The organism is Xenorhabdus vietnamensis, assembly GCF_002127535.1.
Taxonomy (GTDB): Bacteria; Pseudomonadota; Gammaproteobacteria; order Enterobacterales; family Enterobacteriaceae; genus Xenorhabdus; species Xenorhabdus vietnamensis.
The window spans coordinates 1-57,671 of record NZ_MUBJ01000012.1; the positions used below are offsets into that span (position 1 = coordinate 1).

At 40.1% G+C, this 57,671-nt stretch carries 57 protein-coding genes, 2 pseudogenes, 1 riboswitch and 1 other annotated feature (1 of these 61 running past the window's edge); of the genes and pseudogenes, 34 read left to right on the plus strand and 25 right to left on the minus strand.

All coding sequences use genetic code 11. From position 1 onward, the window contains the following. Positions 1-560: 560 nt before the first annotated feature. Positions 561-1,653, minus strand: a pseudogene (locus Xvie_RS11730) (phage integrase). Between the two features lie 150 nt (positions 1,654-1,803). Between Xvie_RS11730 and uhpB the strand changes: the two are divergent. Both uhpB and uhpC read left to right on the plus strand, forming a co-directional pair. Next, positions 1,804-3,354 (plus strand): signal transduction histidine-protein kinase/phosphatase UhpB, encoded by a 1,551-nt coding sequence (uhpB, locus tag Xvie_RS11735; RefSeq protein WP_244175597.1) that lies wholly within the window; start codon positions 1,804-1,806, stop codon positions 3,352-3,354. Between the two features lie 9 nt (positions 3,355-3,363). Then, positions 3,364-4,695, plus strand: coding sequence for an MFS transporter (uhpC, locus tag Xvie_RS11740; protein WP_086109500.1), 1,332 nt, complete (start codon positions 3,364-3,366; stop codon positions 4,693-4,695). A 46-nt stretch (positions 4,696-4,741) separates the two neighbouring features. On the opposite strand, the gene Xvie_RS25800 is transcribed toward uhpC, so the two are convergent. Both Xvie_RS25800 and Xvie_RS25805 read right to left on the minus strand, forming a co-directional pair. Beyond that, positions 4,742-4,966 (minus strand): hypothetical protein, encoded by a 225-nt coding sequence (locus Xvie_RS25800; protein ID WP_422645930.1) that lies wholly within the window; start codon positions 4,964-4,966, stop codon positions 4,742-4,744. A gap of 12 nt (positions 4,967-4,978) precedes the next feature. Continuing rightward, on the minus strand, positions 4,979-5,293 hold the full coding sequence (locus Xvie_RS25805) for a GNAT family N-acetyltransferase (RefSeq protein ID WP_422645931.1): 315 nt from the start codon (positions 5,291-5,293) through the stop codon (positions 4,979-4,981). 173 nt (positions 5,294-5,466) lie between these two features. On the opposite strand from Xvie_RS25805, the gene rlmA reads away from it, so the two are divergent. Next, a complete protein-coding gene (rlmA, locus tag Xvie_RS11750; RefSeq protein ID WP_086109501.1) occupies positions 5,467-6,282 on the plus strand; it encodes a 23S rRNA (guanine(745)-N(1))-methyltransferase in 816 nt (271 codons plus the stop codon). 149 nt (positions 6,283-6,431) lie between these two features. On the opposite strand, the gene mntP is transcribed toward rlmA, so the two are convergent. The 8 genes from mntP to pabB form a co-directional block, all read right to left on the minus strand. After that, the gene (gene mntP, locus Xvie_RS11755; protein ID WP_139838852.1) at positions 6,432-7,013 is read right to left on the minus strand and encodes a manganese efflux pump MntP; all 582 of its coding nucleotides are present in this window, start codon (positions 7,011-7,013) and stop codon (positions 6,432-6,434) included. A gap of 153 nt (positions 7,014-7,166) precedes the next feature. Continuing rightward, a riboswitch (yybP-ykoY riboswitch) is annotated at positions 7,167-7,284 on the minus strand. A 157-nt stretch (positions 7,285-7,441) separates the two neighbouring features. Further along, the gene (locus tag Xvie_RS11760; RefSeq protein ID WP_086109503.1) at positions 7,442-7,900 is read right to left on the minus strand and encodes a DUF986 family protein; all 459 of its coding nucleotides are present in this window, start codon (positions 7,898-7,900) and stop codon (positions 7,442-7,444) included. A 101-nt stretch (positions 7,901-8,001) separates the two neighbouring features. Next, complete coding sequence (locus Xvie_RS11765) at positions 8,002-8,859, minus strand: PTS mannose transporter subunit IID (RefSeq protein ID WP_086109504.1); 858 nt, start codon at positions 8,857-8,859, stop codon at positions 8,002-8,004. Positions 8,860-8,872: 13 nt separating this feature from the next. Continuing rightward, entirely contained in the window at positions 8,873-9,670 is a 798-nt protein-coding gene (locus tag Xvie_RS11770) for a PTS mannose/fructose/sorbose transporter subunit IIC (protein WP_086109505.1), read from the minus strand. Positions 9,671-9,747: 77 nt separating this feature from the next. Then, entirely contained in the window at positions 9,748-10,734 is a 987-nt protein-coding gene (manX, locus tag Xvie_RS11775) for a PTS mannose transporter subunit IIAB (RefSeq protein WP_086109506.1), read from the minus strand. A gap of 542 nt (positions 10,735-11,276) precedes the next feature. Continuing rightward, positions 11,277-12,641 (minus strand): L-serine ammonia-lyase, encoded by a 1,365-nt coding sequence (locus tag Xvie_RS11780; protein WP_086109507.1) that lies wholly within the window; start codon positions 12,639-12,641, stop codon positions 11,277-11,279. A 169-nt stretch (positions 12,642-12,810) separates the two neighbouring features. Then, positions 12,811-13,380, minus strand: a complete 570-nt coding sequence (locus Xvie_RS11785) for a CoA pyrophosphatase (RefSeq protein WP_086109508.1) — start codon at positions 13,378-13,380, stop codon at positions 12,811-12,813. Next, positions 13,377-14,747, minus strand: a complete 1,371-nt coding sequence (gene pabB, locus Xvie_RS11790) for an aminodeoxychorismate synthase component 1 (RefSeq protein ID WP_086109600.1) — start codon at positions 14,745-14,747, stop codon at positions 13,377-13,379. The genes Xvie_RS11785 and pabB overlap by 4 nt, the downstream gene beginning before the upstream one ends. 150 nt (positions 14,748-14,897) lie before the next feature. Here pabB and Xvie_RS11795 point away from each other — a divergent pair, with 150 nt between their 5' ends. The 3 genes from Xvie_RS11795 (at position 14,898) to pip (ending at position 16,588) form a co-directional block, all read left to right on the plus strand. After that, positions 14,898-15,080, plus strand: coding sequence for a YoaH family protein (locus Xvie_RS11795; protein WP_086109509.1), 183 nt, complete (start codon positions 14,898-14,900; stop codon positions 15,078-15,080). A gap of 101 nt (positions 15,081-15,181) precedes the next feature. Beyond that, complete coding sequence (yebF, locus tag Xvie_RS11800; protein ID WP_086109510.1) at positions 15,182-15,553, plus strand: protein YebF; 372 nt, start codon at positions 15,182-15,184, stop codon at positions 15,551-15,553. Between the two features lie 81 nt (positions 15,554-15,634). After that, positions 15,635-16,588 carry a prolyl aminopeptidase gene (pip, locus tag Xvie_RS11805; RefSeq protein ID WP_086109511.1) on the plus strand — a complete coding sequence of 318 codons (954 nt, stop codon included), beginning with the start codon at positions 15,635-15,637 and terminating at the stop codon, positions 16,586-16,588. Between the two features lie 46 nt (positions 16,589-16,634). On the opposite strand, the gene Xvie_RS11810 is transcribed toward pip, so the two are convergent. Then, on the minus strand, positions 16,635-16,865 hold the full coding sequence (locus tag Xvie_RS11810; protein ID WP_086109512.1) for a DNA polymerase III subunit theta: 231 nt from the start codon (positions 16,863-16,865) through the stop codon (positions 16,635-16,637). Between the two features lie 334 nt (positions 16,866-17,199). Between Xvie_RS11810 and ftnA the strand changes: the two genes are divergently transcribed. The 8 genes from ftnA (at position 17,200) to htpX (ending at position 24,799) form a co-directional block, all read left to right on the plus strand. Then, positions 17,200-17,706 carry a non-heme ferritin gene (gene ftnA, locus Xvie_RS11815; RefSeq protein ID WP_086109513.1) on the plus strand — a complete coding sequence of 169 codons (507 nt, stop codon included), beginning with the start codon at positions 17,200-17,202 and terminating at the stop codon, positions 17,704-17,706. Between the two features lie 292 nt (positions 17,707-17,998). Beyond that, on the plus strand, positions 17,999-18,385 hold the full coding sequence (gene copC / locus Xvie_RS11820) for a copper homeostasis periplasmic binding protein CopC (protein WP_086109514.1): 387 nt from the start codon (positions 17,999-18,001) through the stop codon (positions 18,383-18,385). Next, positions 18,385-19,320 carry a copper homeostasis membrane protein CopD gene (gene copD / locus Xvie_RS11825; RefSeq protein WP_086109515.1) on the plus strand — a complete coding sequence of 312 codons (936 nt, stop codon included), beginning with the start codon at positions 18,385-18,387 and terminating at the stop codon, positions 19,318-19,320. The genes copC and copD overlap by 1 nt, the downstream gene beginning before the upstream one ends. Positions 19,321-19,405: 85 nt before the next feature. Beyond that, positions 19,406-19,756, plus strand: a complete 351-nt coding sequence (locus Xvie_RS11830) for a YebY family protein (RefSeq protein ID WP_086109516.1) — start codon at positions 19,406-19,408, stop codon at positions 19,754-19,756. A gap of 572 nt (positions 19,757-20,328) precedes the next feature. Continuing rightward, on the plus strand, positions 20,329-20,811 hold the full coding sequence (locus tag Xvie_RS11835; RefSeq protein ID WP_086109517.1) for a GAF domain-containing protein: 483 nt from the start codon (positions 20,329-20,331) through the stop codon (positions 20,809-20,811). 111 nt (positions 20,812-20,922) lie between these two features. Further along, on the plus strand, positions 20,923-21,621 hold the full coding sequence (proQ, locus tag Xvie_RS11840; RefSeq protein WP_086109518.1) for an RNA chaperone ProQ: 699 nt from the start codon (positions 20,923-20,925) through the stop codon (positions 21,619-21,621). Between the two features lie 19 nt (positions 21,622-21,640). Next, the gene (gene prc, locus Xvie_RS11845) at positions 21,641-23,737 is read left to right on the plus strand and encodes a carboxy terminal-processing peptidase (RefSeq protein ID WP_086109519.1); all 2,097 of its coding nucleotides are present in this window, start codon (positions 21,641-21,643) and stop codon (positions 23,735-23,737) included. Positions 23,738-23,914: 177 nt separating this feature from the next. Then, entirely contained in the window at positions 23,915-24,799 is an 885-nt protein-coding gene (gene htpX, locus Xvie_RS11850; protein WP_086109520.1) for a protease HtpX, read from the plus strand. A 281-nt stretch (positions 24,800-25,080) separates the two neighbouring features. Here htpX and Xvie_RS11855 read toward each other — a convergent pair whose 3' ends face one another. The 3 genes from Xvie_RS11855 to hxpB form a co-directional block, all read right to left on the minus strand. Beyond that, a complete protein-coding gene (locus tag Xvie_RS11855) occupies positions 25,081-26,472 on the minus strand; it encodes an L-cystine transporter (protein ID WP_086109521.1) in 1,392 nt (463 codons plus the stop codon). Between the two features lie 482 nt (positions 26,473-26,954). Next, positions 26,955-27,545 carry a metal-dependent hydrolase gene (locus Xvie_RS11860; RefSeq protein ID WP_086109522.1) on the minus strand — a complete coding sequence of 197 codons (591 nt, stop codon included), beginning with the start codon at positions 27,543-27,545 and terminating at the stop codon, positions 26,955-26,957. A 281-nt stretch (positions 27,546-27,826) separates the two neighbouring features. Next, complete coding sequence (gene hxpB, locus Xvie_RS11865; RefSeq protein ID WP_086109523.1) at positions 27,827-28,492, minus strand: hexitol phosphatase HxpB; 666 nt, start codon at positions 28,490-28,492, stop codon at positions 27,827-27,829. Between the two features lie 206 nt (positions 28,493-28,698). On the opposite strand from hxpB, the gene Xvie_RS11870 reads away from it, so the two are divergent. Then, a complete protein-coding gene (locus Xvie_RS11870) occupies positions 28,699-29,238 on the plus strand; it encodes a YniB family protein (RefSeq protein WP_086109524.1) in 540 nt (179 codons plus the stop codon). Between the two features lie 176 nt (positions 29,239-29,414). On the opposite strand, the gene Xvie_RS11875 is transcribed toward Xvie_RS11870, so the two are convergent. From Xvie_RS11875 to Xvie_RS11900, 6 genes are all read right to left on the minus strand, one after another. Next, a complete protein-coding gene (locus Xvie_RS11875; protein WP_086109525.1) occupies positions 29,415-30,278 on the minus strand; it encodes a fructosamine kinase family protein in 864 nt (287 codons plus the stop codon). A gap of 129 nt (positions 30,279-30,407) precedes the next feature. Beyond that, entirely contained in the window at positions 30,408-31,304 is an 897-nt protein-coding gene (locus tag Xvie_RS11880) for a metal ABC transporter permease (protein WP_086109526.1), read from the minus strand. Then, positions 31,301-32,176 (minus strand): metal ABC transporter permease, encoded by an 876-nt coding sequence (locus Xvie_RS11885; protein WP_086109527.1) that lies wholly within the window; start codon positions 32,174-32,176, stop codon positions 31,301-31,303. The genes Xvie_RS11880 and Xvie_RS11885 overlap by 4 nt, the downstream gene beginning before the upstream one ends. Continuing rightward, positions 32,173-33,084 (minus strand): manganese/iron ABC transporter ATP-binding protein, encoded by a 912-nt coding sequence (locus Xvie_RS11890; protein ID WP_086109528.1) that lies wholly within the window; start codon positions 33,082-33,084, stop codon positions 32,173-32,175. Before Xvie_RS11890 ends, Xvie_RS11885 begins: the two co-directional genes overlap by 4 nt. Further along, complete coding sequence (locus tag Xvie_RS11895; RefSeq protein WP_086109529.1) at positions 33,081-33,995, minus strand: metal ABC transporter substrate-binding protein; 915 nt, start codon at positions 33,993-33,995, stop codon at positions 33,081-33,083. Before Xvie_RS11895 ends, Xvie_RS11890 begins: the two co-directional genes overlap by 4 nt. 267 nt (positions 33,996-34,262) lie before the next feature. Beyond that, on the minus strand, positions 34,263-35,303 hold the full coding sequence (locus Xvie_RS11900; RefSeq protein ID WP_086109530.1) for an IS630 family transposase: 1,041 nt from the start codon (positions 35,301-35,303) through the stop codon (positions 34,263-34,265). A gap of 140 nt (positions 35,304-35,443) precedes the next feature. Between Xvie_RS11900 and Xvie_RS11905 the strand changes: the two genes are divergently transcribed. After that, entirely contained in the window at positions 35,444-36,121 is a 678-nt protein-coding gene (locus tag Xvie_RS11905; RefSeq protein ID WP_086109601.1) for a transglycosylase SLT domain-containing protein, read from the plus strand. Between the two features lie 80 nt (positions 36,122-36,201). Here the strand turns inward: Xvie_RS11905 and Xvie_RS25810 are convergent. Then, positions 36,202-36,593, minus strand: a pseudogene (locus Xvie_RS25810) (IS1 family transposase); the annotation flags it as partial. A gap of 244 nt (positions 36,594-36,837) precedes the next feature. Here Xvie_RS25810 and thrS point away from each other — a divergent pair. The 18 genes from thrS to lplA all read left to right on the plus strand — a co-directional run bounded on the left by thrS (position 36,838) and on the right by lplA (position 55,372). After that, positions 36,838-38,766, plus strand: coding sequence for a threonine--tRNA ligase (thrS, locus tag Xvie_RS11920; protein WP_086109533.1), 1,929 nt, complete (start codon positions 36,838-36,840; stop codon positions 38,764-38,766). Positions 38,767-38,769: 3 nt separating this feature from the next. Then, positions 38,770-39,309, plus strand: coding sequence for a translation initiation factor IF-3 (gene infC, locus Xvie_RS11925; RefSeq protein WP_086109534.1), 540 nt, complete (start codon positions 38,770-38,772; stop codon positions 39,307-39,309). A 93-nt stretch (positions 39,310-39,402) separates the two neighbouring features. Then, a complete protein-coding gene (gene rpmI / locus Xvie_RS11930) occupies positions 39,403-39,600 on the plus strand; it encodes a 50S ribosomal protein L35 (RefSeq protein WP_006118955.1) in 198 nt (65 codons plus the stop codon). Positions 39,601-39,642: 42 nt separating this feature from the next. Beyond that, positions 39,643-39,999, plus strand: coding sequence for a 50S ribosomal protein L20 (rplT, locus tag Xvie_RS11935; protein ID WP_010847342.1), 357 nt, complete (start codon positions 39,643-39,645; stop codon positions 39,997-39,999). A gap of 129 nt (positions 40,000-40,128) precedes the next feature. Then, positions 40,129-40,253: a sequence feature (Phe leader region), on the plus strand. 79 nt (positions 40,254-40,332) lie between these two features. Then, the gene (pheS, locus tag Xvie_RS11940; RefSeq protein WP_086109535.1) at positions 40,333-41,316 is read left to right on the plus strand and encodes a phenylalanine--tRNA ligase subunit alpha; all 984 of its coding nucleotides are present in this window, start codon (positions 40,333-40,335) and stop codon (positions 41,314-41,316) included. Positions 41,317-41,330: 14 nt separating this feature from the next. Continuing rightward, complete coding sequence (gene pheT, locus Xvie_RS11945) at positions 41,331-43,718, plus strand: phenylalanine--tRNA ligase subunit beta (RefSeq protein ID WP_086109536.1); 2,388 nt, start codon at positions 41,331-41,333, stop codon at positions 43,716-43,718. A gap of 3 nt (positions 43,719-43,721) precedes the next feature. After that, positions 43,722-44,018, plus strand: coding sequence for an integration host factor subunit alpha (gene ihfA / locus Xvie_RS11950; RefSeq protein ID WP_086109537.1), 297 nt, complete (start codon positions 43,722-43,724; stop codon positions 44,016-44,018). 98 nt (positions 44,019-44,116) lie between these two features. Beyond that, complete coding sequence (gene btuC / locus Xvie_RS11955) at positions 44,117-45,112, plus strand: vitamin B12 ABC transporter permease BtuC (RefSeq protein ID WP_086109538.1); 996 nt, start codon at positions 44,117-44,119, stop codon at positions 45,110-45,112. A 50-nt stretch (positions 45,113-45,162) separates the two neighbouring features. Continuing rightward, positions 45,163-45,930: a vitamin B12 ABC transporter ATP-binding protein BtuD gene (btuD, locus tag Xvie_RS11960; RefSeq protein ID WP_086109539.1), complete on the plus strand. Its 768-nt coding sequence runs from the start codon at positions 45,163-45,165 to the stop codon at positions 45,928-45,930. 155 nt (positions 45,931-46,085) lie between these two features. Next, the gene (arnB, locus tag Xvie_RS11965; RefSeq protein WP_086109540.1) at positions 46,086-47,231 is read left to right on the plus strand and encodes a UDP-4-amino-4-deoxy-L-arabinose aminotransferase; all 1,146 of its coding nucleotides are present in this window, start codon (positions 46,086-46,088) and stop codon (positions 47,229-47,231) included. Beyond that, positions 47,232-48,209 (plus strand): undecaprenyl-phosphate 4-deoxy-4-formamido-L-arabinose transferase, encoded by a 978-nt coding sequence (arnC, locus tag Xvie_RS11970; RefSeq protein WP_086109541.1) that lies wholly within the window; start codon positions 47,232-47,234, stop codon positions 48,207-48,209. Beyond that, positions 48,209-50,194 (plus strand): bifunctional UDP-4-amino-4-deoxy-L-arabinose formyltransferase/UDP-glucuronic acid oxidase ArnA, encoded by a 1,986-nt coding sequence (gene arnA / locus Xvie_RS11975; RefSeq protein WP_086109542.1) that lies wholly within the window; start codon positions 48,209-48,211, stop codon positions 50,192-50,194. Before arnC ends, arnA begins: the two co-directional genes overlap by 1 nt. Positions 50,195-50,232: 38 nt before the next feature. Continuing rightward, positions 50,233-51,126, plus strand: coding sequence for a 4-deoxy-4-formamido-L-arabinose-phosphoundecaprenol deformylase (gene arnD, locus Xvie_RS11980; protein WP_086109543.1), 894 nt, complete (start codon positions 50,233-50,235; stop codon positions 51,124-51,126). 7 nt (positions 51,127-51,133) lie between these two features. Next, complete coding sequence (gene arnT, locus Xvie_RS11985) at positions 51,134-52,795, plus strand: lipid IV(A) 4-amino-4-deoxy-L-arabinosyltransferase (protein ID WP_086109544.1); 1,662 nt, start codon at positions 51,134-51,136, stop codon at positions 52,793-52,795. Beyond that, positions 52,792-53,142, plus strand: coding sequence for a 4-amino-4-deoxy-L-arabinose-phosphoundecaprenol flippase subunit ArnE (gene arnE / locus Xvie_RS11990; protein ID WP_086109545.1), 351 nt, complete (start codon positions 52,792-52,794; stop codon positions 53,140-53,142). Before arnT ends, arnE begins: the two co-directional genes overlap by 4 nt. Continuing rightward, complete coding sequence (gene arnF, locus Xvie_RS11995; RefSeq protein WP_086109546.1) at positions 53,139-53,534, plus strand: 4-amino-4-deoxy-L-arabinose-phosphoundecaprenol flippase subunit ArnF; 396 nt, start codon at positions 53,139-53,141, stop codon at positions 53,532-53,534. The genes arnE and arnF overlap by 4 nt, the downstream gene beginning before the upstream one ends. Before the next feature lie 262 nt (positions 53,535-53,796). Further along, on the plus strand, positions 53,797-54,282 hold the full coding sequence (locus Xvie_RS12000; RefSeq protein WP_086109547.1) for a C40 family peptidase: 486 nt from the start codon (positions 53,797-53,799) through the stop codon (positions 54,280-54,282). 73 nt (positions 54,283-54,355) lie between these two features. Next, positions 54,356-55,372, plus strand: a complete 1,017-nt coding sequence (gene lplA / locus Xvie_RS12005) for a lipoate--protein ligase (RefSeq protein WP_086109548.1) — start codon at positions 54,356-54,358, stop codon at positions 55,370-55,372. Positions 55,373-55,520: 148 nt separating this feature from the next. On the opposite strand, the gene Xvie_RS12010 is transcribed toward lplA, so the two are convergent. The 3 genes from Xvie_RS12010 to Xvie_RS12020 form a co-directional block, all read right to left on the minus strand. After that, a complete protein-coding gene (locus Xvie_RS12010) occupies positions 55,521-55,886 on the minus strand; it encodes a helix-turn-helix domain-containing protein (RefSeq protein WP_086109549.1) in 366 nt (121 codons plus the stop codon). A 599-nt stretch (positions 55,887-56,485) separates the two neighbouring features. Further along, the gene (locus Xvie_RS12015) at positions 56,486-57,280 is read right to left on the minus strand and encodes a heme ABC transporter ATP-binding protein (protein WP_086109550.1); all 795 of its coding nucleotides are present in this window, start codon (positions 57,278-57,280) and stop codon (positions 56,486-56,488) included. Next, positions 57,280-57,671: the 3' end of a FecCD family ABC transporter permease gene (locus Xvie_RS12020; protein ID WP_086109551.1), read on the minus strand. The gene runs 610 nt beyond the window's last position; the window shows 392 of its 1,002 coding nt (coding positions 611-1,002); its start codon lies beyond the right edge, outside the window; its stop codon occupies positions 57,280-57,282. Before Xvie_RS12020 ends, Xvie_RS12015 begins: the two co-directional genes overlap by 1 nt.

The window sequence follows — 57,671 nt, forward strand, 5'->3', positions numbered from 1 at the left end:
ACTTTCGGGGTGAAAACCGGCTGTGTATCAAATATGTCCGTGGGAATTCTGGGGATATAATTATTATAGTGATTTATGATTTTTAGTAGATTATTAATAAAATCAATACCGAAGATTGAATTATGAAATCAATCTTCGGTTTAAGTTTTGTTGTGTGTTTTTTATGCTGGTTTGGTGAAAATTACAAGCACCAGCAGCTTCCTTTCCCCACTGCTCTTCAATGACTTTTACCCGCCAGTTCTGGAACCGCTCAAACTATCCGGCTTCTTCAAATTGAGGACTCCAAAATTATCAATAACTTAGGGTTTAAGCAGAAGGTTGAAATAAAGCTAGTCACTCTTATGTGTTGTATGTGTGATAATCTGATGCAAAGGAATATTGATATCCTCTGCGGGGTCAAAATGACGGCCTCGGATAAATCAATGAGTTAATCAACTAGGGTGGAAATCCCTATAGTTGCCGCAAGGTATGATATCCCGCTCTGGGTATTGAGATTTCCTCAACACCCTGTGCTTGTGCAGGTATCCCATATGTTAAAGGGCAGATTTTGCCCTTTGGTATTACTCTTCTTTCTGCTGCATTAGCTTATTGAATTTCTCATGCAGCGATTGTGGATATAGTTCCGTATACACCTGCCATAATACATTCAGTGAACGATGGCCTGTTACTTGAGCCACTTCTTCAATGGAAAAGCTAGCTTCAAATAATCGACAGGCTCCTTCTCTGTGTAGGTCATTATAGCGGAGGTCTTCAATGCCTAGTTCGACACATGCATTGTGAAAACCATTAGATATACTTCTTGTATTGTAGGGAAATATAAGCCCACTATCAGATTTGGGCTGTCTTTGAACAATATCCTATGCTTCCCCAAGTAAGGGAACAAGCATATGGTTACCTGCTTTTTTTCTAGGGTCTTTTCTGTCTCTTACGAGCACGGATCTCTGCTTTTCGTCAATATCATCCCACCTGATTTTACATACTTCCCCTATGCGCATGCAGGAATGTATTGAGAAGTTCAATATATCCTCGTAAGGAATATGACGTCCGGTGACCTCTTTTTCTACGTAGTACCTCCATCACTCTCTCTAACTCCTCGCGTTCTGGTCTTCTACTACGCCGCTGGCTTTTACTGATTAATCCCATCTGAGTTAAAACTGAACGGGCTTCATGTGCGGGATTTGAGGTGTAATTTATATCATAGACAGGCTTGGCTGATTTTAGGACTGATGACAAATAGGCGACATCATGATTAATAGTGGTGGGAGTGGTTCCTGTAGAATGTCGTTGCTTGCAATGTTCAACAATATGACTGACCGAAAGTTCAGTTAGAGTAAGTTTTGTGAGATCACTCTTTGACAACGAGTTCAATACGGATTTTTTTCTTTGTCTTGCTTTTTTTTTCTAGATTGGGATCGCTGATGTATTTGTGTAACAAGTCACCTACAGTTAAATCTTCAGTATCATTATTCGAGGGTATACCGTTTTGCGCCAATTCAGCCACCCGCATAGCCCCCATGTTTTTGCATGAGATTGTTTTCCGAATGTACGGTTCTCTCTGTAAATATACTTACCGCCAGATTTAACACCAACAGTGCAACGATAGCGGATGGTGCCGTCTGCGCGTGGGCGTTTTTCTATGCTATAGTAGGCCATCTGTGATGTTCTCCAGTTTAAATTTTCACGAAATAAAGGGGTGCCATTAGGGGTGCTGATAATCCTAAAATACCCTTAAGTGCACGAAAATTAGCAAAAACAGAAATACAAAGGATTCAGTATAATGGCAAGGAATGGTGGGGAGTTAATGTGTTATCTGGAAAATCTTTCTTTATATTTAATCGATATCTAATCAATTCATTTTGTGGCTGGTTGTTGTTTTCTTGTTGGTGGTTTTGTTTATGGGTTATCGCTTATTATTTTGTCAATGAATCTGAGTTGGCTATCTTATTTTTTCCTTTCGCATTGCGCCTTGGTATCGTACTTCATACTCCCAAGCGTTATTGGACGACTATTTACAGCGCAGAATGGATACTTACTATTTGTTTGGCGCTCCTAATGGGCCAGCCGCAATGGTTTACTGTATTAACAGCCAGCATAGCCAGTTTCCCTCTTGTTTGGTTTGCCAGTCATTATTATTGTGGCAGTCAATGGCAGCGATTCACAGTTATGGCAGGTATAATTCTGACAACTTCCATTATTAATGTGGTGGCAATAAGCAATCATCATTCAGCTTTGATCATTGCATTCTTGGTGAGTTTGACTGGCGGTGTTATGTTGGTTCCTTTGTGTTATTTAGTATGGCACTATCTGTTCCAAAATATTTGGCTTCCTTTGACCGCTAATCTTGTATCACATCGAATTCAGTTTCATCTGAAACACGTTGTACTTTATGTTTTATTATTTGTACTGAATATTTTTCTTCAGGTTGGTCTCCCGAATGAGTTGCGTTATTTCGCACCATTTTGTCTGGCTATTCCAATTATCTTATTGGCTTTTCGTTACGGCTGGCAAGGTGCGGTGGTTGGTACTTTGCTGAACAGTATTGCATTGATTGCCGCGCGCAGTGGTGTCTCGAATATAGAGATTACAGATCTCTTGTTATCGTTGTTGGTTCAAACGGCTACTGGGATTATGTTGGGCATGGCTGTGCAACGTCAGCGTGATCTCAATGCACAGTTAAAGCGCCAACTCCATTGTAATCACAGTCTGTCCCGTCAATTAGTGAAAGCGGAAGAATCGGTAAGGCGGGAGATTGCACGTGAATTACATGATGAAATTGGTCAGAATATTACGGCTATACGTACACAAGCTAATATTATTCAGCGGGTAGAAGTGACACCAATTAGTGCTAATTGCGCCAAAACAATCGAATCATTATCCCTCAATATTTATGATACGACTAAAGGGTTGTTGAGTCGGTTGCGACCCAAAATTCTTGATGATCTTGGTTTCAAAGAAGCTATAGAGCAATTATTGCGGGATATGGAATTTGAATTTCATGGCATATCAGTAGAAATTCACTGGACAACAGATTCAGCAGTGGCAATTGAGCAACTAAGTGATACAACCAAAATTACGTTATATCGTCTTTGTCAGGAAGCGTTGAATAATGCTATGAAATATTCTCAAGCGGATCGTATTGAACTGCATTTTTCCGTCACGGAAATGATCCATGTATTGATCAAAGATAATGGTATTGGTTGTAAGGTCGAAGATCATATGAAAGGGTTTGGTTTACGTGGTATGCGGGAGCGTGTGCAGGCTCTCGGTGGAAAGTTCTCAATTCATAGTGAAAAACAGCAAGGTGATTTGACATCTTCGGGGACTGATTTGTCTATTTTTTTGCCCAAACTTTGAGATACAGTCATGACAGTTTCTTCTCAACCCAAGCCAGCACATTATAATCCGTTATCTGACAAAGAAATTCGAGAACAGTATCGTTATTGGCGCTTGCATATTATGCTGAGTCTTTATGTGGGATATGCGCTATTTTACTTTACACGCAAAAGTTTTAATTATGCGATGCCTGCCATGATAATCGATCTCGGCCTTGATAAAGGAGATATTGGTCTTATTGGCACACTGTTTTATATCACCTATGGTTGTTCCAAATTTCTTTCCGGTATTATCTCTGATCGTTCCAATCCGCGTTATTTCATGGGAGTCGGGTTAATTGCCACGGGTATCATTAATATCTTTTTTGGTCTGTCCAGCTCGATTGTGATGTTTACCATTCTGTGGATATTAAATGCTTGGTTTCAGGGATGGGGTTCGCCATCATGTGCTAAATTGCTCACCAGTTGGTATTCTCGCTCAGAGCGCGGTTTTTGGTGGTCTCTATGGAATACTTCACATCATGTAGGTAGTGCATTGGTTGCATTATTTGTCAGTTTTTTGACACTACATTTTAGCTGGCGAGAAGGGTTTATTGTGCCGGGCTGTTTAGGGATTCTGGCCGGGATATTTTTATGTTGGCGATTACGTGATAAACCCACCACTATGGGGTTACCGACCATTGGTCAATTTCGTAATGATCATTTGGAAAAGGTGCACGAGAATCAAGGGCAAGGGCTAACTACCAAAGAAATCCTAAAATCCTATGTTTTTTGCAATAAATATATTTGGCTGCTTTCATTTAGTTATGTTCTGGTATATCTCGTCCGTACGGTTATTAACGATTGGGGAAATCTCTATCTAACAGAATACCATCATTATGACTTAGTGAGTGCAAATGCGGTCTTGTCTCTTTTTGAAGTCGGTGGATTTATTGGCTCGCTGGTGGCAGGTTGGGGATCTGATAGAGTGTTTGGCGGAAATCGTGGGCCGATGAACTTGATATTTGCGATGGGTATTTTCTTATCAGTCGCAGCCTTATGGTTAATGCCTATGACAAATTTGATTTTTCAGTCAATTGGATTTTTTACCATTGGCTTTTTCGTTTTTGGCCCCCAATTACTGATTGGGATGGCTGCTGCAGAGTGTTCCCATAAAGATTCTGCGGGAGCAGCCACGGGATTTGTTGGCCTTTTTGCCTATACAGGAGCTGCATTGGCTGGCTATCCTTTTGCTGTTATTTTAGAACATTACCATTGGACGGGATTGTTTATTACCATTTCTGCTTGTGCTGTAATGATAGGCTTATTATTACTTCCATTCCTGCAAGCCCAGTTTCCTCGGCAGAAAGAACAGGAGTTATGAGCCTATATCCAATGGATGAAGGGAAATATGCAAATTTAGTATGGGCTTATTGTCTATTTCTATTACACCATTCATCTTTGGTTATTTCCCAAAATTCACAGTCATATTTTCCTGAAACATATTCTTTTTCTTCTATTTTTATTAGTCTGGCCCCTTGTGCCAATGAGATTTTTTTCGAGCCTTGATTAATACTGGCTTTTTGTGTTCTGAGAATGGGTTGTTCCAGTATGTGAAACCAATAATCAGTCACTTTTTCACAGGCTTCGCCCATCAATCCTTGACCCTAGTATTCCAGAGACAGCCAGAAACCTCTGTTATTATCTGGTTTATCATATAACCCGATCATACCGATTAGCTCATCAGGGTGATTTTTTACTCTGATAGACCATATCCATGCTTTTCCTGATTGAATTGCAGGAAAAGCCACTTTTTTGACAAAATATTCTGCCCCATCGTCGGGATAAGGCCAAGAGACTGCACGGCTATCTAAGTATTTGACGATATCCCAATGAGGAAATTTTTGCTGAATTTGAATAGCATCGCCATAAGCCAGTTTTTTTAACAAAAGCCGTTTGGTCTCCAGATCATCGAATGGCATCTTGCTCTCGTCTTATAAATAAAATGTTATTTAATGGTAATGAAAAACAATAAATTTAGCGTTAAAAATAGTCAATTCAATTTTTTCACCTTAGTAAAATAATAGGATGCAAGATTTGGATTTTAAAAACATGGTATAGTACTTCCCCGATTTTTCCTATCCACCGGAATTTTATGTCTTATCAATGTCCTTTATGCCACTTACCATTACTGTTTGCTAACCATCAATGGCGTTGCGGAAACAATCATCAGTTTGATTGTGCAAAAGAAGGGTACGTCAATTTGCTGCCCGTTCAGCATAAACGTTCAAAAGAGCCGGGGGATAGTGTAGAGATGATGCAAGCGAGAAGGGCATTTTTGCATTCTGGCCATTACCAGGCGCTGCAACAAAAAACTATTGAGTTACTTAACGAATATTTACCAGAATGCGCTGAATCTTTGTTGGATATTGGTTGTGGAGAAGGTTATTACACAGCAGCGGTTCAGGAGCAGTTGAATATTCATCGAGATTTGGTGGTGTATGGATTGGATGTGGCGAAAGTTGCTGTCCGTTATGGTGCTAAACGTTATCCTGAGGTTAATTTCTGCGTAGCATCCAGCCATCGGTTGCCATTTGCAGATAGCTCACTGGATAGTATTTTACGTATTTACGCCCCCTGTAAGGCGGCAGAATTGGCTCGAGTAGTGAAAACTGATGGTATCGTTCTGACGGTGACGCCAGGTCCTCGTCATTTGTACCAATTGAAGGAATTAATTTATCAGGAAGTGCATTTACATCCTGAAAATGATGAACACTGGGATGAATTTGAATTAATTTCAACTGAAACATTGGTTTATGCAATGTCATTGGATGGTGAACAAGCTCATAATTTATTGCAGATGACTCCTTTTGCTTGGCGGGCGTCAGAAGAAGTTAAAATTCATTTGATCTCGAAAGAACAGTTTAATTGTGAAGCCGATTTTACGTTGAAAGTATATCGGCGTATTTGATATTAAGAAGATTACTGTCACTTTTATTAGACTGTAGATCTGGCGTAATTATGTTCGTACTATACTCAATGGGTTTTAATTTTTAGCCAACAAAGCTGCGACTAGAAAGACGAAAGCATATATTACTCCAGATCATTGGAAATAATAGCTTATTCTGCGTACATAAATAATTTAAGATGCTCGAATAATATATTGAAGCCAATGGCAATTAACACTAATCCTCCAACTAATTCGGCTTTTTTACCTAGTAGCGGACCAATATAGCGACCAATTAGCATGCCTATGGTAGCCATAATCATAGTCATGAGGCCAATTGTCATGGCTGTGTGTAGAATATCAACTTGCAGGAAGGCAAGGCCGACACCAATTGCCATCGCGTCCAGACTGGTTGCAATAGCAGTGAGAACTAATGTCACTGAACTATGACGTTGAGGGGCTTTGGTATATGTTTCAGGTTCATGCTTGAAACTGTCAATTATCATTCGGCAGCCAAGAATTAACAGTAATGAAAAGGCAATCCAATGATCCCATTCCATAATGTATTGGCTGGCATACAGGCCCAATGACCAACCAATTAAAGGAGTACAGGTTTCAACCAAACCAAAGATGATGCCTGTGCGGATAGCTTCGAAAAAATGAGGTCGGTGAAGGGCGGCTCCTTTTCCTACGGCAGCGGCAAAAGCATCCATGGAAAGGGCGAGTGCGAGAATAAGTGTTGCATAGAGATTCATCAAAATAACCTCGGTTGGGTGATTCCATATACACACAACACACCCCCAACCAATGGTGTTGTTATGTGTCTATGGTCTTGCCAACCGATTTATACTCGTCATTTTCCAAGTTTCTACTTTGTTAGCTGAAACTTGAAATTTATAGAGCATAAAAACCTAGATTTTATTAGGTTATTTGGGTATTCGTACCACGTTTTATTTTAAACGAGTATGTTGATACAAATTTTCCAGAGATTTTCTGAAACAGGCTACTCCCCAATGACTGCAGCGGACAATATCATATTCAGAATAAAAGGCAAAAAATATTTTGCTATATTTCAAATATGCAAATGATAATTATTATCGTTATGGGGTTTGTTTTAGGAAGTAAATAAGATCAATAAATTACATTGATCTTATCTAATCTCTTGGCGTTAAAATAAATAAAGTTATTTGTTGTTGACAAGGAATTGATAAATTTTTTCTAAGTCATCTAGTTTTGTGACGAAAATATATATTTTGTTTTGCTCTAAATCCATCATAAGAATACCATCTTCAGATAAATTCATTTCTTTAATACTTTCATAAGAAAAAAAACGGTTGATATGATAAAAACCGTATTTTTTAAAAATTAGTTTTGGTGAGCGAATATAACCTAAATATAGTGTCACCAGTATGATAAATGATAACAAATAAGTCGTGAATTGGTTGCCGTGCGACATAACATTATTATAAATAATAATGGTAATCAAAATGATGAAGATCAAGGCGTCAATCCGATGTTTTCTTGTAAGTTTTATGTTTAACAACGTCTTGCCTTTGAGCTGATTGATGACAAATTCATCATAAATCGCAAAAGCGAGCATTAACACAATCAAAACCATCAAGATGATATCATTCAAGCCCATTTTATCCTCTGATTTTATAATCAAAAATACAAATTTTTAATAAATTAGGGAGGGATTTTTTCCTCCCTAATGTTTTTAATTAATAATATCTGCTAATCAGATTATTTGACTAAGCCCAGAAAACCAAAATAGTAACCTATAATGCCTATAACAAAGAAACCTATGATGATCCATAAAGGGTTTACTTTTTTCCTTAATAGCCACATACAGCCAAATGTCAGTAGTAGTGGGGCAATACCAGGCAGTAATTTATCCAGAATGATTTGAACAGTTGTTATATTGATCTCACCTGTCGTTGGATCAGGTACTTTGGAAATAACAAGAGGGATATTGATTTTAGTCCAACTATTAACTAAGGCCCCCATCACAAACAGACCTAAAATTGATGCTCCTTCTGTCATTTTTTGCAGGAAACCACCACCCATATCTTTGACGATATCCATTCCTTTTTTATAGCCATAGGCGACGCCGTAATAACGGGTCAGCAAACGTACTAAGTTAAATAAACAGAAGAACAGTAGTGGTCCCAATAAACTACCACTCATTGCAATACCTGCACCAAGTGCAGCAAAAACAGGGCGAACAGTGCCCCAGAAAATGGGGTCACCAACACCAGCCAATGGTCCCATCAAGCCAACTTTGATCCCGTTAATAGCACTGTCATCAATATCGGCACCATTAGCACGCTGTTCTTCCATCGCCATAGTGACACCAAGAATAGGTGCTGCCACATAAGGATGAGTATTAAAGAATTCTAAATGACGTTTAATAGCCAGTCTTCGTTCTTCCGTATTTTCGGGATATAGGCGGCGAATTGCGGGGACCATTGAGAAGCAAAATCCCAGTGCTTGCATACGTTCAAAGTTCCATGAACCCTGAAATAGACTAGAGCGAAGGAAGACGCCACGGATATCGCTTTGTGTCAGTTTTTTCTGACCCATGTTTGTTGTCTCTGACATGTTGTTCATCCTGTTAATCTAATTCGTTATCAAGGCTATTTGGAGTGTTGCCGGCAGGGGCGGCTACCTGTGATTGATTGTATTTAGGGCTAAGCTGGATATACAGGATCGCCATAACAGCACCAACGATACCAAGTATAACGAGGTTTTGGACATATACAGCGGCCACGAAACCAAGATAGAAGAACGGCATCAGATAACCAGCGCGCATCATGTTAATTACCATTGCGTAACCAACAACAACAATCATTCCACCAGCGATATTGAGTCCTGTAGTGACAACTTCCGGAATGGAGTGCAGCATATCTTGAACGCCAGATGTTCCTACTGACAATGCTACAGCCAGTGAAGGCAGGGCAATGCGCATTGCTTGAAGTACTAATGCTGAAATATGAATGACGCTTATTGCGCGCAGATTACCATTTTCTGCTGCTTTATCTGCAGCGTGTTGGAAGCCAACGGTTAGAGTGCGGACAATGATAGTCAAAACTTGGCCTGCTGCTGCCAGAGGAATGGCCAGGGCAATACCTGCGCCAATATTTTGCCCACCCGCGATAACCAGAATGGTTGAAATGATGGAGGCCAGCGCAGCATCGGGAGCGACTGCTGCACCGATATTCATCCAGCCAAGAGCAATCATTTCCAATGTACCACCGATGATAATGCCGGTTTTGATATCGCCAAGCACTAAGCCGACTAATGTACAAGCAACTAATGGACGGTGAAATTGGAATTCATCAAGAATTGATTCCATACCTGCGATACAGGCAACGATGAATATCAACACAAGTTGAACAACGGTAATTTCCATTGTTTTTCTCCTGTAACCAAATGTAATTTGGTAAGAATTTTATTATTGAGTAATGGTTAGTAAAATGACATCTATTTTTAAGCTTTTTTCAGCAGATCCATCATGTTTAAACGGGTATCACTGGCAACTTTGCGGGCTTCAAGTTCTATGCCACGAGAGTTCAGTTTTTCAAAGGCTTCAATGTCAGACTCGTCAACGGAAATTGCATTATTGATCTGGGTTTTTCCTTGACGGAAAGCCATACCACCGATATTTATGGATTCGATATTTACTCCACCTTCTACAATACGCAGGACATCTGTTGGATTGGTGAATAGCAGCATGACGCGCTCACCAGCATATTTGGGATTGTTGTAAACTCGAACGCATTTGGCAACATCTATGACGTGAGCGCTGACGCCAGGCGGGGCGACTTGTTTCAACAAGGTGGAACGAACGGTGTCTTGGGCAACTTCATCACTGACCACAATGATACGTTTGACGTTAGTTTCTTTAGTCCAACGGGTAGCAACTTGACCGTGGATAAGGCGGTCATCAATACGGGCGAGGGTAATCTTCATATGGCCGCCCGCTGTATTTGTTGACGCAATAGGTGCTGAAACAGTAGGTGCGGAGGTAGGTGCAACGGTTGGTTTGACAGGTTCAGATTTTGCTGGTTCTTCGGCTTGCTCTGTTTTAAGAGCCCGGATTCCTTCTTTCCCAGCTTCTAATGCAATAGAAACCAGTTCTTCCATGGATGGATCATCGTCACGACACATGAAAGCTTCAACAAGCATCGGAACATTTACACCAGTGATGATTTCGTAGTTATTTTTATCAACCACGATACGATTTGCGGCATTGAATGGGCTACCACCCCAAGTATCGACGAAAAACAGAACTCCTTGCTCTGTATTAAGTGATTCTAGTTTTTTATTGTATTTATCGAATAATGTATCGGCATTTTCTCCGGGCACAAAGTCGATATAAGAAACATTTTCCTGCTCTCCAATCAACATTTCTGTGGTATGAAGCAGCTGTTCTGCTGCAGCCCCGTGTGTGCCAATTATAATGGCTATACTCACTTGTTTTCCCCTTTCTATAACAATTGAATTCAAACCTATTGCAAGCACATACTAAATATTTTTAACGTATTGAACCCCCTATCAATCAATAGGATAGTCGTGAATAGAAAACTGTATCGAAAATCTATCTCAAAATTTCATTTCGCATGGTTTTATATTTTGTTACATAAGAAAATATGTCGTTAGATTATCATTTGAAGGCTTAAAGAAAATTGCTATCAGTCAGAAAAATTAAGATAGACTGTTTTGATAGGTGAAAACAAGATTTTATTCTAAATAATTTCGTTATTTTATTTAAATGTTTTAAATATTCTTTGTAATTAGGTATTTATTTCTGTTTCCGGTAACATTTTATTAATTTTCCCATAAAAAAATTGTGATGTTTTTATTGTGAAATGGAAAATAATGTACTTTAGTAATTCGTTTCAGCCAAAAAAATATCCCTATTGATTAGTAGGGATATTATTTCAGATAGAATGTAGATGTGATAAAAAATAGGCAACAAGATCACTCATTCATCCTGTAATGAATGATCTATTATATTAGTCACACTGAACTTTTATTGCCAAACCACCGCGTGAAGTTTCACGATATTTCGCGTTCATATCTTTACCAGTTTCATACATAGTTTCGATGACTTTATCGAGCGAAACACGTGGTTCACTGGTACGGCGCAGGGCCATACGGGCAGCATTGATCGCTTTGACTGACGCAATGGCATTACGCTCAATGCAAGGAACTTGTACTTGGCCTGCTACAGGGTCACAAGTCAGGCCAAGGTTATGTTCCATACCAATTTCTGCTGCAATACAAACCTGCTCAGGGCTTGCTCCAAGTAATTCTGCAAGGCCAGCTGCTGCCATAGAGCAAGCGACACCAACTTCACCCTGACAGCCAACTTCAGCACCAGAAATAGACGCATTCATCTTATACAAGATACCGACTGCACCAGAAGCCAGGAAATAGCGGGTATACAATTCCGGTGTTACTGGCTCAATGCAGTGGTTGTAATAGGCCAAAACAGCAGGGACGATCCCACATGCGCCATTGGTTGGTGCTGTCACAACGCGGCCACCAGCGGCATTTTCTTCATTGACGGCCAATGCAAACATATTGATTAAATCAACAACATTCATTGGGTCATTAGACAGTTTGTTCGATGATGTCAGCATACGATGCAATGCTGCTGCGCGACGAGGAACACGCAATGGACCTGGCAAAACACCTTCTGTGTTCAGGCCACGATCGATACAGGCTTCCATAGTTGCCCATATATCTGCGAAATACTCAGCGATTTCTTCTTTGCTGTGTAAATCCAGTTCATTTTTCATCATCAAGCCAGAAACCGACAAGCCTGTTTTGCTACAGTTCATCAGCAATTCTGCCGCGGAACTGTATGGGTAAGAAACAGGTTTGGTATCTTGGGATGGCTTGCCAAAGTGTTCTTCATCAACAATGAAACCACCACCAATGGAGTAGTAGGTTTTGCTGTAAACTTTTTTATCACCAGCAAATGCATGAACTTGCATGCCATTTTCGTGCAGTGATAGGTTATCGCTACGGAAGTTCATACCGCCATCGCGAGGGAAATCGACTTCATGTAAACCATTTGCCAGTGGCAAACGTTGAGTTTGCTCAACATCACGAATAAAACCTGGAATTGAATCAATATCAACAGTTGCCGGCATATTACCTGCCAGGCCCATGATGATAGCGATATCCGTATGGTGACCTTTCCCGGTTAATGAAAGTGAGCCGTATACATCAACAGCTACACGCGTGATAGAGGACATTACTCCCTGGTTTACAAGATCATCGACAAATTGTTTGCCTGCTTTCATAGGACCAACAGTATGAGAGCTGGATGGGCCAATACCCACCTTAAACATGTCGAAAACGCTAATCACGCCAGACTCCTTTAAGAAGAAAGAGATATAGTTATTTATATTAAAGCGCGCTACTTTACTGTTATTTAGTAGTGTTGATAAAGGAGTTTACAGTTTTTTTTTAATTATAATAGCAATTGATATGATTATGGATAAGTAATGCACAGTTTTATGGTGTTTTGCGTCCAATTTAGGGTGTTTTTTGAACTTGCTGTGCTAAGCGATAAATAATGGCAGCAGTTAATCCCCAAATCATATGCTTTTGGTGCCAATAAAAATAGACTCTGTGCTGTCGGTTACGGCGTTTTATATCCAGATACTGATAATGGGGAAGGGAAAGTGCATCAAACAATGGAATTTCAAAAATGTTTGCTACTTCTGCGGGGTTTGTTCGAAAAGAAATTTGATCGGGGACCAGCCCGATTACTGGAGTGACACGATAACCTCCAGCACTGTCCAAAGGAGCTAATTGCCCCAGAATTTGTACTTTGTTTTGTGGTAGACAGACCTCTTCTTCTGCTTCACGTAAGGCGGTAGCAATAAGGGAAGAATCTTCAGGATCTGCGGCTCCGCCCGGAAAAGCAATTTGCCCTGCGTGGGAACGGAGATTTGTGGAGCGTTGGGTGAATAATAACGTTGGCTCTGGCTTACATATAATCGGCAATAATACTGCGGCATTCCGTTGGTTGTTGGCCAAATGTGCTGGTTGTGCAGGAAGTTGTAATTGAAACCGACGGATGAAGTCAGAAATCGATATCATGGTATATAGAGTTCCCCTAATTGAGGTAAGATTCGTCCGAGTTTATCAAATGTTTCTTGATATTCTTTTTCAGCGATGCTATCTGCGACTATACCGCCACCAGCCCAACAGTATATTTTTCCTTTTTCGGTCAGTAAGGTACGAATGGTTATATTGCTGTCCATTGTACCGCAGAAACTAATATAGCCAATAGCCCCACAATATCCATGTCTACGATGGGGTTCTAACTCTTCAATGATTTCCATAGCTCGAATTTTTGGGGCACCAGTAATTGATCCACCCGGAAAACAGGCACGGAGTAAATCAGTGGCATGATATGTATCGGGCAAGGTTGCTGTTATGGTGCTGACCAGATGGTGTACAGCTGGAAAAGGCTCAACAACAAATAACTCAGGTACTTTGACAGAGCCAGGTCTGGCCACTCGCCCAATGTCATTTCTCAGCAGATCAACAATCATCAGGTTTTCAGCGCGATCTTTTCGTGAATTGGCTAATTTTTCTGCTTGTAGCTGATCTTCTGCGGGGTTTTCCAACCGTGGTAGTGTCCCCTTTATTGGGCGGGTCTGAATGTGATTGTCTTCCAGAAGAATAAAGCGTTCAGGTGAGATACTGATAACACAGTGCTCAGGTAAACGGATAAAGGCAGAGAAGGGGGCTCGATTACTTTCATTGAGCTGGATAAATGCCTGCCATTCATCTCCCTTATAATTGGCATGGAACCGTTGTGATAAGTTGACTTGATAGCAATCACCATCTCGTAGATAGCGATGGATTTGAGCAATTTTTTCTTGGTATTGCTGCGCCGTCATGTTGGATTGCCATTGGTTTGTCAGGGAAAAATTTTCTTTCTTGTTTTCTAGCAGAGACTCTAACCATGCCAGTCGTTCGTCAATATTGTGGTAGCTCAGTAATGTCGCTTTCTGTAGCTGATGATCAATAATCAATCCCCAATCGTAGATACCTATGGCCATATCGGGGAAATTCAGTTCATTGGCGGCTAATTCAGGTAATTTTTCGATGCGTCGCCCGAGATCGTATCCCCAGATGCCTAATGCACCTCCTTGGAAAGGTAGGTCAGGATCAAATTGAGCATTGATATCACAGGCACGAAGGTGTTCTTTTAGTAGCAGGAAGGGATCCTCCTGAGAAAGAGATACCTTACCATTATAATTAATTTCGGTAGATTCCCTTTGGGTAACAAGTGTTGTCACAGGTTCGGCGACGAGAATATCAAATCGATTGTGAAGGTGTTCCGCAGTTCCGGAATGTAACAGCATGGCCCAAGGTAGTGCAGAAAGGGGAGTAAAATAGTACGTAGCAAGATCAAGAGAATAAGGTAGTTGTCGTTTTTGTAATGCAATTTTCATGACGGAATCAGTGTTTGTATTTGGCAAATTCACAAGAAATAACATATTAATCCGCGGAGATTATCACACAATCTTACTCCTGACTTGGGATAAAAAAGGTTATAATCGCCATTTGCCATTAATTGTTATGTTTTGTTTGAGGTTATAGCTATGTTTTCAGGTATGCCAGCATTATCCCATGAAGAGCAGCAAGCTGCTGTAGAAAGAATCCATCAGCTCATTTCAGAAGGAATGAGCAGCGGGGAAGCCATTGCCATCGTAGCTCAGGAATTGCGTGAAAAGCATCAAGATAATGAGCAGATCCATGCTTTATTTGAGGATGATGAAAAATAGTTGCAACGCATTTTTAACAAAACTCACATAATTACTTTCTACTACATGTTAATTTACCGCAACTTTTAATCCATATTATTTGGATGGTAATAGGAGGTAATATGAAGGCAAGTCAGTTTATTCGTCGTATTGGTTTATTGAGTACAGGTGTTCTGCTTTCTATTTCATTTACGGCAACAGCCGCTGAGAATGAACGAGTGGCCCAGTTTATTTCTTGTAAAAATTTAACCAAAGAGCAAGTGGCGGCACAGGTTAAGCAAGATTTTTTACAAAATCGCATTAATCACTGGGATAAAGACAGAAAGCAATTAGGTACGGCAAAACCGATTGCATGGGTAAATGCCAATGATATTACTGGTGATATCAACACGTTACAGGTTCCACTTATTGTCCGAGGTACAAAAAGGGACAAAAGTTACAATGTCACAATTGATTGCCAAAAAGAAACCATCAATTATAGTGAAGCAAAGTAAACAATTTGTCATGCTATCTTTTAAATATGTACGGGATACTGGGAAAGTATCCCGTTTTGTTTAAACAATGAAGAGGGCTTTATGACGGAACAACGGAAACTCTATCCCGCTTATAATGCGTATCAAACAGGGTATTTAGATACGGGAGATGGACACCAGATTTATTGGGAATTATGTGGGGATCCAAAAGGTAAACCCGCAGTATTCATTCATGGAGGTCCTGGTGGAGGGATAGCAAACTATCATCGCCAGTTATTTGATCCTGAGCGCTATCATATTATGTTATTTGATCAGCGCGGGTGTGGGCGTTCTAAGCCTCACGCCAGCTTGGAAAATAATACAACTTGGCACTTGATAGAGGACCTTGAACGGCTGCGTAATTTAATGGGGGCTGAGAAATGGTTAGTTTTTGGCGGGTCATGGGGATCAACGCTGTCTCTGGCTTATGCTGAAAAATATCCAGATAGGGTGTCAGAATTGGTGCTGAGGGGAATTTTTCTGCTCCGTCCACAAGAATTGAATTGGTATTATCAAGAAGGTGCTTCTCGTTTTTTCCCAGACAAATGGGAACGTACTTTATCTATCCTATCGGAAGAAGAGCGTAAAGATGTGATAGCTGCCTATAACAAACGGCTGACAAGTGAAAATCTGCAAGTTCAGTTGGAAGCAGCACGTTTATGGAGTCTCTGGGAAGGAGAAACAGTAACATTACTGCCTTCTGAAAGCTCTGATTCTTTCTCAGAAGATAATTTTGCTTTGGCATTTGCACGTATTGAAAACCACTACTTTATCAATAATGGTTTTATGGATGAAACTCAGCAATTACTGGATCATATTGATGTAATCAGGCATATCCCTGCCGTGATTATACATGGACGCTATGATATGGCATGTCAGGTACAGAATGCATGGGATTTGGCAAAGGCATGGCCGGAGGCTGAGCTATGCATTGTGGAAGGTGCTGGTCACTCTTTTGATGAAGCAGGTATTTTGCATCAACTAATCAAGGCGACTGATAAGTTTGTTGGAAAATAGCTGAGATAACCACCCGCAAAGAGGTGGTTATTTTTTTATTATCGCTTCAACGACTTTTGGGTTCATAAGGCAAACGTGACAGAAATCTCGATTGCTGGCGGTAGTGGTGCAAGCGTTGTTGGAAATATTCTCGTAGATGTGATGGTTGTGTTTGCTCAACAGTGTCAGGAATGACAGACATGTTATAGCGTTCTTTAAACGCGACACTGGATGCAGCTAAATCAACATTGATCTTATCCATCTCATCTTTAGATAATTTGGCTAAGTTATATTCCATTGTGGCCTCTCTGAAAATTTATTTTTTATTTCTCTGGGAAGAAAGTTAAGCGACTCTTTTTGGTTTAGCAAGTTGTTTAAATAAGGCCCAAAAAATGCCTGATAAATATAAATAATACCAATTCTCATTTCCATAAAAAATATTTTTTGAATAAAAATATAATTAAATAAAATTGATTCTTATTTTCTTATATTTAATGAGATTTATTATTGTTTGATGATATGAATAAATCGTTATTTATCAATTAATTGAATATTTTTATTTTATTTTTGTCTTATGTGGTATTAATTGGCATAATACGCCGTAATTAATGAATTACTAAGAGGGTTGGCCGATGTTAAAAAAAGAAATGATCAAAGAATTAAATGAGCAATTAAATTTAGAATTTTATTCCGCGAATTTATACCTGCAAATGAGCGCATGGTGCAGTGATAATGGATATGAAGGCGCTGCAGCATTTTTGAGAACTCATTCACAGGAAGAAATGCAGCATATGCAACGTTTGTTTGATTATTTGGGTGACACTGGTTCAATGCCTGTACTGGGGGCTATTCAGGCACCGCCAGTTGAGTTTAATTCTATCTCTGATGTATTTAATCAGACTTATGAGCATGAAAAATTGATCACAGAAGAGATCAACAAACTCGCTCATGTAGCGATGATGACACAAGATTACTCTACTTTTAATTTCTTGCAGTGGTATGTTGCTGAACAGCATGAAGAAGAAAAGCTGTTCAAATCCATTCTGGATAAATTGGGTATGGTAGGTGAAAGTGGAAAAGCTCTGTTCTTGTTGGATAAAGAGCTTAAGGGATTATCTATGGCACCAGCACACGCCTGATATATCTTCTTCATTTTTAGTTGTGTTGTTGGCTACTCTGTTACTTGAAATCGATAGCTCAGAAGTAGTCAATCAATTTGATCTATATTTTTCACCGTAATTCCTGTTTTTTGTGTTTTTTCATGTATTGTGAAATTGGAGTTACGGTTCTCTCTCTTTTTATATCCATTTTTGCGTAGTGCCTCACAGGTCAAGACATTACTTGTCGATTGCCGCAGATTAAACAAATTTTTTGATATAGAATTCCCACTCAAGCATAAAAAATCCACCTGCATATTAAAGGCTTATCTATATGTTTATTTTTAACATCCGTTCATCCTGGACCAAATTATCTGCTCTTGTGGTTCTGTTTGTCGGTATGTCTTGTCAACAGGCTCTGGCTCATGCACATTTGAAAGATCAGACTCCGACAGAAAACACAACGGTTGAAGCTGCCCCACAAGCCATCACTTTGAGTTTTTCAGAACGTATTGAACTTGGATTCAGTAAGGTAAAATTGATTGGCCCAGAAAAGACCGTGATTAAAACTGGTAAATTGGAACTCGATCCTGAAACCAAAACTAAGTTAATTTTACCAGTTGAAGGTCAGCTTGCCGCGGGGAAATACAGTGTTGACTGGAGTGTACTCTCTGTCGACGGTCATAAGACAAAAGGCGTGTATGGCTTTACTGTAAAATAATGATCTCTCTAGAAGCACTATACGTATTCTGCCGTTTCGCACATTTTGTGGTCGTTATATTGATGTTCGGCCTCAGCTTATTTACGGTAATGCTTGTTTCTGGACGTTTCTCTACACTAATGAGAGAACGGTTGAAAGTTGGAGTTTTAATCAGTACCGTGCTGGCTTTCATAACCTCAATAGTCTGGTTTATCATACAGGCCGGATTAATGGGGGATGGCTGGTACGATGTTTATGCTCCGGATGTCTGGCTGGCTGTGTTGGGAACCTCGTTTGGACAAGTATGGAAATGGCAGTTATTAATTGCTGCTCTTGCTATTGGTGGTCTGTTCCTTTCCAACATTAGGGTCAGTAATTTTCTGTTGTTGGGCTGTTCAATCATTTTACTCTCCAGTCATGCCTTCATTGGGCATGCAGTCATGCATGAAGGAAGCATAGGGTTATTGCTTCAAGTCAATCAGATTATTCATTTACTGAGTGTTGGTTATTGGTTTGGGGGATTGTGGCCATTCTTACTGTGTTTACAATTTTTGCGTTTAAGGCAAACAACAGGAACGGATTCATCCCCTAATAGTGAAAATATCGCGATTAACTTATATCCGGACAGTGTGTCAGCTATGAGAAAATTCTCTCGTTATGGGCATCTTGCTGTTTTTATGGTGATTGCGACGGGAATTGTAAGTAGTGTAATTCTAATTCCGGGTTGGCCTATTTTCAGTCGAGCTCTTTCTGAATATCAATCCATGCTATGGCTAAAAATAGTTCTGGTTATTGGAATGGTACTTTTAGCTTTGATAAACCGCTATATTTTAGTTCCAAAATTGAAGCAGAAAGGGTGTTATCACCAATTGATAATCAACAGTTGGCTGGAAATTATTCTGGGTACAACAGCACTGCTATGTGTAGCTATCTTTGCAACACAACCTCCTGCATGATTTTTGAATTATGGATGTAAAACCGGGTACATAAACAGGAAAATTAGCGATAAAATCACGATATGTACCTATCAGGGGAATGATAATGAAACGACTATTTTGGGCTATTCCTTTTTTGCTTCTCTCTTTTCAGGGGATAGCCGCACCGATAAAAACCATTAGCAAGCTACAGTTTGGTAAACAATGGGCATTTACTCGCGAAGAGGTTATGCTTGATTGTCGATCAGGTGACGCATTATTTGTGATAAATCCCAGCACATTGATGCAGTATCCATTGAACGATCGAGCAACACAACTTATGCAATCCAATAAAGTTATTGCATCATCATTAGATACGATCCTCTTAAATGATCCTGAACATCCCAACCAAAAAATGAGTATTGAGCCATTCCAGAAAGCGGCATTGGTTTTATGTGACCATTCAGGTGACAAATAAGTGATAAAAAGTAATGGTTAGTTGATATTTTCGGAAAAAAACATAATCTCATCATTCAACCGATAATGATTAAAATTTGGTAAATTATTGCATGTCAACTACGCTTTAAATGGTAAGTTGTTCTACGTCTCAATGGAAACTTTTAGTGTAAGGCTCTTTAACAGAGCCATTTTCCCTAGGCCGAGTAGAGGAGTAAACTCGGCCTTTTTTTGCCTATCATAAAGAGCGAATACTTTTACTCTCTTTTCAATAAATTATTTTGCTTTCTTGCATATATAATGAATAAACGAAAATAAAACAAATAATTAGAGTAATACTAAGGTATTTTTTTAATAAGAATATGAACAAAGGCACGATTCTGAATGCAAATCAAGTTATCTTTTAGTCTAAGTTGTGATATACCCTCAACTTTCATAAGGGAATGCTGGTAAAAGTTATTAAAAGAAATTTAAATTTGGAAAGACAAGCGGTATTCTGGAGAAATTTAAGAAATAGTCTGTTAAATATGGCAAAAACATATGTTAAATTATTGTATTAATTTTGTTTTAATTTCATTTGGCGTATAGGGGTTTATGGATAGAAAACAATTTTATCAAGAGTTAGCAGATAGTTTGATGGCACTGCTATCAGGTGAGTACGACTTTATCGCTTCTCTTGCTAATGCAAGTGCTTTGTTGTACGAACGTTTAGATAATGTTAATTGGGTTGGCTTCTATTTAGTGGATGATGATACTCTAGTATTAGGGCCATTTCAGGGGAAAATTGCTTGTGTTCGCATTCCTGTAGGAAAGGGAGTATGTGGAACTGCTGTGGCAAATAAGAGTATACAGCGTATTTCTGATGTACATGCTTTCCCAGGCCATATAGCCTGTGATGCTGCCAGTAATGCTGAAATTGTATTTCCTTTGGAAATTAATGGACAAGTTATTGGAGTTTTGGACATTGACAGCACGATTTTTAATCGATTTGACGAAGGCGATGAAAATGGCCTGAAAATGCTAATTATCAGGCTTTGTGAGCACTTGGGACAATGTGTTGTGTCAAAATATCTATAACAGAATGTAAGTTAATATATGTATTAAAGTGGCATTTATCAGTAACGCTATTATAATGTCGCCTGTTCGTGCCTGCGCTGATTGGCCAAACCGTTGTAATCAGGAAAATTCATGGATACCCAACCTAAGTTGAACAGTAGTAAAGAAGTTATTGCTTTCTTAGCTGAGCGTTTCCCGCTTTGCTTTGTGGCAGAAGGTGAAGCACGTCCTTTGAAGATTGGAATCTTCCAGGACATTGTTGAACGTATTCAAGGCGAAGAGTGTTTAAGTAAAACACAGCTCCGTTCTGCTCTACGCTTGTATACCTCTAGTTGGCGCTATCTCTATGGTGTTAAAGAAGGTGCTCAACGTGTTGACCTTGACGGAAATATGTGTGGTGAATTAGAAGTCGAACACATTGAACACGCGCGCCAACAACTGGTAGAAGCGAAAGCGCGAGTGCAGGCTCAACGTGCTGAACAGCGTGCTAAGAAACGTGAAACTGAAAATGTATCTGACAAAAAAAGTGAACGCCCTGCAAGTAAAAAGCCGGCTCCTCGTCGTCAGAAGATATCAGGGGATAGTGAAAAGCGCCCAGCTCGTCTGCAACAATTGCGTAAACCTGCAGATGAAACCACAAAGAAAACTGCCCAACCTGAGTTAATCTCAGTCACTGATGTATCCTCTTTGAAAGTCGGTCAGACAATCAAAGTAAATGTAGGAAAAAGCTTAATGGATGCATCTGTGCTTGAAATTGCAAAAGATGGTGTAAGAGTGCAGTTGCCAACTGGTTTAGCAATGATTGTACGCGCAGAACACTTAAAGTTCTGATACGGAGGCCAACTTGGGCATGAACAAACTCATTAATTTGGCTTTCGTTTTAGGTCTATCATTTTCTAGTACAGGTTATGCAGATACTACTAATGGTAATGTCGCTGACGGTAGCCATGCTACTAATGCCCATGTCATTAATGGTCACAATACAGCTGTTATTAGTTTGAGTCAGTTGCCAGATTTAAAATCGGAAATACAGCATTCCACAGTAAGTAAGCGGATTGTTTCCCGCTTTCTTCATTCTCATTATCGCCAGTTTTATCTGAATGCGGATTTCTCAGGGAAAGTTTTTGATCGTTACCTGAATCAGCTAGATTACGGGCACAATGTTTTTTTGGCATCTGATATTGCGCAGTTCGCGACTCAAAAAGGAACATTAGGAAAAGAGCTTGAGAATGGTGAGTTAAAACTTCCTTATGCCTTATTTAATCTGATGCAAAAGCGCCGTTTTGAACGCTATCAATATGTGCTTTCTCGTTTAGAGCAACCTGTTAGTTTAAACAGCCATGATACAATTGAAACTGACCGTGCCAAAGCTCCGTGGCCAAAGAGTATTGGGGAGTTGAATAAACTTTGGGATGCCAAAATTAAATTTGATTGGATAAACCTCAAATTATCTGGCAAGAATGATAAAGAAATCAAAGAAACTTTGACCAAACGCTATAGGACTTTGTTGAAACGCCTCACACAAACCAAAAGTGAGGACGTTTTTCAAAGTATTATGATGGCATTTGCCCGTGAAATAGACCCACACACCAGCTATCTATCTCCTCGTGATACAGAACAGTTTAATTCAGAGATGAGTTTGTCTCTTGAAGGCATTGGTGCTGTTTTACAATATGATGATGAATATATTTCTATTCGTTCATTGGTTGCAGGGGGCCCAGCGGCTAAAAGTAATTTATTGAAAGTAGGAGATAAAATTATTGGTGTTGGGCAGTTAGGCAAGTCTATAGTAGATGTTGTTGGATGGCGTTTGGAAGATGTTGTTGCTCTTATCAAAGGGCCGAAAGGGAGTAAAGTTCGCCTTGAAATTACGCCAAGTGCGAAAGGGGCAAAGAACCACATTGTTACTTTGACCCGCGAGAATATTCGCCTTGAAGATAATGCTGTCAAGATGTCGGTGAAGACGGATGGAAAAGAGAAAGTTGGTGTTTTAGATATACCAAGTTTCTATGTCGGCTTGACTAACGATGTAAAAGTACAATTGCAGACGCTTGCTAAAGACGGTGTTTCCTCAATTATAATTGATTTGCGCGGCAATGGCGGTGGTGCCTTGACAGAAGCTGTATCATTATCTGGTTTGTTTATTTCTACAGGCCCCGTGGTTCAGATTCGAAATAATATGGGTGGAATTAAGAAAGAATCAGATACGGATGAGGCAATATATTATAAAGGTCCTCTGGTCGTTCTGATTAATAATAGAAGTGCTTCTGCGTCTGAAATCTTCGCTGCGGTGATGCAAGATTATGGTCGTGGATTAATTGTAGGAGAGCCTACTTTTGGTAAAGGCACCGTTCAGCAATACCGTTCTTTGAATCGTATTTATGACCAGATGATTCTACCTGAGTGGCCAGAAATTGGTTCCGTGCAATACACAATCCAGAAATTTTATCGGATCAATGGTGATAGTACTCAGCTTAAAGGTGTAACACCTGATATAATTATGCCTACTGGGAAAGAGCCTTCTGATATAGGGGAAAACAAAGAGGATAATGCATTACCTTGGGACAACATTAAGCCTGCACATTATACTTCCTCGAAAGTCATTTCAGATTTAATACCTCTGCTGACTAAACTGCATAATCAACGGATTGCTAATGATCCTGAGTTCAAATATATCAAACAGGATATTGCTTACTACAAAGTCATTAAAGAACGTAATGGTGTTTATTCCTTGAACTACACTCAAAGAGAAAAAGAAAACAAAGAATATGAAACAAACAAGTTGAATCATCTTAATGAGCGCTTTAAAAGAGAAGGTAAAAAATTGCTCAAATCACTTGATGATTTACCAAAGGATTATAAAGGGCCGGATCCTTATTTAGATGAATCTGTAAAAATTGCACTGGATTTGTCACACCAGCCTGTCGAAGTAGTTGTAAAGAAATAGTTTTAAAATTCGTTATAGATAAAAGGCCGGCTTAATAGCTAGCCTTTTATCATATTGTAAAGTTGTGTCGTTTCTATCGCTTAACATCTTAAAAAACTTGAATGATATGGGGGCAGTCCCCATTTTGTAGTTTAACTCTGAGTTGAACTGTTTGATAATTAAAGGAAGCAAATTTATATGATGAGAATCGCCTTATTTCTTCTCACAAACCTTGCTGTCATGATAGTGTTTGGGATAATACTTTCACTTACAGGAGTTCAGCGGAGTAGTGTTGCTGGTCTCATGATTATGGCTGGTTTATTTGGTTTTGGTGGTGCATTCATTTCTTTATTAATGTCGAAATGGATGGCTCTACGTTCTGTTGGTGGTCAGGTTATTGAAAAACCTTCCAATGAAACTGAAGCTTGGTTGATGGAAACTGTGCGTCGTCAAGCTGCTCAGGTTGGAATTACTATGCCACAAGTGGCTATTTATGACGCTTTGGATATTAACGCATTTGCTACAGGAGCACGTCGTAATGCTTCTCTAGTTGCAGTTAGTACAGGGCTACTGGATAATATGAGCCGTGATGAAGCTGAAGCTGTCATTGCACATGAAATTAGCCATATTGCTAATGGAGATATGGTGACGATGACACTGTTACAAGGTATCGTGAATACATTCGTTATCTTTATCTCACGTATTATTGCACAAGCAGCTGCAAGTTTCCTTTCCAGTAATGATGATAAAAGTGAAGGCAGCAGTAATGGCAATTCAATCGTCTACATGGTGATTTCCATGGTGTTAGAGATCGTATTTGGCATTCTGGCAAGTATTATTACCATGTGGTTCTCCCGTTACCGTGAATTCCATGCAGATGCAGGATCAGCAAAATTGGTTGGACGTGAAAAGATGATTGCTGCACTGCAACGCCTTAAGACCAGTTATGAACCTCAGGAAGAGGGAAGTATGATGGCATTTTGCATTAATGGTAAACCTAAGAGTTTTAGTGAATTGTTCTTATCTCATCCTCCATTGGACAAACGTATTGAAGCTCTGCGTAGTGGGGAATATATAAAATAATGCTGTAAGTTTTTTCTTGGTAAGAAAAGGACTTAAATTATTAGCAAATTTTAATACCCGGTAGCCAATAGACACAAAGCCGAGAATCATGATGAATCTCGGCTTTTTTGATCCCCTTTTTAATCTCTTTTATCCACAGAGAAAATGTATGTTAGTGACAGTAGTTTCTTTAGAGGAAATTAGAGGGAAGAAAGTTATAAAAATGCCCCCTCTGACTGTAAGGTTCAAAGGAGGCTAAGTTTTATCTCGTTTAAGTTAAATTCTACTTTATTGGGTTTGAATTAAAATTGGTTCAATGCAGCTTCTTCATCTTGCTCAAACACTTTTTTATTGGTCACTCCCATCAATTGACTGGTGATTGTGCCAGCAGCCATAGCACCATTAACATTTAATGCTGTGCGTCCCATGTCAATCAGAGGCTCAACAGAAATCAATAATGCGACTAAAGTGACAGGTAATCCCATGGCAGGCAAGACAATTAATGCTGCAAATGTTGCTCCACCACCAACGCCAGCCACACCCGCAGAACTAATAGTCACAAGTCCCACAAGAGTTGCAATCCACACTGGGTCAAAAGGATTAATACCCACAGTTGGTGCAACCATTACTGCTAACATGGCTGGATAAATACCAGCACAACCATTTTGCCCAATTGTCGCGCCAAAAGAAGCGGAGAAACTGGCGATGGATTCTGGTATACCAAGGCGGCGAGTTTGCGTTTCAACATTCAAAGGAATACTTGCAGCGCTCGAACGGCTGGTAAATGCAAATGTTAGAACAGGGCCTGCCTTTTTAAAAAATTTCAGGGGATTAATGCCAGTCAACGCCAAAAGTCCGCCATGTACTATAAACATCAAACCAAGGGCGATATAGGAAGCAACAACAAAATTACCTAATTGAGTAATATCGTGGATATTAGAGTTGGCAACAACTTTAGTCATTAAAGCCATTACGCCGTATGGAGTGAGGCGCATAACCAATCTAACCAGCTTCATTGCCCAAATTTGCATAGTATCAATGGCAGCGATGGCTCGTTCACCACGTTCACGATCATCTTTAAGCATTTGTAGTGCGGCGATGCCTAAAAATGTCGCAAAAATTACAACACTAATAATAGAAGTTGGGCGTGCTCCCGTCAGATCAGCAAAGGGATTTTTAGGGATAAAAGAAAGAATAATCTGAGGTACGCTCATATCTGCAACTTTGCCAATATAATTGCTTTCAATTGCAGATAAACGAGCCGTTTCCTGAGTACCTTGAATCAACCCTGCTGCACTTAGACCAAATAAATTGGCAATTACAATGCCGATTAAAGCGGAAATCGCTGTAGTGAACAGTAAAGTGCCAATGGTAAGAAAGCTAATTTTTCCTAAGGAAGATGCTTTGTGTAAACGTGCAACGGCGCTTAGGATAGAAGCGAAAACCAAAGGCATGATAACCATTTGTAATAGTTGTACATAACCATTACCGACGATATCGAACCATTTAACTGATTCTTTTACGGTAGAATTGTTGGTGCCATAAATAATGTTTAATGCTAGTCCAAAAATGACACCTACAACTAGAGCCACAAGAACTTTTTTGGACAAGCTCCACTTATTTGACCCCGTTTTTGCTAATAAAATAAGTAGTGCTACAAAAACGAGCACGTTGATGATGAGTGGTAAGTTCATCCCTAGTCTCCAAAACTTACATACTTTTTATATTCCGAGTTGCGATGTGCAGCTTGCAATCTATGGATAGTAAGTGTATCTGTATAATGATATATATTTTTTGCATGATATATAATTGCCCTGAATGATGAGAAAATATTTTTATCTTTCTCCCAATCTGCTGATTTAAAAGCTATATTTCAATTTTAAATCTATCGAATACATACCATGAAACGCCTAGGGTAGAATGTTATCAGTATAAGAAGTCTCTTGCTTATAATTAAATTGAATTTAATATAATTGTTTTTTACTAACTAGTTTAATTGGTTATATACACTAATGTGTTTCTGTTTGTTTTTTCAGGCTGTTAGCATTATGGCTAGGCGAATTAAAAGCTCTTTAGGGAAAACAATAAAAAGCAATTAAAAAGAATTTTTTATGTTTTTCAGGTAACCCCATTTTTAAATGGGGTTACGATAGTTTGTTGTGCATAGATTGATTAGCTACTTGTAGAAATTTTGTAGCTTATCATGCAATTTATCGAACGGTATTTTGTCAAATTGTACTTTGTCAAAATAGTGAGCAAATGAAAAATTGATATGTTGTGGAAGGATAATCGCGATTACTGCTACCAGTACAGCAATGAAGCGTTCGGCTTTTTTGCGTTCTTTTCCCCTAAGAATAGGGATGCAAAAACGTATTCTTAGGGGCCATAAGAGTGGGATGCCGGCAGGAGTAAGCATATCAGCAATAAGATGGCTGATGTAACCGATAATCATTGCATGGACAAAGTCAGTTGGAATAGGCCAATCAGAAGGTATTTCAGTTTGGAATAAAGTAACCCCTACGAGCAGTGCTAATAAACTATGCGTAAATCCACGATGTCCACATAAACGTGCAATTGGAATGGATATAAAACGGAATAATCTACCTAAAGTTGAGCTTGGATGGTCGATATCTGGTAACAATGAAGCCAGAAGCACGCCGGGAAGCATGTGTAACCAGTCTCCCTGTGCTATTTCTGGTGTGATTTCTAGCTGGTGAGCCAATATAAGGCTGGCTACGGAAAAAAGAAGATGTCCTTCTGCTGTCATAACGATTTATATTAATTATTCATGCTGATTGCTGTTTATACATACAGTGAGGCAGTATAGAGGGTTTTGCATAAGGATGATAGAGGGTAAATAAGAAAAATCTTTTATTTATTAATATATCCCCTTTATTTTTTAAATGCGGCTCTGTATCTTAAAATTTTTAGGTATAATATGTTGTTTTTATTTATGTTTATATCAGGTGAAAAAGACACATTGAGGTTAATATTTGCGCTGCCCTGTACAGAAGAAATGGGTATTGGATAATGGCAGCGCAATGGCTATTAAGTAATATCTGCTATTGTTAATTTTTCCAGTGAATTCAGTTTGATATCAGCCAATGCCCAACGTGGATCATTGAAATGTCTGGCTGCTGGGACGACAATCGATCGCATTCTTGCTGCTTTGGTTGCTATCATACCGTTAAATGAATCTTCTAATGTGAGGCAATGAATTGGGTTTACTCTAAGTTGAGTCGCTGCCAGCAAATAAACTTCGGGATGTGGCTTGCTATAAGGTAAGTGTGCTGCAGAAACGATAACATCAAAGTAATGTCGTAGATTAAACAATTCAAGTACTTGTTCGAGCATCTCATAGGGAGAGGCTGAGGCCAGACCGATTTTCAACCCACGTTCGCGGCAGAGATTCAAAGCGTATTCTACCCCAGGCAGTAAAGGGCGGTTTTCTTTAACTGATTGAACCACGTGATTGATGATGCGTTGCTCAACTTCACTTTTGGAGACACCTTGCCAAGGTGATGCTTGATACCATAGCTCAACAACTTGATCGATTCGTAATCCCAATGTATCAGGTAAGTCTGTAGCTAAATTCAAATCTAATCCTAATTCACTGAATACGTTTTTTTCGCCTTGTTCCCAATAAGGTTCAGAATCAATCAGCAAGCCATCCATATCAAAAATGGCGGCGTCTATAGATAAACAAAATGACATTTCATATCTCTCCGCGATGATGATGATAATTAATGAGGTTTGATTGTAACAATCCTGGTAGATTAAATCTTGTTATGGGTGATAACAAAGAAAGAAATAGTTTTATAGGAAAAATAAGATAATTACTCTATAAATGGGGTTAAAGTTGGTTTCTTATGAGCTATCATTGAGTAAAAATGAAATGATTTATGCCAATGGGGAATATAATGACGTATCAACAAATTGGATATGTTGCTGTTGCTAAACGAATCTTAGGCTGGATTATTTTTGTACCCGCCTTTTTGTCAACGTCTGTTTCCGTGATTAATCTGGCGTGGCAACATGGTATTGAAGGTGATGGTGTTAATGCGGTATTGAATGATTTTCTTAAGATAATGACAGAAATGATTAAATTCAATACACCATTTTTGGATTTTTTCTGGAAAAACTCTCCAATCCCTGATCGTATTGTTGGAATCACAGGGCAAAATATGAGTTTTCTTGTTATTTATATTCTGATATTTGTTGGCTTGGCAATGAGTGCGTCTGGTTTGAGAATGTATCGTCAATTTAAATTCATCAAAGAACGTATTGAAGATCAAATTATTCTTGAAAATGTGAAGGAAAGCGGAATAACCAAAGAACAATTAGAGGCTAAAGTTAAATTTCCCCGCCACTCTTTATTTAGCCAGATTTTTACCCTTTATATATCACCAGTCATTGTCGGTACGGTAGCTTATTTTTTGTGCAAATTGTTGGGGTGGTAATATAATTAAATAGTAGTTAATAGCTGCGCAAGGATGCTCTTTTCTGTTCTTTAGTTAAAGAAAAATTATACATTTTAAATGTCATGATAATATCTGTTTTACGCGAATTCGACTAATAAGTGAAATTTCTCAAATATAGGACGAATCCGTGTAATATTAATAAATTTTTCTCATGTCTATTCAGATATAAGTTTATCAATCATATTTTGTACTACGATGAAGCTATCTCCTCCGAAAAGGTTGCATTTATTCAACAAATAATAGAGTTGATAAATAGATTGACGCTCAAGAAAATCTAGGGGTAATGGCCAGACACTTTGGTAACCATCAAATATTTGCAAAGGAAGATCAGAGTAAAATGGCAGCATCGCCAGATCACATTCACGATCTCCCCAATAACAAGCAGGATCAAAAATAACAGCACAACCATTGTATAATGATGCGCAGTTCATGGGCCATAGATCGCCGTGCAGGAGGGAGGGTTGAGGGTGATGATTTTGTAATTTCTCACTGATTATTTGGACAATTTGATTAATATCGCCAAATATCATTCCGTTATCAGCGGCAAGTTGCAATTGCCATCCGATACGTTTTTCGGCATAAAAATTATGCCAGCGCTTTTGCCATCCGTTAGGTTGTATGGTGGTTGCTAGCATGTTATCAAAATCAAAACCGAATTTAGGTTGCTCACTCCATTGATGCAGCTTAGCAAGGTGTTGACCAAAAAGGTATGCGCTATGCGCGTCGAATGGCCTTATAGGTAAATGTTCCAGCAGTAGAAAGCTATAATTGCGGTCGTGACCAACACCATAAACATTGGGAACACGAGTTGTTTTGCTGCGAGCTAGTAATTCTAGTTGTTCTGCCTCCGCCTTAAAAATTGGCAGCATTTCCTTCTCGTTGGATTTGATAAAGATATGTTGTTCACCATATTTAATGTACCAAGCATGGTGTATATCTCCTCCTACCAGTTCCATTTTATCGTGAATTTCAGCGGCACCAAAATGTTCACTTAATAGACGGTTAACTGCTTGCCACATGGTTCACCTCATTAAGTTGACAATTGTCATGCTCATATTACAGACAGATGCAACATTTGAACAGGCTAAAGGAAACTTTAATGGAAATTAATAAGGCCATATCTCAAATTTGACATGGCGCTCTATTTTTTAATTTGATTTTTCGGTAATTGGTGGTATTTGAGATTGCTCTTTTTCAAATGTTCCTTTGTTTGTTTTCCTACGAACCAATTTTATTTGATCATAAATAAGTGCAATAGTGAAGAAAATGGCCTGAATGATTACGATACAGGGGCTTGTTTCACCATCAATATGGAAGCTGATGATTGTCCCAAGTATGCTGGATGATACAGAAGCAATCATTGCCACAATGAGCATACGATCAAAACTACGACAAAGCATAAAAGCAATAATGCCTGGTGAGATTAACATTGCAATGACTAGGATAATACCAACAGCCTGTAATGACGCGACAATCGTTAGGGCTAATAGAGATAATAATCCGTAATGGAGTAGTTTCACGGGAAGACCAATTACTCGTGCCTGATTGGGATCGAAGCAGTAAAGCATGAAATCTTTTCTTTTTAGTAACACAATAGTCAGCGTGATCCCTGCAATGCACAGTGTTTGGAACAACTCGTGCTGGGTAATGCCGAGTATGCTGCCGAATAGAATGTGTGTCAGGTGTTGATCCGTATTTATACGAGTAAATAGCACTAATCCAAATGCAAACATGCCTGAGAAAACAATTCCCATTACAGTATCTTCTTTGATTCTGCTGTGTTCTTTGAGATACCCAGTGGCAAATGCACAAAATATACCGGAAAGGAACGCACCTACTGCAAGTGGTATACCTGCGACAGAAGCGAGTACTATCCCTGGTAAAACAGCATGTGAAATAGCATCTCCCATCAATGACCAGCCTTTTAAGACCAAGTAACAGGAAAGCACCGCACAGACAGCCCCCACAATTATGGCAGCAAAGATGGCTCGTCGCATAAAATCATGCATGAAGGGTTCAGTAATTAATTCAATAAATGTGTTCATGAGCGTCGTTCCTGAATCAATGCCAGAGATTCTTTTCTAGCTCGTTTGCGGGAAGCCAACATGCCATGTTTGGGAGCAAAGAAGAATGCGAGCAAGAAAATCACCGTTTGCATTGTGACAATGACACCTCCGGTTGCTCCATTGAGGAAATAGCTTAGATATGTACCAATACCACTTGTGAGTGAACCAATGGCAACGGCAACGATCAATAAGTGTTTAAACCTATCTGTTAATAAATAAGCTGTTGCACCAGGAGTTACTACCATTGCGATAACCAAAATAGCACCTACTGTTTGTAATGCAGCAACAGTGCAGGCACTTAATAAAGTGAAGAAAATGATTTTTAACCGCAATGGTGATAATCCGATAGAGCGTGCATGGATTTCATCAAAGAAAACGACCAATAAATCTTTCCAAAGTACCATTAAGATAATAAAGGAAATTGCGATAATAATTTCAACTTGTAAAACATCTTCATCAGCGATTCCCAAGATATTGCCCATAATAATGGTTTGTACATTTACGGATGTAGGGTTTAAAGAAACAATTAATAATCCGACGGCAAAAAAAGTAGAAAAGATAAAACCGATCACTGCATCTTCACGTAACCGAGTAATATGACGAACCAGTGTCATTGACAGAGCAGCGAGCATCCCTGTAAAAAAAGCACCACCTGCATAAGGTAAACCGAGAGCATATGCGCCTGCTACGCCAGGAACAACAGAATGGGAGAGGGCATCTCCCATCAGAGACCAACCTTTTAGCATTAGATAAGCGGATAAGAAAGCACAAACAGCTCCAACAATGGTACTTATCCACATGGCTTTCACCATATAGTTGTAATTGAATGGTTGTAAAAATAGTTCCATCATGGTTGGTTTTCCGTTTGTTTTAGGCTCTGTCGCGGCGGAACATGATGATCATGTCCGTAAAAGACGGCGGCACGTTCATCATCGGTAATGACTGTCAGTGAACGTGTGTCATCATCTTTATGCAATTCAGGGCCAGAAAGATTAATATGACGCAAAACACCACCGAAGGTGATTTCCAGATTTTTTTGAGTAAACGTGTCTTCTATTCGACCACTTGCGAGCACAGTACGATTGATCAAAATAACGTGATCACAAAATTCAGGGACACTACCGAGGTTATGTGTTGATACTAAGATCAAATGCCCTTCGTCACGTAAGTCACGAAGTAAGCCAATAATGGCATTTTCTGTTTTGACGTCTACGCCAGTAAAAGGCTCATCCAACAGCAAAACTTTCCCTTCCTGAGCCAATGCACGGGCTAAAAATGCTCGTTTTTTCTGGCCTCCTGAAAGTTCTCCGATTTGGCGATCACGTAATCCGGCCAGTCCGACGCGTTTGAGTGCTTTATTGACGATTTCATGATCATACTTGCTGGGACGGCGCAAGAATCCCATTTTTCCATAGCGTCCCATCATTACAACATCGGAAACTAAAACTGGAAAATTCCAATCTACATCTTCAGTTTGAGGAACATATGCGATGATATTTTGTTTTAATGCGGCTTTGATAGGTTGATCGTTGAGGGTAACTTTTCCTTGCGAGGGTGTTACTAATCCCATGATTGTTCTGAATAATGTGGATTTTCCACTGCCATTCATACCAACTAGTGCACAAATTGTGCCGCCGGTAATATCAAAACTGGCGTCATAAATAGCAGTATGCCCATTGTTGTAAGTGACAGTGGCATTATCCACAATTAAATGCGGTTGCTCAAATAATGACTGTCGGTTTAATGATGAGCGATTCATTGATTAAATCCTTTTGCGATAGTATCTACAGTGGTATTCAGTAGATCAATATAAGTTGGTACTGGCCCTTTTTGAGTGGAAAGAGAGTCTACATACAGTACTCCACCATAACGGGTTCCAGTTTCCTTGCTGACTTGTTTAGCTGGTTTATCTGAAACAGTACTTTCACTGAAGATAACTGGGATCTTATTGGCTCTTATTGTATCAATAACACGACGAACTTGTTGAGGAGAGCCTTGTTCTTCAGCATTGATTGGCCATAAGTATACTTCTTTGAAACCATAATATTGGGTGAGATAGCTGAAAGCTCCTTCACTGGTTACCAGCCAGCGTTGTTCTTCAGGAATACGAGAAAGACGTTCTCTGAGAGGTACATCCAGTTGGGCTATTTTTTTTGCATAAGTTTCAGCATTTTGATTATAAATTTCGGCATTCTTTGGATCGTATTTAACAAGGGCTTTACGAATATTTTCGATATAGATCAGCGCATTTTGGGGTGACATCCAAGCATGGGGGTTAGGATTTTTATTGTAGGGGCCTTCACGAATAGGTAAAGGAGTAATCCCTTCGGTTATAATAGCAGCAGGTATATCTTTCATGTTGTCAAAGAAACGTTCGAACCAGCGTTCTAAATTTAAGCCATTCCAGAGAATAAGGTCTGCACGCTGTGCTTTAATGATATCTTTGGGAGTTGGCTGATAATCGTGGATTTCTGCGCCTGGTTTTGTGATTGATTCGACAATTGCCGCATCTCCTGCAACATTTTGAGCTATATCTTGAATAATAGTGAATGTCGTGATTACCCTGAATTTCTTCTCTGCATGAGCTTGTTGACTGAATAACCCTATTGTGAATAGAACAATAATCAGATTTAATATCGGAAACGTAGTAAGTGAGTGTTTTTTGTTCATTATGGTAAACCTTACTTGTTGTATACGTAATTATTGATAATGATTATCAGTACCATCTATGTAAAGTCAAGGCGATATCGAATGAAATTGATAATAGACTCGATAATCACTCCTTAAGTTTCTGTTGCTTGAGATGCTAGTAATAAACCTCATACGAACAAAAAAATCAGCATCTTGTCCAGAGTTAACCCTAATCAATTAAGAAATTTATTTTGATAAATAACAGAAAAATATTTTTGGCTTATCGATAAAATTATAAATAAGCTTTCATAATAACGATACACTCATTTTTCTAACTCCCGGCTGTTGCCCTAATGAAAAGGCTGTCATAAATTCTTCAACGCACGCTAAGAGTTGCCACATATACCGACAGCAATGATTCCGTGTGACGGTTTCATGCAAAGACTGCCACAGGCGTTCAATCTTATTGAGCCATGGCGAATAGACCGGTAAAAATAACAGGTTAAATTTAGGATTTTGTTTTAGCCATTCCCTGACTTTCTGGCTTTTGTGAATACCATAATTATCCAAAATCAACGTGATACTTTTGACTTGGCTATACTGACGATTAATCTCCTCTAACATATTGATAAATAAATCAGCGTTTTTCTTTATACCACGGACATAGGTCACTTGACCTGTTCGTACCTCAAGGCAGCCTGCAAGGTAGTGCTTTTGATTTTTCCCCGGCGTCATCACGCGTTTTTGTTGTCCTTTTAGGCACCAGTCTGCCCCGATTTTAGGATTCAGATCGATATCGACTTCATCTTCATAAAAAACAGGATGTTGCTCTGATACGTTGGCTAAGGCTTCGGTGATTTTTGCCATTTTTTCGTCATATTCAGGATCACACTTTTTGACGGTAGGAGCCGCTCTTCGCCAGACAATACCCATCTGACAAAAGTAACGATACAGGGTACTTTTTGACAGTGATAAACCGAATAATTCATTGATTATCTGAGTGATAAGTTCAATACTCCAACGTGAACGCAAACAGCCAAAATCTTGCGGGGAGTGGGATAATAAGAATGACAGCAAGCTAAAAATCGGGGCTAAATTCCATCGAGCAGGCCTTCCTCTCGGTAAGCTTTTTAATCCTTCCAGCCCATATAATGTTAACCAATTTATCCAACGATGGACGGAAGAACGTGAGCAATGAAGGGTTCTGGCGATGTGAGAAACGGTCTGACCTTCATGTAACATTAAGAGTGCCATGAGTCGGCGGGCATAATCTTTATCGCGGGTTTTATGAATAAATTTTTTCATCTGACGTCGTTCACTTCGGGGGATTGGTGCTATGATCCGCATCACTCAGTCCATTTTGGGATTTTTTTGATTTGGCGATTAATCAGATCGCAAAAATTGGACTGAGTTCCCTCCAAGTGATCTACTATTTTGAAAGCTTATTTATATGCTTTATCGGGTTAATTTTATTTAGAGGAAGCATTGTGAAATTTAAACTCCGCTATGTTGCGTTTATATTATTATTAACAGGATGCGTAGGCCAACAAGTACATCAATCAGACAGCAATAGACAAACAGTGGCAAAACGTATGCTTAATAACAAGTCTACTTTTGCTTCCCGTAACTTGACCAATAGATCTGTTCCCACACCATTTGATAGTTATATTGAACGAGCTGCAAAACGTTATGGTGTTGATGAGACACTTATCAAAGCAATTATTCAGGTGGAATCTGGATTTCGTCCGGAGGTTATTAGTAAATCTAATGCGGTTGGCTTAATGCAGATTAAAGCATCTACAGCGGGGAGAGATGCTTATCGAATGAAAGGAAAATCAGGGCAGCCAACGATGCGTGAATTAAAAGATCCTGAAACTAACATTGATATTGGAACTGCTTATATAAGTATCCTGAAAAAACAGCATTTGGAAGGTATTTCCAATCCAGAAACGTTGTACTATGCAACGATAGTTGCTTATGTAAATGGCACCGGAGCATTGTTGAGGACGTTTGATTCAAACCGGGCTTTGGCAATTAATAAAATCAATCGAATGACGCCAAATGAGTTTTATCAATATGTTCAAAATAACCATCCTGCACCACAGGCTCCGCGTTATTTATGGAAAGTGAAAAATACTTACCGTTCTTTAGCCATTATTGACTAGCTGAAAGACTGATGTTTATATTTTCTATAAATGTCCAGAAATATCGCTGCATCTACAGATTTTTCGGTTGTGATCCCACTTTATTGATAATGACGAATGTTCAGATAATACCCAATAATTTTGTCATGCATTTTATATGGATTTCTATGGATTTTGAAAAAGATAAAGTTTTGCGAGTCAGTCTTGCCAAATGCTGACGCAGATTCAGGTTATGTCTCTTTATGTGCTGTGTATAACGCTTGCCGACCACATGCAGTGTTCCTATCTGCGTTTTTTCATACCCTCGCTACCTATCAGTCATATAGGCCAAAATGTTGAAAGAGGCCAATAAGGCCATCAGACGCTTCAGTGTCTTCTTTGCTTTTGGACCCAAAACGTGGGCGATCACTTTTCGTCTGATTCTATCGTAGGCACAAAAGAGCCAGTGAGGCTTATTCTTTGACTTCATATATGACTATTGCTCATCCATTTCATGATCAAGTAATTGATGAAGCTGATTTAATGTCAAGATGAACTATTTTAACACCTACTCTGTGTGATAGTATGTCGGGCGAGTTAGGGCAAATGTACTGGATACTTTTGAAATTGTGTCCTTAAATGTGTACGCATCTTGCGGAGTGAAGCAAGAATTTGTTTCTAACGTGCTGATTAATAATGAATTTGATTTAATGCAAGTGATCTTTCGTGTGGGTCACCACTGTATATAAGGATTTTAAATGCCTGTAATTACTCTTCCTGACGGTAGTCAACGTCAATTTGAGCATGCTGTTTCCGTAATGGATGTGGCTAGTGATATCGGTGCAGGCTTGGCAAAAGCGTGTATTGCTGGTCGCGTTAATGGTGAATTAGTTGACGCCTGTGAATTAATCGAAACCGATGCCAATCTTGCTATTATTACCAGCAAGAATGAAGAAGGTTTGGAAATTATCCGTCACTCATGCGCACATTTATTGGGTCATGCAATTAAACAGTTGTGGCCTGATACGAAAATGGCTATCGGCCCTGTCATTGACAATGGTTTCTATTACGATGTCGATTTAGATCGCTCTTTGACGCAGGAAGATATTGAGCTGCTTGAAAAACGCATGTTGGAACTTGCCAAAAAAGATTACGATGTCATAAAGAAAAAAGTTAGCTGGCAGGAAGCACGCGACGCGTTTGCGACTCGTGGCGAAGAGTATAAAATTCAGATTTTGGATGAAAATATCAGCCATGATGATCGTCCAGGTTTGTACCACCATGAAGAATACGTTGATATGTGCCGTGGGCCACACGTTCCTAACATGCGTTTTTGCCATCACTTTAAACTACAAAAAGTTGCCGGCGCATACTGGCGTGGCAATAGCGACAATAAAATGTTGCAGCGTATTTATGGTACTGCGTGGGCTGATAAAAAGCAGCTTAATGCCTATTTACAACGTTTGGAAGAAGCGGCGAAACGCGATCACCGTAAAATTGGTAAGCAGCTTGACCTGTACCATATGCAGGAAGAAGCACCAGGCATGGCATTTTGGCATAATGATGGCTGGACAATTTTCCGCGAGTTGGAAACTTTTGCCCGTATGAAGCTCAAAGAGTACCAATACCAGGAAGTAAAAGGCCCATTCATGATGGACCGTATCCTGTGGGAAAAAACAGGGCATTGGGAAAACTATAAAGAGCATATGTTTACAACTTCATCGGAAAGCCGTGAATATTGCGTGAAACCGATGAATTGCCCGGGTCATGTCCAGATCTTCAACCAAGGGTTGAAATCCTACCGTGATTTACCTTTGCGTATGGCTGAATTTGGTAGCTGTCACCGGAATGAACCATCTGGTGCTTTACATGGTTTGATGCGTGTACGTGGCTTTACTCAAGATGATGCACACATCTTCTGTACTGAAGATCAGATTCTTCAAGAAGTTAGTAGCTGCATCAAAATGATTTATGATGTGTATGGCACATTCGGCTTTGAGAAGATTGTTGTTAAATTATCAACTCGTCCAGAAAAACGCATTGGTACGGAAAAACAATGGGATAAAGCAGAAGCAGATCTTGCTGAAGCATTGAACCAAAATGGCATTGAATTTGAATACCAGCCGGGTGAAGGGGCATTTTATGGCCCTAAAATTGAATTTACTCTATATGATTGTTTGGATCGTGCGTGGCAATGTGGTACTGTGCAACTCGATTTTTCACTGCCAGCACGTCTGAATGCGTCATATGTAGGTGAAAATAATGAACGTAAGGTTCCTGTAATGATTCACCGTGCTGTTCTGGGTTCTCTGGAGCGGTTTATCGGTATCCTGACAGAAGAATATGCTGGGTTTTTCCCAACATGGTTGGCTCCTCAGCAGGTCGTCGTCATGAATATTACTGATGGTCAGTCAGATTATGTACAGGAATTGGTTAAAAAACTTCAAGATGCAGGCATTCGTGCAAAAGCAGACTTGAGAAACGAGAAGATTGGTTTTAAAATCCGTGAACACACTTTGCGTCGTGTGCCTTACATGCTTGTTTGTGGTGATAAAGAAGTCGAATCAGGAAAAGTATCTGTTCGTACTCGCCGTGGCAAAGATTTAGGTAGCATTGACGTCAGTGAATTTACAGATAAACTGCTGACAGAAATACGCAGTCGTAATCTTCATCAATTGGAGGAATAAAGTATTAAAGGCGGAAAAAGAATTCAACCGGCGCGCCCAAATCGCATTAATGAAGAGATTCGCGCCTCTGAAGTTCGTTTAAATGGATTAGATGGCGAACAGATTGGTATTGTCAGTCTGAGAGAAGCTCTTGAGAAAGCTGAGGAAGCTGGTGTTGATTTAGTTGAAATCAGCCCAAATGCCGAACCGCCGGTTTGTCGTATTATGGATTACGGCAAGTTCCTCTATGAGAAGAGTAAGTCAGTCAAAGAACAGAAAAAGAAACAAAAGGTTATTCAGGTTAAGGAAATTAAATTCCGTCCTGGTACAGATGAAGGCGACTATCAGGTCAAACTACGCAACCTGATTCGCTTTCTAGAAGATGGCGATAAAGCCAAAATCACCCTGCGTTTCCGTGGGCGTGAAATGGTGCACCAACAGATTGGTATCGAGATGCTTAACCGTATCCGTGAAGATTTGATTGAACTGGCTGTAGTCGAATCCTTCCCAACGAAGATTGAAGGCCGCCAGATGATCATGGTGCTCGCTCCTAAGAAGAAATAGTCAGGCAGACAAGTAATGGGCTCCAGCTAGTTCTGGTGGAGTCTATTCGCCTTACTAGTTCGTTGTAATCAACAATGCGAAGTGGAAATTAAAATGCCAAAGATTAAAACAGTACGCGGCGCAGCTAAACGCTTCAAAAAAACCGCAAGTGGTGGTTTCAAGCGTAAGCACGCTAACCTTCGTCACATTCTGACTAAGAAATCAACTAAGCGTAAACGTCATTTACGTCCAAAAGGCATGGTCTCCAAAGGAGATCTGGGCTTGGTTGTTGCTTGTCTGCCATACGCATAAGCAATTTTTTAGATTAGAACTCAGAGACGATAGGAGAAGTATATGGCTCGCGTAAAACGTGGTGTTATTGCCCGTGCACGTCACAAAAAAATTCTGAAACAAGCGAAAGGTTACTACGGTGCCCGTTCGCGCGTTTACCGTGTTGCTTTCCAGGCTGTTATCAAAGCTGGTCAGTACGCTTACCGTGACCGCCGTCAGCGTAAACGTCAATTCCGTCAACTGTGGATTGCACGTATCAACGCTGCTGCACGTCAGAACGGCATGTCTTACAGCCGTTTCATCAACGGCCTGAAAAAGGCTTCGATTGAAATCGACCGTAAGATTCTGGCTGACATCGCTGTATTTGACAAAGTAGCATTTGCTGCTTTGGTTGAAAAAGCGAAGGGCGCTCTGGCATAAGTCAGGTTAGAAGAGGGAGCTTTTGCTCCCTCTTCTGCTTTTTTTCAAAATGTGGCTTACTATTGATCACAGATGGTATTGTGATTAGATTATGATTAGTGAGTGTGAAAAAGATACAGGAGAAAGAACAAAATGATGAAGTTCGCCTTTTTTCGTTTCTTTTTTTACTTTAGCACCTGAAATAAGGGGGCTTTGCGCGTAAGAAAAGAAACGAAAAATAGCGCTTGAGCCTCCAGTGTGGAGGCTTTTTTATTTTTATGACCTCATTAATCGATAATATGAGAACATAATTTTACAACTAATGGGCCATCTGGCCAAAGGAAGAGGAAAACGATGTCACATCTTACTGAGCTGGTTGCAAAGGCAAAAGCAGCCGTAGAAAAGGCCCAGGATGTTGCCGCGTTGGATTTGGTGCGAGTTGAATACCTGGGAAAAAAAGGCCATTTAACCCTCCAGATGTCATCGCTACGTGACTTACCAGCCGAGGAACGTCCAGCGGCAGGGGCTGTTATTAATCAGGCAAAACAAGAAGTTCAAGAAGCGTTGAATGCGCATAAAGCAAAATTAGAATCAGATATTCTAAATACGCGTTTGGCAGCAGAAAAAATCGATGTTTCATTGCCTGGCCGTCGTATGGAAAATGGTGGCTTACACCCTGTTACCCGCACAATTGAGCGCATTGAAACTTTCTTTGGCGAGCTGGGTTTTTCTGTTGAATCAGGCCCGGAAATCGAAGATGACTATCATAACTTTGATGCTCTGAATATTCCTGCACATCATCCTGCGCGTGCTGATCACGATACTTTCTGGTTTGATACGACACGTTTGTTACGTACTCAGACATCTGGTGTACAAATCCGTACCATGAAAAATCGCCAACCACCTATCCGTATCATTGCGCCAGGTCGCGTATACCGCAATGATTATGATCAGACGCACACTCCAATGTTCCATCAGATAGAAGGCTTGATCGTTGATAAAAATATCAGCTTTACCAATCTGAAAGGCACACTACATGACTTCTTGAATAACTTCTTTGAAGAAGATATGCAGGTACGTTTTCGTCCTTCTTATTTTCCGTTTACAGAACCTTCCGCAGAAGTCGATGTGATGGGTAAAAATGGTAAATGGTTGGAAGTATTGGGTTGTGGCATGGTGCATCCTAATGTATTGCGTAATGTCGGTATTGATCCTGAAGTCTATTCTGGTTTTGCGTTTGGCATGGGAATGGAACGTTTGACCATGCTTCGTTATGGTGTTACAGATTTGCGTGCATTTTTCGAAAATGATTTGCGTTTCCTCAAACAATTTAAATAAGGCGGGTGTATCTCATGAAATTCAGTGAACTCTGGTTACGCGAGTGGGCAGACCCAGCCATTAATAGTGAAGCATTGTCCGAACAAATCACCATGGCTGGTTTGGAAGTTGATGGTGTTGAAAAAGTGGCTGATCAATTTCACGGTGTATTTGTTGGTGAAGTTGTTGAGTGTGGACAACATCCAAACGCAGATAAGTTGCGTGTTACAAAAGTTAATGTTGGTGGCGAACGCCTGCTGGATATCGTTTGTGGTGCACCAAATTGCCGTCAGGGACTTCGCGTTGCTGTCGCTACAGTCGGAGCTGTGTTACCGGGCGATTTCAAAATCAAACCAGCTAAATTACGTGGAGAGCCGTCAGAAGGGATGCTGTGCTCATTTTCAGAATTAGGCATTGCTTGTGATCAGGATGGTATCATTGAACTACCAGTAGATGCTCCGATTGGCACTGATCTGCGTGATTACATGAAATTGGATGATAATGCGATTGAAATCAGCATTACACCAAACCGTGCTGATTGCCTGAGTATTATGGGTGTTGCCCGTGATGTTGCGGTTATCAATAAATTGTCCATGGTAGAGCCGAAAATCACAGCCGTTAAACCAACTACAGATGCGACATTTCCTATTCGCGTTGATGCTCCTGAAGCCTGCCCTCGTTATTTAGGGCGTGTGATTAAGAACGTGAACATCAAGGCAACAACTCCATTATGGATGCGTGAAAAATTGCGCCGTGGTGGTATTCGTTCCATTGATCCAGTTGTTGATATCACCAACTATATTTTACTCGAGTTAGGTCAACCATTACATGCGTTCGATTTGGAGCGTTTGAATGGTTCAATTATTGTTCGCTTGGCTAAGCAAGGTGAAAAACTCACTCTACTCGATGGTAGTGAAGTCGAACTTTCTGCTGAAACACTAGTTATTTCTGATGAAAAGCAATCACTTGCTATGGCAGGGATTTTTGGGGGCGAATATTCCGGTGTTAATGTGAAAACTCAGCATATTATGCTGGAGTGCGCATTTTTTGCACCTTTGGCAATTGCTGGTCGTGCCCGTCGTTATGGTTTGCATACCGATGCTTCCCATCGTTTTGAACGTGGTGTTGATCCACAGCTTCAGCATAAAGCGATGGAATATGCGACTCAGTTGTTGGTCGACATTTGTGGTGGAGAAGCTGGGGAAATAGTTGATATCACTAATGAATCTCATTTACCAAAACCAGCAACGATTACTCTTAATCGCAATAAATTGGATCGCTTGATTGGTCATCATATCGCTGATGAACAAGTAACAGATATCCTGACGCGTTTGGGCTGTCAAATAACTGTTCAGAATGATAGTTGGCAAGCGGTTGCACCTAGCTGGCGTTTTGATATGCGGATCGAAGAAGATCTGGTTGAAGAAGTTGCCCGTATTTACGGTTATAACAACATCCCTGATGTACCAGTGCGTGCAGATCTGATTATGACTTCACATCGTGAAGCTGATTTGCCTTTGCAGCGGGTTAAAACAATGTTGGTGGACAGAGGCTATCAAGAAGCGATTACTTATAGTTTCGTTGATCCTAAGGTTCAGCAGTATCTTCATCCACGGGAAGAAGCGCTAATTTTGCCTAATCCGATTTCGGCGGATATGTCTGCAATGCGCTTGTCTCTACTGACAGGGTTGTTGACCACTGTAGCTTATAACCAAAACCGCCAGCAAAATCGTGTCCGCTTATTTGAAACAGGATTGCGTTTTGTGCCAGATGAAAAGGCGGAGCATGGAATTCGTCAGGAATTGATGCTTGGCGGTGTTATCGCGGGCAGCCGTTTCGAAGAGCACTGGTTGATTGAAAAACAATCAATTGATTTCTTTGATTTGAAGGGTGATTTAGAATCTGTTTTAGAAATGACTGGTAAACTGTCTGAGATATCCTTTAAAGCGGAAGAACATCCTGCTTTGCATCCTGGACAAAGTGCTGGAATTTATCTGGAAAATAGTTACATTGGTTACATTGGCGTTGTTCATCCAGAATTGGAACGTAAACTTGATTTGAATGGTTGTACCGTAATATTCGAGTTGCTATGGACCAGTCTGGCAGAACGCATGATTCCTGATATGAAGGAAGTTTCTCGCTTCCCATCTAACCGTCGTGATATCGCCATAGTTGTGCCTGAAAATGTAGCCGCAGAAGATATTTTGGCTGAATGTAAGAAAGTTGGCATAAATCATATGGTTGGAATAAACTTATTTGATGTATATTGTGGTGAAGCGGTTGCAAAAGGCTACAAGAGCCTTGCAATTAGCTTAATCTTGCAGGATACAACACGTACACTGGAAGAAGAAGAGATTGCTGTGACCGTGAATAAATGCGTAACTGCATTAGAACAGCGATTCCAAGCATCCTTGAGGAACTGAACTATGGCGCTGACGAAAGCTGAACTGTCTGAAAATTTGTTTGAAAAATTGGGTATTAGCAAACGTGACGCTAAAGATCTAGTAGAAATGTTCTTTGAAGAAGTACGCCGTTCTTTGGAGAATGGGGAGCAAGTAAAATTATCTGGATTTGGCAACTTTGATTTGCGAGACAAAAATCAACGTCCGGGTCGTAATCCAAAAACAGGCGAAGATATTCCGATTACGGCTCGCCGTGTTGTCACTTTTCGTCCTGGTCAAAAATTGAAAAACCGGGTAGAAAAAGCGTCACCCAAAGAATAAACACATAAAAAGGCCGCATTCGCGGCCTTTTTTTTATCTTTTATATCTCATCGTGCTCAATGGGAAGAACGTATACTTTCTAAATGGCCTCACACTACATGCATTCAGTTTATGAGTTGATCACTTATCAGAGAAAACGCAACCATCGGGTGATGGCTGTTTTATCTGTTCTATTCGTTACTTTATTTATTTTGTCATTATGTGCCGGTGAAATCTGGTTTTGGCCTGATCAATGGTTATCGGAACCTGCTCAATTGTTTATTTGGCAGTTGAGGCTACCTAGAGCAATTGCAGTGATGGTGGTTGGGGCGAGTTTGGCCTTGTCAGGGGCAATTATGCAGGCTTTGTTTGAAAATCCGTTGGCGGAGCCGGGGTTGCTCGGGATCAGTAATGGCGCTGGTGTTGTAGTGGTATGTTTAATACTTATCTTTCATGGTGTTGCTCCATTGTGGTTATTAAGTGTTGGAGCGGTATTTGGGGCGCTTTTTATAACTGCTATTTTGCTGGGATTTTCCAGAAAACATCAAGTGACCAATACCCGTTTGTTATTGATTGGTGTTGCTTTTGGAGTGATCTTTGGTGCTTTGATGACGTGGATGGTCTATTTCAGTTCAAGTTTGGATTTACGGCAATTGATGTATTGGATGATGGGAAGTTTCAGTGGTATTGATTGGCGCCAGAAATGGTTGGTTATTGCATTACTTCCTGCCATTTTATGGCTAAGCAGCAAAGGCAATATTTTGAACTATCTCTCTCTTGGTGAATTACAGGCCCGGCAATTGGGGATATCTCACCATAAATGGCGTAATTTATTTGTATCGGTGATTGGATTATTAGTTGGTTTGAGCGTTGCTCTTGCGGGAGCAATCAGTTTTATCGGTTTGGTTATTCCTCATATCTTAAGGCTGATTGGCTTGACTGATCATAAAGCATTACTTCCGGCCAGCGCATTGGCTGGAGGCAGTGGATTATTGTTGGCAGATTTAGTTTCCCGTTTATCATTATCTCACGCAGAGGTACCTATTGGAGTTGTCACAGTAACCTTAGGCTCACCCATTTTTATATGGCTTTTACTAAGAACACGCCATTATTAAGAGATACCATTCTTGCTAGTTAATGCGGAGGAGGAAATGAGGATAATAACATGATCGGTCAGCCAATTTTGGAACTGGATAATATTACTGTCAGCAACAGATTGAGTTCATTATCTAAGTCTGTTACGGGAGGAAAACAAATTCATTTGGTTGGGTTAAATGGTTCGGGGAAGAGTACACTGCTTTCAGCGATTGCGGGAGTTTTATCTTATAGTGGCAATATTTGGTTGAATGGTCGGAACTTGCAGGATTACCGCCAGCATGATCTGGCAAAGTGTCGGGCGTGGTTTTCTCAATCTGCTTCTGTTCCTATTATGCCGACTTTTCAGTATTTAGACATGTTCCGACCTAGAGACGCTCCATTGGCGCAAAGTGAAAATGTGTTACATGAACTTTGTCAGCAAATGAAACTACTTCCATTACTTTCTTCGTCAATTGGTCAACTCTCTGGTGGGGAGTGGCAACGTGTCAGATTAGCAGGCACTTTTTTTCAAATATGGCCGAATCTGAATCCTGAGGGTAGCTTACTTCTACTTGATGAACCAACCAATAACCTTGATATCACCCAGAAAGCGATTTTAGATAAGCTCATTAAAAGGTTTTGTGTATTGGGGGGAACGGCATTATTAAGTAGCCATGATCTTGACCACACGTACGAGCAGGCCACAGAAGTATGGCTGCTTTCGCATGGAAAATTATTAGCATCAGGTATACCACAGAATGTAATGACAGAACGAAATTTATCAGAAGTTTTTGAAGCAAATATTGGACATATCAGAAATGCCAGCTATAAATTATGGAGGGTCAATCACGTATAACTTCTACAAGTGAAATTCACCATAATCATTGTCCGCTATTTGCTTTTGGTGTCTTTTTGGCCCAAAGTTGTTTTTGTTGATGTTTAATTAAAAAATAATCAGTTAGAATCGACTAATTAAAATACAAATTGGGATATATAAGGCATAAGGCGGTTATGGATAGTTTTTTGCCATTTTCTCGTCCTGCGATTGGCAGTGAAGAGATAAAAGCGATAGAAAAAGTTTTACACTCAGGTTGGATTACTACAGGTCCACAAAACCATCAGTTAGAGCAAGATTTTTCTCTTATGTTTGGCTGTAAACATGCTATTGCTCTATGTTCCGCTACCGCGGGAATGCACTTGGCTTTGTTGGCGCTAGGCATAGGCCCAGGTGATGAAGTCATTACGCCTTCCCAAACCTGGGTTTCCACTATCAATATGATTTGCTTGTTGGGTGCTGAACCTGTCATGGTTGATGTTGACCGTGATACATTGATGATCAGTGCTGAAACAATCAAAAATGTGATCACACCAAAAACCAAAGCTATTATTCCCGTTCATTATGCTGGAGCACCTTGTGACCTTGATGCTATTCGGGTTGTTGCTCAAGAAACCAATATTCCCCTTATTGAAGATGCAGCCCATGCTGTCGGCACCCGCTATAAACATGAATGGATCGGAGAGCGGGGGACTGCAATTTTTTCTTTCCATGCGATTAAAAACATGACCTGTGCGGAAGGTGGCATGTTTGTTACTGATGATGATGAACTTGCCCAAAGGATCCGTTGTTTAAAATTTCATGGATTAGCTGTTGACGCGTTTGATAGACAAATTCAGGGTAGAAAACCCCAGACAGAAGTTATTGAACCGGGTTTTAAATATAATCTATCAGATATTCATGCGGCGATGGCGGTTGTGCAATTAGGAAAACTGGCATCAATGAATGAACGTCGTCGGGAGTTGGTCGCTCGGTATTCTGCTGCCCTTATTGGTTCACCTTTGCAAATGCTGAAAGTTCCCGAATATCAGCATTTGCATTCCCATCATCTTTTTATGGTACGTGTTGACAAAAATATTTGTGGCATTGACCGCGATACTTTCATGGCACGTCTAAAAGACAGAAATATTGGTACAGGGTTGCATTTTAGAGCTGCACACACACAGAAATATTATCGTGAACGTTATCCACAACTTTCTCTGCCAATGTCTGAGTGGAATTCGTCAACACTTTGTTCATTACCTCTTTTCCCAGATATGAACAATGACGATGTAGATTGTGTCGTGAATGCGATGGCTAAAATTCTTTTGGAGCATAAATAAGTGACATTTGAGAAGATCAAAAAAATTTCAGTCGTTATTCCTGTTTACAACGAAGAAGAAAGTTTGCCCCAGTTATTGAAACGAACTCTCGCAGCATGCCAAAAATTAGAACAGAAATACGAGTTAATCTTAGTCGATGATGGCAGTCGTGATAGCTCTGCTGAAATTTTAACCCAAGCGGCTGAATCTCCAGAAAATCACGTAATTGCGATCTTACTGAACCGTAATTATGGGCAACATTCAGCAATTATGGCGGGTTTCCATCAAGCTGATGGTGATCTGATTATTACGCTTGATGCTGACTTGCAAAATCCGCCAGAAGAAATTCCCCGTCTGGTTAAAACGGCAGAAGAGGGATATGACGTAGTAGGGACACGTCGGGCTAATCGTCAGGATTCTTGGTTCCGTAAAACCGCTTCTAAAATAATCAATGCGATGATAACTAAGGCGACGGGTCGTTCGATGGGAGATTATGGTTGCATGTTGCGCGCTTATCGGCGTCACATCGTTCAGGCAATGCTTCAATGCCATGAGCGCAGCACATTTATCCCCATTCTTGCCAATACTTTTGCACGTAAAACGGTAGAAATTGAAGTAGCCCATGCAGAGCGTGAATTTGGGGATTCCAAGTATAGTTTTATGAACTTGATCAATCTGATGTATGACCTTCTGACATGCTTAACAACCGCACCATTGCGGTTATTGAGTGTAGTGGGGAGTATCATTGCCATAACAGGTTTTCTGTTGGCGGTGTTATTGATCGCTCTACGTTTTATATTCGGCTCAATATGGGCTGCAGAAGGGGTGTTTACCCTGTTTGCTATTCTTTTCATGTTCATCGGGGCACAATTCGTCGCAATGGGATTATTGGGTGAATACATTGGTCGGATATATAACGATGTTCGTGCTCGCCCTCGTTATTTTATTCAAAAAGTGGTCGGAGTTAAAAAGACCAACGATAATCAGGAAGAAAGCTAATGAAAGCAGTTATTTTTGCCTATCACGATATTGGTTGTGTTGGAGTCGATGCATTAGTAAAAGCTGGTTTTGATATTCAGGCTGTATTTACTCACACCAATGATCCGAATGAGAATCACTTTTTTTCTTCTGTTGCACGCGTCGGTGCTGATTTGAGCTTACCAGTATTTGCACCAGAAAATGTCAATCATCCGCTTTGGGTTGAGCGCATTCGCGAGATGAAGCCGGATATAATTTTCTCTTTTTATTATCGCAACATGCTTGGCCAGGAAATTTTATCACTGGCTGAAAAAGGTGCATTCAATCTTCATGGTTCTTTGCTGCCGAAATATCGTGGTCGTGCTCCAGTTAACTGGGCAGTTCTCAATGGAGAGACCGAAACGGGTGTAACATTACATAAAATGCTGGAGAAGCCGGATGCGGGAGATATTATCGCGCAACAGGCTGTACAGATTGGTGAAAATGATACTTCTTTGGTCGTACATGGAAAAATACGCGAAGCGGCAGCTGAATTATTGAATGATATATTGCCTCAAATAAAATCAGGTCATTATCTATCAATTCCACAGGACGAAAGCCAGGCAACTTATTTTGGTCGTCGCACCGCTGAAGATGGTGAAATAGTGTGGAATAAGTCCGCCAAAGAGATTAATAACTTGGTTAGGGCCGTGACAGAACCATATCCGGGTGCATTTACTTTTCTGGGCGAACGTAAGATAACGATTTGGCGTTCACAGCCACTTAATCAGGTTCATGAAAAATGCCCCGGAACCGTAATTTCTACTGACCCATTTGTTGTTGCCTGTGGTAATGGTGCGTTGAAAATCATTAGTGGGCAAGGTGAGTCAGGGCTTTATGTTCAAGGCAACCGATTAGCGCTTGAGATGGGCATTGTAGCGGGAGGTTATGTCGGCCCGAAGGCAACAGCTCAAGCCAGTCGTCGCAAACGTGTACTCATTTTGGGAGTCAATGGATTTATCGGTAATCATCTGACTGAACGATTGTTGCGTGATGGCAATTATGACATTTACGGGATGGATATTGGCTCTTCCGCCATTGAACGATTCCTTGGTAATCCTCACTTTCACTTCATTGAGGGGGATGTCAGCATCCATACTGAGTGGATTGAATACCACATCAAAAAATGTGATGTCATCCTTCCATTAGTGGCAATCGCGACTCCGATTGAATATACCCGTAATCCTTTGCGAGTCTTTGAGTTAGATTTTGAAGAAAACCTTAAAATTGTTCGTTATTGTGTTAAATACAATAAACGAATTATTTTCCCATCGACGTCTGAAGTTTACGGTATGTGTGATGACAGAGAATTTGATGAGGATACTTCGCGTCTGATTGTAGGGCCTATCAATAAACAGCGTTGGATTTATTCAGTCTCTAAACAATTACTTGATCGAGTCATTTGGGCATATGGTGCAAAAGAAGGTTTGAAATTTACTTTATTCCGTCCGTTTAATTGGATGGGGCCGAGATTGGATAACTTGGATTCAGCGCGTATTGGTAGCTCAAGGGCCATTACCCAATTGATTTTGAACTTGGTGGAAGGTTCCCCGATTAAACTGGTCGATGGTGGTGAGCAAAAACGTTGTTTCACTGATATTCATGATGGCATTGAAGCACTGTTCAAAATCATCGAGAACCGGGATGGGTTGTGTGACAGTCAAATAATTAATATTGGTAACCCGACAAATGAGGCGAGCATTCGTCAGCTGGCTGAAATGCTGTTGGATAGCTTTGAGAAACACGAGCTGAGAGGGCAATTCCCTCCATTTGCTGGGTTCAAGAAGATCGAAAGCAGCAGCTATTATGGGCAAGGTTATCAAGATGTTGAGCACCGTAAACCCAGCATTAAAAACGCAGAACGTTTGATAGCTTGGAAACCCACTATTGATATGAAACAAACCATTGATGAAACACTGGACTTCTTTCTTCGTGGAGCAGTTGAAGAATCCAAAGGGAAAAACTAAAAAGCAAGTGAGAATTTAGGAAGAAAGAGGGGAACTTCATGAAGAAAGTTGGTTTAAGGATTGATGTGGATACTTATCGAGGCACTAAGGAAGGCGTACCGCGGTTGCTTGATATTTTGCAAAAGCACCATATTCAAGCCAGCTTTTTCTTTAGTGTTGGTCCAGACAACATGGGGCGCCATTTATGGCGCCTGTTGCGTCCTATGTTTCTCTGGAAAATGCTGAGATCAAATGCAGCATCTCTTTATGGTCTGGATATCTTGTTGGCTGGTACAGCTTGGCCGGGGAAAAAAATTGCACAAGATCTAGGGTATTTGATGAAGCAAACAATGGAAGCTGGTCATGAAATTGGCCTGCATGCATGGGATCATCAAGGCTGGCAGGCAAAAGTGGGGCGTTGGTCAGAGAACGAATTAGCAGAACAAGTGAGATTGGGAGTTAATGCATTAGAAAAGGCAATCGGAAGAACTGTTACATGCTCAGCTGTTGCGGGTTGGCGAGCAGATGAACGAGTGCTGGCTGTTAAGCAACATTTTGGTTTCGATTATAACAGTGATTGTCGGGGTACATATCCATTCAGGCCACTCTTGCCCGATGGAAATGTGGGAACTGTACAAATCCCGGTCACATTACCTACCTATGATGAAGTTGTTGGAACATTAGTCAACGATGCAAATTTTAATCACTTTATCCTTGATGCCATTAAAAATGATCCTGGTGTTCCTGTTTATACGATTCATACTGAAGTCGAAGGCATGTCGAAATCTTTACAGTTTCAAACGTTGCTGAACATGCTTTACCAGCAAAATATTCAGTTCTGTAAATTGAGTCATTTATTACCAGCCAATAGAGATTCACTTCCTGTTGGGAGAATTGTTCGTTCGGATTTTCCCGGTCGTGAAGGCTGGTTAGGTTGCCAACAAGAGGTATAACACAAATATGTTGAACACTCGGACGAGTAAAGCGGGAGCCGTTCTGATGGCTCTTTTTTTTATTCTTACTTACTTATTGCCTTTGGATAGTCGTCTATTATGGCAACCAGATGAAACGCGGTATGCTGAAATTAGTCGGGAAATGCTGCAACGTGGAGATTGGATAGTACCTTATTTTCTGGATATTCGTTATTTTGAAAAACCAGTGGCAGGGTATTGGATCAATAACATCAGCCAATGGATTTTTGGTGACAATAATTTTGCTGTTCGTTTTGGCTCCGTATTCAGTATCCTAATCAGTGCATTTCTTCTTTATCGTTTGGCAATGATGATGTGGCAATGCCGTCAGACTGCTTTCGTTTCCAGCCTGATTTACATTTCCATGTTTATTGTCTTGTCCATTGGTACTTATAGTGTTCTTGACCCTATGTTTTCTTTATGGGTGACAGCGGGAATTGTGAGTTGCTATTGGGCACTTAAAGCGGTTGCGACCAGAGAGCGAATTATGGCATGGTCTGCTCTGGGGTTAGCCTGTGGTATGGCTTTTATGACTAAAGGCTTTCTGGCATTGGCGCTACCCGTGATTGCCATGGTACCCATCACTATATACCAGAAACGCTTTTGGGAAATGGTTCGTTTTGGACCTCTTGCTGTGGTTTCCGCTGTTTTGATCAGCCTGCCGTGGGTAATTGCGATTGCTCTGCGTGAGCCGGATTACTGGCATTATTTCTTTTGGGTAGAACATATACAGCGTTTTGCTTCTGAGGAAGCTCAGCATATTGCACCTATTTGGTATTACTTACCGATATTGATTTTAGGGGTGATTCCGTGGTTAGGATTACTGCCTGGTGCTTTAATCAAAAGTTGGAAAGAGAAAAAAAGTCATCCAGAAATGTTTTTCCTGCTTTGTTGGTTTGTTGTTCCATTCGTCTTTTTCAGTATTGCAAAAGGAAAACTACCAACTTACGTTTTACCTTTCATCGGCCCTTTAGCGCTGATGATGGCAAAATATAGTGTTGATTGTGTCAAAAATGGCAATACGAAAGCGTTGAAAATGAATGGACTGGTGAATGTCTTCATCGGATTGCTTGCTATTTTGGTACTTTTTGCTACGAAAACTTTGAATATTTCTCCAATTTATCAGCCTGATGAATGGTTGAAGTGGGTGATAGGGGTTATTGCCTTTGGCGCTTGGGGAGGAGTTGGTTATCTGTGCTTCATTCGCAATGGTAAATATTGGTTATGGGCTGCTGCTTGTTCAATTATGCTCAGCTTATCTATAGGTAGTGCATTGCCGGACAAGACGATAAATTCCAAGCTTCCTCAGCATTTCATTCAGCAAAATGAAAAAGAGTTAGCTGGTAGTAAATATATTTTGACTCAATCTGTCGGAGTTGGTGCGGCGATTGCTTGGGAGTTAAAACGCAGTGATATTTACATGTATGATCGTCAAGGGGAATTAAAATATGGCCTTGGTTATATTGATAGCAAATATCGATATATTGCAGAGGGAAAATTTCCTACATGGTTAGCGAAAGCGCGCAAAGAAGGTCAAGTTGCTATTGTTTTTCTCTTATCTTCAAAAGGTGAATTGCCTGAATTACCAGAGCCGGATTTTGTGCGTCGTAACCATAGATTCGCGCTTGTGATTTATAAGAAACAGCCATGAGCAGCCATATAACATTATTGGTTTTGGTTAGTTTACTAACCTGCGCGGCACAGCTATGTCAGAAACAGGCAGTGACTTGTTGGCAGAAAAAAGATACCCCTTATAAAGGGGTATTTATGGTGATATGGCTACTTAGCACGATTCTTTTGTTGAGCATAGGGATGATATTTTGGTTGCGATTATTGCAATTTTTGCCATTAAGTATTGCTTACCCTATGCTTAGTATAAATTTTGTAATAGTGACTTTGATTGGGCAATTTTTGTATCAGGAAAAAGTGGGGCTAAGGCACTGGATGGGGGTTTTAGCAATTATGTTTGGGATTTTATTGATGAACTTGAGCCAATGAAAGGTTACCTTTGGGGAGTGGCGAGTGCCTTGTTGGTCACCGTATCCCAATTGTTATTGAAATGGGGAGTTGCTCGTCTGCCAGAATTTTCGTTGTCAACGCATTGGTTGGATATCGACTGGCTTTGGACAAATCATAATCCTTTATTGATGATTATGGCTGGATTGGCGGGTTATACGTTATCCATGTTATGTTGGTTTTTCGCATTAAAATATCTGCCATTGAATAAAGCGTATCCTATTATCAGCTTGAGTTATGTTTTTGTTTATTTAATGGCAGTTTTATTACCTTGGTTCAATGAAACTGTCTCACTATTAAAGACATTGGGCATTTTTTTCATCTTATTGGGCGTTTGGCTAATTAGCAGACCGGAAATAAACCAATCTCATTAATTACGTTTATAAAGATTGATGAATAAAAGCGCCATATAACGTCATATTATTATGAAAAGTCTTAGAATAAGTGCTTGTTTTTTTATTTCTCGCTCAATAAAGTTTATCGTTTTTGTACCCAATGGATTTCAAGGTGCATCGCGGCGGCAAGGGAACGAATCCTCGGGAGCATAGATAACTATGTGACTGAGGTGAGTGAGTGTAGCCAACAAAGAGGCAACTTGAAAGACGAAGGGTATATATGATGATTGAGGGCAAACGGATGGCAATAAGAATAAGGTATTTATGCTTATTATTTAGTTTTTTTCTCATTGGTTGCACTAATTCTATAACTAAATCTAATTCACCTCCATTGAAAGCGGCTCTTTCTGATCCAATAATGGTCATCGCTCAGTTAAGAGATCAACTAGACCAATGGCATAATACGCCATATCTCTACGGTGGCTTGGATAAGCATGGCGTTGATTGCTCTGGTTTTGTTTACCGAACTTTTTATGACCGCTTTAATATCCAACTTCCCCGAACAACAAGTGAACAAACTAAATTGGGCACACGGATCAGCAAAGATGACCTGATGCCCGGGGATCTAGTGTTTTTTAAAACGGGTACTGGAAAAAGTGGGTTGCATGTGGGTATTTATGATACTAACAATGAATTTATTCATGCATCCACAAGTAAAGGTGTAATACGCTCCTCTCTTGATAATGTGTATTGGCGCCGAGTTTTTTGGCAGGCCCGTAGAATGTGATTTCATTTTCATCTCATTATTCCGGCAGCGCTTTATGATATCTTAAAGCTCTGTTTTTCTGCCGGAGTCAAAAATGTCCTCATTACGTCTGTTACTTTCAGATTCTCATGATCCCTGGTTTAACCTTGCTGTTGAAGAATGTATTTTTCGACAGATGCCTCCAAATCAGCGCGTTTTGTTTTTATGGCGCAATGCTAATACTGTTGTGGTGGGGCGTGCGCAGAATCCGTGGAAAGAGTGTAACACCCGAAAAATGGAGCAAGATGGAATCAAACTGGCTAGACGTAGCAGTGGAGGTGGCGCGGTTTTCCATGATTTGGGCAATACATGTTTTACTTTTATGGCAGGTAAGCCTGAATATGACAAAACTGTTTCCACACAAATCATCCTTGCAGGTTTGAAAAAGTCAGGAATTTATGCAGCAGCTTCTGGTCGCAATGATTTGGTTTTATCTTCTCCTGAGGGGGAGCGTAAAATATCTGGCTCCGCATATAAGGAAACTAAAGATAGGGGTTTTCATCACGGAACTTTGTTGATCAATGCTGACTTAAATCGTCTTGCTGATTATCTGAATCCAGACCCTAAAAAATTACAGGCGAAAGGTATCACGTCAGTTCGTTCCAGAGTGACAAATTTAGTTGAGTTGTTGCCAGATATTACACATGAAACAATTTGTAAGGGGATCATTGATTCATTTTTTGAATATTTCGGTGAGGAAGCCAAAGCAGAAGTTATTTCACCACAAGCTTTGCCTGATTTACCCGGTTTTAGTGATATTTTTGCTAGGCAAAGCAGTTGGGAATGGAACTTTGGTCAGACTCCTGTCTTCAGCCATGTACTGGATACACGATTCCGTTGGGGTGGTGTTGAGCTGCATTTTGATGTTGAGCATGGTGTAATTAGCCGTTGCCAGATATTTACTGACAGTTTGGATCCTGCACCGCTTGAATTATTATCTGAAAAATTAATCGGAGTGCAGTATCAATCAGAAACGGTTGGGAAAGTGATTCAGCAAATCAGTGGGCAATATTCTTCTCTGAATGCAGAATTACAGCAGTTGAACCATTGGCTTGTTAGTGAGCTGAAATAATGGAAGAACGTTTGATAAAATGCAAAAAATGGTCAACGGGAAGGTTGACCATAAAGGGTGACATTTATTATAAATGCGGGTTTGAAATATAGAATGGGTTATTTATTGTTGTGCAGTTATTCTTCGCAGCATTTATTTCTTACGGGATTTATTCCTCACAATGTAAGAATGTCTTGAGTTCAGGCAATTTCCCATTTTCCCTGAATTTAGCGGGTGTAGTATTAAAATGCTTTTTAAATATTCGAGTAAATGTAGCCTGAGAACTAAAACCATACTGAAGAGCAATATCAAGAATCGGCAAATTGTCTTCATGTAAAGATCTGGCTGCTTCATGGAGACGGCGTCGGCGTACATATTGACCTAATGTACAGCCTTTCAACTCCTTAAAAATGCGCTGTAAATGCCATTTTGAATAACCACTTTTATGGGCTATCGCATCTATTTTGATGCCTTCAGTCTGTTGAAGCTGGCTTTCTAACCATCTGATAATATCGTTGATAACATTTTCTAACATGTTTACCTCCCACATGGGTGGGCTTTTGCTAAAAATATACAGATAAATAATTAGTTACGTTATTGTGTGAGCCATTTTAAGAATTTCTGGTTTATCGTATACGCAAAATGTGCTGTTTATGGTTAATAACTGTTACAGATGGTTTATTTTTTGCTTGTAAAATAAATCATCACACCAGATGAACATCAAGTTTTAGTACAAGTGAATATTATGACTCTATGTTATTAATTATAAATAAGGCTGTAATGTAATCGAATTTGATTTATTTGATTATCTGCAAAATAGAATGCTGGACGGCTTACTGACGGAAGTTTTTCAGGAGTTAATTTTGCTGATTATTGTTATTTTGCTGTCTTACTGCTGCTCTTTAGTATTTGCCTTTATCCTGAAAACAGTGCATTTATCAAAAATAAAATAAATCAATGCATTAATTGATTTTAGACTGTTTTAATCTCATTCTTTCTATTTATTTGAGGCAAATTTTGCTGTGATCTGTAAAATTTGCCTCTTTCTCTTATCGCTATCTACTAAGTTGATTTCGAATTATTGCCAGCGAAGAGGGCACTGAGAAAAGGGAGAATAAAATAAACAGCAGCCTTTTATTGTCTGAGATAGATTTGTGGCTGGTGTGTCTCAGGATGTTGCATAACGCCTAAATCGGCTTGATACCATTGTTTAAGAATATCGTCACGCAGTACATCTTGTGGGGATCCGGATGCAACTAATCGCCCTTTGTGCAACAGAATAATTTTATCTGCATAAAGTGCTGCGAGATTTAAATCATGCAATACACAGCAGACAGCAATAGGCTGTTGTCGTGTCAGGCGATGAACCAAGCGTAATGTATGCTGCTGGTGATAAAGATCCAATGCTGAAGTGGGTTCATCTAAAAATAGGCAAGATTCAGTAGGTTCCGGGTGCCAAAGTTGAGCTAAAACTCTTGCCAGTTGAACCCGTTGCTGCTCTCCCCCAGATAAATGTTGATAATTCCTGTTCCTCAGTTCTTCACATTCTGTTAAAGCAATAGCTTCATCAATGGCAGTCCTCTTGTGGGCATTTTCATGAGGGACACGTCCCATGGCGATGACTTCCTCGACACTAAAAGGGAAAGAGAGGGAGCTATATTGTCTCATTACTGCACGAATGCGGGCCAGTTGTTGAGTGGGCCAACGGGAAATGGGGACTCCTTTTAGCAAACAGTCTCCTGAATCGGGTGGAATATAACCGGTTAACAAACGTAGTAACGTCGATTTTCCCGCCCCATTCGGGCCAATAATTGCTACAACTTCACCCTGACAAATAGAAAGAGAAATATTTTTGATTATCTGACGCTGCCCGATAAAATAATTTAAATTTTGGGCTTCAAGTAAATTAGCTGAAATGATCGGTTTCATTATAAACGGCCTCCTGCTGGCTTAAGAATGAGCCATAAAAAATAAGGGGCGCCGATCAAACCAGTAATAAGGCCTACTGGCATTTCCGCAGGAGAAACTAATGTTCTGGCTAATGTGTCAGCTGTTAACAAAAGACAGGCACCGCCTAGGATAGATATCGGCAGTAACCAAGTATGGTCACCCCCAAACCGTAGTCTGGCAAGATGTGGGATAACTAACCCAATAAAACCAATGACACCGCTTAAAGCGACTGCACATCCGACCAATAAGGCACTTAATAGCAATAATTGATATTTGGTGCGTTGGACATTAATGCCTAAATAGTGCGCTTCCTCGTCGCCCAGTTGCAGTAAGTTGAGCTTCCGTGACTGACTGAATGTCAGTATACAAA

Coding starts and splice junctions, on each gene's coding strand:
- pheS (WP_086109535.1), top strand. CDS start 40,333: ATGTCACATCTTACTGAGCTGGTTGCAAAGGCAAAAGCAGCCGTAGAA.
- rlmA (WP_086109501.1), top strand. CDS start 5,467: ATGTCTTATCAATGTCCTTTATGCCACTTACCATTACTGTTTGCTAAC.
- Xvie_RS11770 (WP_086109505.1), bottom strand. CDS start 9,670: ATGGAAATTACCGTTGTTCAACTTGTGTTGATATTCATCGTTGCCTGT.
- Xvie_RS11795 (WP_086109509.1), top strand. CDS start 14,898: ATGTTTTCAGGTATGCCAGCATTATCCCATGAAGAGCAGCAAGCTGCT.
- btuC (WP_086109538.1), top strand. CDS start 44,117: ATGCATTCAGTTTATGAGTTGATCACTTATCAGAGAAAACGCAACCAT.
- arnE (WP_086109545.1), top strand. CDS start 52,792: ATGAGCAGCCATATAACATTATTGGTTTTGGTTAGTTTACTAACCTGC.
- btuD (WP_086109539.1), top strand. CDS start 45,163: ATGATCGGTCAGCCAATTTTGGAACTGGATAATATTACTGTCAGCAAC.
- copD (WP_086109515.1), top strand. CDS start 18,385: ATGATCTCTCTAGAAGCACTATACGTATTCTGCCGTTTCGCACATTTT.
- yebF (WP_086109510.1), top strand. CDS start 15,182: ATGAAGGCAAGTCAGTTTATTCGTCGTATTGGTTTATTGAGTACAGGT.
- Xvie_RS25800 (WP_422645930.1), bottom strand. CDS start 4,966: ATGGGCGAAGCCTGTGAAAAAGTGACTGATTATTGGTTTCACATACTG.
- arnF (WP_086109546.1), top strand. CDS start 53,139: ATGAAAGGTTACCTTTGGGGAGTGGCGAGTGCCTTGTTGGTCACCGTA.
- Xvie_RS11895 (WP_086109529.1), bottom strand. CDS start 33,995: ATGAACAAAAAACACTCACTTACTACGTTTCCGATATTAAATCTGATT.
- lplA (WP_086109548.1), top strand. CDS start 54,356: ATGTCCTCATTACGTCTGTTACTTTCAGATTCTCATGATCCCTGGTTT.
- ftnA (WP_086109513.1), top strand. CDS start 17,200: ATGTTAAAAAAAGAAATGATCAAAGAATTAAATGAGCAATTAAATTTA.
- Xvie_RS11760 (WP_086109503.1), bottom strand. CDS start 7,900: ATGGGCTTGAATGATATCATCTTGATGGTTTTGATTGTGTTAATGCTC.
- proQ (WP_086109518.1), top strand. CDS start 20,923: ATGGATACCCAACCTAAGTTGAACAGTAGTAAAGAAGTTATTGCTTTC.
- Xvie_RS11765 (WP_086109504.1), bottom strand. CDS start 8,859: ATGTCAGAGACAACAAACATGGGTCAGAAAAAACTGACACAAAGCGAT.
- Xvie_RS11810 (WP_086109512.1), bottom strand. CDS start 16,865: ATGGAATATAACTTAGCCAAATTATCTAAAGATGAGATGGATAAGATC.
- Xvie_RS11830 (WP_086109516.1), top strand. CDS start 19,406: ATGAAACGACTATTTTGGGCTATTCCTTTTTTGCTTCTCTCTTTTCAG.
- pip (WP_086109511.1), top strand. CDS start 15,635: ATGACGGAACAACGGAAACTCTATCCCGCTTATAATGCGTATCAAACA.
- mntP (WP_139838852.1), bottom strand. CDS start 7,013: ATGAATCTCTATGCAACACTTATTCTCGCACTCGCCCTTTCCATGGAT.
- prc (WP_086109519.1), top strand. CDS start 21,641: ATGAACAAACTCATTAATTTGGCTTTCGTTTTAGGTCTATCATTTTCT.
- Xvie_RS11880 (WP_086109526.1), bottom strand. CDS start 31,304: ATGAACACATTTATTGAATTAATTACTGAACCCTTCATGCATGATTTT.
- uhpC (WP_086109500.1), top strand. CDS start 3,364: ATGACAGTTTCTTCTCAACCCAAGCCAGCACATTATAATCCGTTATCT.
- rpmI (WP_006118955.1), top strand. CDS start 39,403: ATGCCAAAGATTAAAACAGTACGCGGCGCAGCTAAACGCTTCAAAAAA.
- ihfA (WP_086109537.1), top strand. CDS start 43,722: ATGGCGCTGACGAAAGCTGAACTGTCTGAAAATTTGTTTGAAAAATTG.
- pabB (WP_086109600.1), bottom strand. CDS start 14,747: ATGAAAATTGCATTACAAAAACGACAACTACCTTATTCTCTTGATCTT.
- rplT (WP_010847342.1), top strand. CDS start 39,643: ATGGCTCGCGTAAAACGTGGTGTTATTGCCCGTGCACGTCACAAAAAA.
- copC (WP_086109514.1), top strand. CDS start 17,999: ATGTTTATTTTTAACATCCGTTCATCCTGGACCAAATTATCTGCTCTT.
- Xvie_RS11855 (WP_086109521.1), bottom strand. CDS start 26,472: ATGAACTTACCACTCATCATCAACGTGCTCGTTTTTGTAGCACTACTT.
- arnA (WP_086109542.1), top strand. CDS start 48,209: ATGAAAGCAGTTATTTTTGCCTATCACGATATTGGTTGTGTTGGAGTC.
- thrS (WP_086109533.1), top strand. CDS start 36,838: ATGCCTGTAATTACTCTTCCTGACGGTAGTCAACGTCAATTTGAGCAT.
- Xvie_RS12000 (WP_086109547.1), top strand. CDS start 53,797: ATGGCAATAAGAATAAGGTATTTATGCTTATTATTTAGTTTTTTTCTC.
- Xvie_RS25805 (WP_422645931.1), bottom strand. CDS start 5,293: ATGCCATTCGATGATCTGGAGACCAAACGGCTTTTGTTAAAAAAACTG.
- Xvie_RS11870 (WP_086109524.1), top strand. CDS start 28,699: ATGACGTATCAACAAATTGGATATGTTGCTGTTGCTAAACGAATCTTA.
- Xvie_RS11885 (WP_086109527.1), bottom strand. CDS start 32,176: ATGATGGAACTATTTTTACAACCATTCAATTACAACTATATGGTGAAA.
- Xvie_RS11875 (WP_086109525.1), bottom strand. CDS start 30,278: ATGTGGCAAGCAGTTAACCGTCTATTAAGTGAACATTTTGGTGCCGCT.
- Xvie_RS11835 (WP_086109517.1), top strand. CDS start 20,329: ATGGATAGAAAACAATTTTATCAAGAGTTAGCAGATAGTTTGATGGCA.
- arnD (WP_086109543.1), top strand. CDS start 50,233: ATGAAGAAAGTTGGTTTAAGGATTGATGTGGATACTTATCGAGGCACT.
- pheT (WP_086109536.1), top strand. CDS start 41,331: ATGAAATTCAGTGAACTCTGGTTACGCGAGTGGGCAGACCCAGCCATT.
- Xvie_RS11860 (WP_086109522.1), bottom strand. CDS start 27,545: ATGACAGCAGAAGGACATCTTCTTTTTTCCGTAGCCAGCCTTATATTG.
- htpX (WP_086109520.1), top strand. CDS start 23,915: ATGATGAGAATCGCCTTATTTCTTCTCACAAACCTTGCTGTCATGATA.
- Xvie_RS11890 (WP_086109528.1), bottom strand. CDS start 33,084: ATGAATCGCTCATCATTAAACCGACAGTCATTATTTGAGCAACCGCAT.
- Xvie_RS11785 (WP_086109508.1), bottom strand. CDS start 13,380: ATGATATCGATTTCTGACTTCATCCGTCGGTTTCAATTACAACTTCCT.
- Xvie_RS12010 (WP_086109549.1), bottom strand. CDS start 55,886: ATGTTAGAAAATGTTATCAACGATATTATCAGATGGTTAGAAAGCCAG.
- Xvie_RS11900 (WP_086109530.1), bottom strand. CDS start 35,303: ATGCGGATCATAGCACCAATCCCCCGAAGTGAACGACGTCAGATGAAA.
- arnB (WP_086109540.1), top strand. CDS start 46,086: ATGGATAGTTTTTTGCCATTTTCTCGTCCTGCGATTGGCAGTGAAGAG.
- arnT (WP_086109544.1), top strand. CDS start 51,134: ATGTTGAACACTCGGACGAGTAAAGCGGGAGCCGTTCTGATGGCTCTT.
- hxpB (WP_086109523.1), bottom strand. CDS start 28,492: ATGTCATTTTGTTTATCTATAGACGCCGCCATTTTTGATATGGATGGC.
- Xvie_RS12015 (WP_086109550.1), bottom strand. CDS start 57,280: ATGAAACCGATCATTTCAGCTAATTTACTTGAAGCCCAAAATTTAAAT.